At 66.2% G+C, this 55,575-nt stretch carries 56 protein-coding genes (2 of these 56 cut by a window edge); 27 read left to right on the top strand and 29 right to left on the bottom strand.

Annotated elements, in window-relative coordinates:
* Positions 1-488, top strand: the 3' portion of a protein-coding gene (gene phaP, locus U4Y88_RS26770) for a TIGR01841 family phasin (protein WP_224014971.1). The gene continues 73 nt to the left of window position 1, outside the view; 488 of the gene's 561 nt are visible here — the last part of the coding sequence; its start codon lies beyond the left edge, outside the window; the stop codon is at positions 486-488.
* Between the two features lie 134 nt (positions 489-622).
* On the opposite strand, the gene U4Y88_RS26765 is transcribed toward phaP, so the two are convergent.
* From U4Y88_RS26765 to U4Y88_RS26755, 3 genes are all read right to left on the bottom strand, one after another.
* Positions 623-1,312: a FadR/GntR family transcriptional regulator gene (locus tag U4Y88_RS26765; protein WP_224014972.1), complete on the bottom strand. Its 690-nt coding sequence runs from the start codon at positions 1,310-1,312 to the stop codon at positions 623-625.
* A gap of 121 nt (positions 1,313-1,433) precedes the next feature.
* Positions 1,434-2,363, bottom strand: a complete 930-nt coding sequence (locus tag U4Y88_RS26760) for an aldose epimerase (RefSeq protein WP_321787517.1) — start codon at positions 2,361-2,363, stop codon at positions 1,434-1,436.
* Between the two features lie 125 nt (positions 2,364-2,488).
* Complete coding sequence (locus U4Y88_RS26755) at positions 2,489-3,223, bottom strand: ribonuclease activity regulator RraA (protein ID WP_224014976.1); 735 nt, start codon at positions 3,221-3,223, stop codon at positions 2,489-2,491.
* Positions 3,224-3,761: 538 nt separating this feature from the next.
* On the opposite strand from U4Y88_RS26755, the gene U4Y88_RS26750 reads away from it, so the two are divergent.
* Positions 3,762-5,069, top strand: coding sequence for an MFS transporter (locus U4Y88_RS26750; protein ID WP_415774503.1), 1,308 nt, complete (start codon positions 3,762-3,764; stop codon positions 5,067-5,069).
* A gap of 68 nt (positions 5,070-5,137) precedes the next feature.
* A complete protein-coding gene (locus U4Y88_RS26745; RefSeq protein WP_224014978.1) occupies positions 5,138-5,962 on the top strand; it encodes an NAD-dependent epimerase/dehydratase family protein in 825 nt (274 codons plus the stop codon).
* Between the two features lie 122 nt (positions 5,963-6,084).
* Here U4Y88_RS26745 and U4Y88_RS26740 read toward each other — a convergent pair whose 3' ends face one another.
* The 10 genes from U4Y88_RS26740 to U4Y88_RS26695 form a co-directional block, all read right to left on the bottom strand.
* Positions 6,085-6,933: a DUF5672 family protein gene (locus tag U4Y88_RS26740; RefSeq protein ID WP_321787515.1), complete on the bottom strand. Its 849-nt coding sequence runs from the start codon at positions 6,931-6,933 to the stop codon at positions 6,085-6,087.
* A gap of 210 nt (positions 6,934-7,143) precedes the next feature.
* The gene (locus tag U4Y88_RS26735; protein ID WP_224014982.1) at positions 7,144-7,938 is read right to left on the bottom strand and encodes a sulfite exporter TauE/SafE family protein; all 795 of its coding nucleotides are present in this window, start codon (positions 7,936-7,938) and stop codon (positions 7,144-7,146) included.
* Between the two features lie 195 nt (positions 7,939-8,133).
* On the bottom strand, positions 8,134-9,333 hold the full coding sequence (locus tag U4Y88_RS26730) for a porin (protein WP_224014983.1): 1,200 nt from the start codon (positions 9,331-9,333) through the stop codon (positions 8,134-8,136).
* Between the two features lie 157 nt (positions 9,334-9,490).
* Positions 9,491-11,251, bottom strand: a complete 1,761-nt coding sequence (gene araD / locus U4Y88_RS26725; protein WP_321787513.1) for an L-arabinonate dehydratase — start codon at positions 11,249-11,251, stop codon at positions 9,491-9,493.
* A gap of 64 nt (positions 11,252-11,315) precedes the next feature.
* Positions 11,316-12,194 carry an ABC transporter permease gene (locus U4Y88_RS26720; protein ID WP_321787548.1) on the bottom strand — a complete coding sequence of 293 codons (879 nt, stop codon included), beginning with the start codon at positions 12,192-12,194 and terminating at the stop codon, positions 11,316-11,318.
* A gap of 47 nt (positions 12,195-12,241) precedes the next feature.
* A complete protein-coding gene (locus U4Y88_RS26715; protein WP_321787511.1) occupies positions 12,242-13,123 on the bottom strand; it encodes a sugar ABC transporter permease in 882 nt (293 codons plus the stop codon).
* Complete coding sequence (locus tag U4Y88_RS26710; RefSeq protein ID WP_321787509.1) at positions 13,120-14,199, bottom strand: ABC transporter ATP-binding protein; 1,080 nt, start codon at positions 14,197-14,199, stop codon at positions 13,120-13,122. Before U4Y88_RS26710 ends, U4Y88_RS26715 begins: the two co-directional genes overlap by 4 nt.
* 76 nt (positions 14,200-14,275) lie before the next feature.
* The gene (locus U4Y88_RS26705) at positions 14,276-15,376 is read right to left on the bottom strand and encodes an extracellular solute-binding protein (RefSeq protein ID WP_224015222.1); all 1,101 of its coding nucleotides are present in this window, start codon (positions 15,374-15,376) and stop codon (positions 14,276-14,278) included.
* A 366-nt stretch (positions 15,377-15,742) separates the two neighbouring features.
* Positions 15,743-17,323 (bottom strand): aldehyde dehydrogenase (NADP(+)), encoded by a 1,581-nt coding sequence (locus U4Y88_RS26700; RefSeq protein WP_321787507.1) that lies wholly within the window; start codon positions 17,321-17,323, stop codon positions 15,743-15,745.
* A 49-nt stretch (positions 17,324-17,372) separates the two neighbouring features.
* A complete protein-coding gene (locus U4Y88_RS26695) occupies positions 17,373-18,320 on the bottom strand; it encodes a dihydrodipicolinate synthase family protein (protein WP_321787505.1) in 948 nt (315 codons plus the stop codon).
* A gap of 576 nt (positions 18,321-18,896) precedes the next feature.
* On the opposite strand from U4Y88_RS26695, the gene U4Y88_RS26690 reads away from it, so the two are divergent.
* From U4Y88_RS26690 to U4Y88_RS26675, 4 genes are all read left to right on the top strand, one after another.
* Positions 18,897-19,640, top strand: a complete 744-nt coding sequence (locus U4Y88_RS26690) for a gluconate 2-dehydrogenase subunit 3 family protein (protein WP_321787503.1) — start codon at positions 18,897-18,899, stop codon at positions 19,638-19,640.
* Positions 19,640-21,415, top strand: a complete 1,776-nt coding sequence (locus U4Y88_RS26685) for a GMC family oxidoreductase (RefSeq protein ID WP_224014997.1) — start codon at positions 19,640-19,642, stop codon at positions 21,413-21,415. Before U4Y88_RS26690 ends, U4Y88_RS26685 begins: the two co-directional genes overlap by 1 nt.
* A gap of 74 nt (positions 21,416-21,489) precedes the next feature.
* Positions 21,490-22,785, top strand: coding sequence for a cytochrome c (locus U4Y88_RS26680; RefSeq protein WP_321787546.1), 1,296 nt, complete (start codon positions 21,490-21,492; stop codon positions 22,783-22,785).
* 172 nt (positions 22,786-22,957) lie between these two features.
* Positions 22,958-24,151, top strand: coding sequence for a porin (locus U4Y88_RS26675; protein ID WP_310634221.1), 1,194 nt, complete (start codon positions 22,958-22,960; stop codon positions 24,149-24,151).
* A 122-nt stretch (positions 24,152-24,273) separates the two neighbouring features.
* Here the strand turns inward: U4Y88_RS26675 and U4Y88_RS26670 are convergent, their stop codons facing one another.
* Both U4Y88_RS26670 and U4Y88_RS26665 read right to left on the bottom strand, forming a co-directional pair.
* A complete protein-coding gene (locus tag U4Y88_RS26670) occupies positions 24,274-24,492 on the bottom strand; it encodes a hypothetical protein (protein ID WP_224015000.1) in 219 nt (72 codons plus the stop codon).
* Positions 24,493-24,563: 71 nt separating this feature from the next.
* Positions 24,564-25,676 carry a TraB/GumN family protein gene (locus tag U4Y88_RS26665; RefSeq protein ID WP_321787501.1) on the bottom strand — a complete coding sequence of 371 codons (1,113 nt, stop codon included), beginning with the start codon at positions 25,674-25,676 and terminating at the stop codon, positions 24,564-24,566.
* Between the two features lie 128 nt (positions 25,677-25,804).
* Here U4Y88_RS26665 and U4Y88_RS26660 point away from each other — a divergent pair, with 128 nt between their 5' ends.
* The gene (locus U4Y88_RS26660; RefSeq protein WP_321787499.1) at positions 25,805-26,716 is read left to right on the top strand and encodes a LysR family transcriptional regulator; all 912 of its coding nucleotides are present in this window, start codon (positions 25,805-25,807) and stop codon (positions 26,714-26,716) included.
* Positions 26,717-26,891: 175 nt separating this feature from the next.
* Positions 26,892-27,881, top strand: a complete 990-nt coding sequence (locus tag U4Y88_RS26655) for a zinc-dependent alcohol dehydrogenase family protein (RefSeq protein WP_321787497.1) — start codon at positions 26,892-26,894, stop codon at positions 27,879-27,881.
* Between the two features lie 111 nt (positions 27,882-27,992).
* Here U4Y88_RS26655 and U4Y88_RS26650 read toward each other — a convergent pair whose 3' ends face one another.
* Positions 27,993-29,096, bottom strand: coding sequence for a 4-hydroxyphenylpyruvate dioxygenase family protein (locus tag U4Y88_RS26650; RefSeq protein WP_224015007.1), 1,104 nt, complete (start codon positions 29,094-29,096; stop codon positions 27,993-27,995).
* 308 nt (positions 29,097-29,404) lie between these two features.
* Here U4Y88_RS26650 and shiA point away from each other — a divergent pair, with 308 nt between their 5' ends.
* On the top strand, positions 29,405-30,724 hold the full coding sequence (gene shiA, locus U4Y88_RS26645) for a shikimate transporter (RefSeq protein ID WP_224015010.1): 1,320 nt from the start codon (positions 29,405-29,407) through the stop codon (positions 30,722-30,724).
* Positions 30,725-30,800: 76 nt separating this feature from the next.
* On the top strand, positions 30,801-31,571 hold the full coding sequence (locus tag U4Y88_RS26640; RefSeq protein WP_321787496.1) for an IclR family transcriptional regulator domain-containing protein: 771 nt from the start codon (positions 30,801-30,803) through the stop codon (positions 31,569-31,571).
* A 19-nt stretch (positions 31,572-31,590) separates the two neighbouring features.
* On the opposite strand, the gene U4Y88_RS26635 is transcribed toward U4Y88_RS26640, so the two are convergent.
* A complete protein-coding gene (locus U4Y88_RS26635) occupies positions 31,591-32,460 on the bottom strand; it encodes a LysR family transcriptional regulator (protein WP_321787494.1) in 870 nt (289 codons plus the stop codon).
* A gap of 167 nt (positions 32,461-32,627) precedes the next feature.
* On the opposite strand from U4Y88_RS26635, the gene ampC reads away from it, so the two are divergent.
* From ampC to alr, 5 genes are all read left to right on the top strand, one after another.
* Complete coding sequence (gene ampC, locus U4Y88_RS26630) at positions 32,628-33,779, top strand: class C beta-lactamase (RefSeq protein WP_415774507.1); 1,152 nt, start codon at positions 32,628-32,630, stop codon at positions 33,777-33,779.
* A 151-nt stretch (positions 33,780-33,930) separates the two neighbouring features.
* Complete coding sequence (locus tag U4Y88_RS26625; protein WP_321787490.1) at positions 33,931-34,263, top strand: DUF2322 family protein; 333 nt, start codon at positions 33,931-33,933, stop codon at positions 34,261-34,263.
* Positions 34,264-34,444: 181 nt separating this feature from the next.
* A complete protein-coding gene (locus U4Y88_RS26620) occupies positions 34,445-35,038 on the top strand; it encodes an XRE family transcriptional regulator (RefSeq protein WP_321787488.1) in 594 nt (197 codons plus the stop codon).
* Positions 35,035-35,580, top strand: coding sequence for a GNAT family N-acetyltransferase (locus U4Y88_RS26615; RefSeq protein ID WP_321787486.1), 546 nt, complete (start codon positions 35,035-35,037; stop codon positions 35,578-35,580). The genes U4Y88_RS26620 and U4Y88_RS26615 overlap by 4 nt, the downstream gene beginning before the upstream one ends.
* A gap of 106 nt (positions 35,581-35,686) precedes the next feature.
* Positions 35,687-36,811 (top strand): alanine racemase, encoded by a 1,125-nt coding sequence (gene alr, locus U4Y88_RS26610; RefSeq protein ID WP_321787484.1) that lies wholly within the window; start codon positions 35,687-35,689, stop codon positions 36,809-36,811.
* Positions 36,812-36,833: 22 nt separating this feature from the next.
* Here alr and U4Y88_RS26605 read toward each other — a convergent pair whose 3' ends face one another.
* Positions 36,834-37,256, bottom strand: coding sequence for a carboxymuconolactone decarboxylase family protein (locus U4Y88_RS26605; protein WP_224015026.1), 423 nt, complete (start codon positions 37,254-37,256; stop codon positions 36,834-36,836).
* 149 nt (positions 37,257-37,405) lie between these two features.
* On the opposite strand from U4Y88_RS26605, the gene U4Y88_RS26600 reads away from it, so the two are divergent.
* The 3 genes from U4Y88_RS26600 (at position 37,406) to U4Y88_RS26590 (ending at position 40,056) form a co-directional block, all read left to right on the top strand.
* Positions 37,406-38,215: an AraC family transcriptional regulator gene (locus U4Y88_RS26600; protein ID WP_321787482.1), complete on the top strand. Its 810-nt coding sequence runs from the start codon at positions 37,406-37,408 to the stop codon at positions 38,213-38,215.
* A gap of 115 nt (positions 38,216-38,330) precedes the next feature.
* Complete coding sequence (locus tag U4Y88_RS26595) at positions 38,331-39,416, top strand: low specificity L-threonine aldolase (protein ID WP_321787480.1); 1,086 nt, start codon at positions 38,331-38,333, stop codon at positions 39,414-39,416.
* 10 nt (positions 39,417-39,426) lie between these two features.
* Positions 39,427-40,056: an alanyl-tRNA editing protein gene (locus tag U4Y88_RS26590; protein ID WP_321787478.1), complete on the top strand. Its 630-nt coding sequence runs from the start codon at positions 39,427-39,429 to the stop codon at positions 40,054-40,056.
* Positions 40,057-40,073: 17 nt separating this feature from the next.
* On the opposite strand, the gene U4Y88_RS26585 is transcribed toward U4Y88_RS26590, so the two are convergent.
* Together U4Y88_RS26585 and U4Y88_RS26580 are read right to left on the bottom strand one after the other, a co-directional pair.
* A complete protein-coding gene (locus U4Y88_RS26585) occupies positions 40,074-40,955 on the bottom strand; it encodes a 4-hydroxy-tetrahydrodipicolinate synthase (RefSeq protein WP_321787477.1) in 882 nt (293 codons plus the stop codon).
* Position 40,956: 1 nt separating this feature from the next.
* A complete protein-coding gene (locus U4Y88_RS26580) occupies positions 40,957-41,301 on the bottom strand; it encodes a hypothetical protein (protein WP_321787475.1) in 345 nt (114 codons plus the stop codon).
* 440 nt (positions 41,302-41,741) lie between these two features.
* Here U4Y88_RS26580 and U4Y88_RS26575 point away from each other — a divergent pair, with 440 nt between their 5' ends.
* From U4Y88_RS26575 to U4Y88_RS26565, 3 genes are read left to right on the top strand one after another with little or no spacing between them, the layout of a single operon-like run.
* Positions 41,742-42,518, top strand: a complete 777-nt coding sequence (locus U4Y88_RS26575; RefSeq protein ID WP_321787474.1) for a DUF4118 domain-containing protein — start codon at positions 41,742-41,744, stop codon at positions 42,516-42,518.
* Positions 42,519-42,564: 46 nt separating this feature from the next.
* Positions 42,565-43,449 (top strand): alpha/beta hydrolase, encoded by an 885-nt coding sequence (locus U4Y88_RS26570; protein WP_310633807.1) that lies wholly within the window; start codon positions 42,565-42,567, stop codon positions 43,447-43,449.
* A gap of 26 nt (positions 43,450-43,475) precedes the next feature.
* Entirely contained in the window at positions 43,476-44,243 is a 768-nt protein-coding gene (locus U4Y88_RS26565) for a MipA/OmpV family protein (protein ID WP_415774506.1), read from the top strand.
* A 36-nt stretch (positions 44,244-44,279) separates the two neighbouring features.
* On the opposite strand, the gene U4Y88_RS26560 is transcribed toward U4Y88_RS26565, so the two are convergent.
* Positions 44,280-44,654, bottom strand: coding sequence for a BON domain-containing protein (locus tag U4Y88_RS26560; protein WP_224015039.1), 375 nt, complete (start codon positions 44,652-44,654; stop codon positions 44,280-44,282).
* A 122-nt stretch (positions 44,655-44,776) separates the two neighbouring features.
* Positions 44,777-45,892 (bottom strand): PHB depolymerase family esterase, encoded by a 1,116-nt coding sequence (locus U4Y88_RS26555; protein ID WP_321787470.1) that lies wholly within the window; start codon positions 45,890-45,892, stop codon positions 44,777-44,779.
* Between the two features lie 331 nt (positions 45,893-46,223).
* Here U4Y88_RS26555 and U4Y88_RS26550 point away from each other — a divergent pair, with 331 nt between their 5' ends.
* Complete coding sequence (locus U4Y88_RS26550) at positions 46,224-46,505, top strand: DUF4148 domain-containing protein (RefSeq protein WP_224015042.1); 282 nt, start codon at positions 46,224-46,226, stop codon at positions 46,503-46,505.
* Between the two features lie 25 nt (positions 46,506-46,530).
* On the opposite strand, the gene hutC is transcribed toward U4Y88_RS26550, so the two are convergent.
* From hutC to U4Y88_RS26520, 6 genes are all read right to left on the bottom strand, one after another.
* Entirely contained in the window at positions 46,531-47,265 is a 735-nt protein-coding gene (gene hutC / locus U4Y88_RS26545) for a histidine utilization repressor (RefSeq protein WP_321787544.1), read from the bottom strand.
* 46 nt (positions 47,266-47,311) lie between these two features.
* Positions 47,312-48,922, bottom strand: a complete 1,611-nt coding sequence (locus U4Y88_RS26540) for an HAL/PAL/TAL family ammonia-lyase (RefSeq protein WP_224015044.1) — start codon at positions 48,920-48,922, stop codon at positions 47,312-47,314.
* Positions 48,923-48,941: 19 nt separating this feature from the next.
* On the bottom strand, positions 48,942-49,733 hold the full coding sequence (locus U4Y88_RS26535) for an ABC transporter ATP-binding protein (RefSeq protein WP_224015045.1): 792 nt from the start codon (positions 49,731-49,733) through the stop codon (positions 48,942-48,944).
* 25 nt (positions 49,734-49,758) lie between these two features.
* Complete coding sequence (locus tag U4Y88_RS26530; protein ID WP_224015048.1) at positions 49,759-50,505, bottom strand: ABC transporter permease; 747 nt, start codon at positions 50,503-50,505, stop codon at positions 49,759-49,761.
* A gap of 18 nt (positions 50,506-50,523) precedes the next feature.
* Positions 50,524-51,246 carry an ABC transporter permease gene (locus U4Y88_RS26525; RefSeq protein WP_224015050.1) on the bottom strand — a complete coding sequence of 241 codons (723 nt, stop codon included), beginning with the start codon at positions 51,244-51,246 and terminating at the stop codon, positions 50,524-50,526.
* A 95-nt stretch (positions 51,247-51,341) separates the two neighbouring features.
* Positions 51,342-52,190 (bottom strand): transporter substrate-binding domain-containing protein, encoded by an 849-nt coding sequence (locus U4Y88_RS26520; RefSeq protein WP_224015052.1) that lies wholly within the window; start codon positions 52,188-52,190, stop codon positions 51,342-51,344.
* 352 nt (positions 52,191-52,542) lie between these two features.
* Here U4Y88_RS26520 and U4Y88_RS26515 point away from each other — a divergent pair, with 352 nt between their 5' ends.
* From U4Y88_RS26515 to U4Y88_RS26505, 3 genes are all read left to right on the top strand, one after another.
* The gene (locus U4Y88_RS26515; protein ID WP_321787468.1) at positions 52,543-53,115 is read left to right on the top strand and encodes a TetR/AcrR family transcriptional regulator; all 573 of its coding nucleotides are present in this window, start codon (positions 52,543-52,545) and stop codon (positions 53,113-53,115) included.
* 66 nt (positions 53,116-53,181) lie between these two features.
* Entirely contained in the window at positions 53,182-54,045 is an 864-nt protein-coding gene (locus U4Y88_RS26510; RefSeq protein ID WP_321787467.1) for an SDR family NAD(P)-dependent oxidoreductase, read from the top strand.
* A 112-nt stretch (positions 54,046-54,157) separates the two neighbouring features.
* Positions 54,158-54,835, top strand: a complete 678-nt coding sequence (locus tag U4Y88_RS26505; protein ID WP_321787465.1) for an NAD-dependent epimerase/dehydratase family protein — start codon at positions 54,158-54,160, stop codon at positions 54,833-54,835.
* Here the strand turns inward: U4Y88_RS26505 and U4Y88_RS26500 are convergent.
* The gene (locus U4Y88_RS26500) at positions 54,832-55,230 is read right to left on the bottom strand and encodes a gamma-glutamylcyclotransferase family protein (protein ID WP_321787463.1); all 399 of its coding nucleotides are present in this window, start codon (positions 55,228-55,230) and stop codon (positions 54,832-54,834) included. The two genes, U4Y88_RS26505 and U4Y88_RS26500, sit on opposite strands and share 4 nt — an antisense overlap.
* 143 nt (positions 55,231-55,373) lie before the next feature.
* Here U4Y88_RS26500 and U4Y88_RS26495 point away from each other — a divergent pair, with 143 nt between their 5' ends.
* Positions 55,374-55,575, top strand: partial view of a helix-turn-helix transcriptional regulator gene (locus U4Y88_RS26495; RefSeq protein ID WP_321787461.1) — the 5' end (the start) only. Its footprint extends 623 nt past the window's final position; the window shows 202 of its 825 coding nt (coding positions 1-202); its start codon is at positions 55,374-55,376; its stop codon lies beyond the right edge, outside the window.

Raw genomic sequence — 55,575 nt, 5'->3', positions numbered from 1 at the left:
CCAAGGCGTTCGAAGGTGCGGTCAAGCTGGCTGAACTGAACATCGAAACGGCCCGCGCAGCAATCGCCGAAGGCCAGGAACACGCGCAGCGCTCGCTGTCGTCGAAGGACCCGCAAGGCTTCTTCGCGCTGCAAGCGGGCTTCGCGCAGCCGGCCGCCGAAAAGGCGCTGGCCTATGGCCGCAACGTGTACGCCATCGTCTCGGCCGCACAGTCGGAATTCGCTCAGGCCGCGCAAAGCCAGATCGAGCAGCAGCAACACGCCGTGCAAACCTTCGTCGACAACGCGGCGAAGAACGCACCGGCCGGCTCGGAAACCGCGGTCGCCGCCTTCAAGTCGGCCATCACGGCAGCACAAGGCGCGTACGACTCGGTGAACAAGGCCGCGAAGCAAGCCGCCGAAATGGCGGAAACGAACTTCGAAGCCGTCACCAAGGCCGCTTCGAAGGCCGCCGCGCAAGCCACGCGCGCCGCCAAGCAAACGGCTTAAGCTGCTGCGCGCAAAGCGCACGCGCCCTCGCCGGCCACGCGCCGGTGAGCGGGCGACAGATGTGAAAAAAGCGGGTTTCGTGCAAACGAAACCCGCTTTTTCTATGGGCGGTGCGTAGGGATGCTGCGAACGGATCAGGAACCGAACATCCGGCTCACGGCGTGTTCGAGGTGATCGCGCATCGCTTGCGCGGCACGCTCGGCGTTGCGCGCCTGAATGGCTTCGAGCACTTCGAGGTGTTCCTGCTGCACGATGCGCTGGCGCTCGATCGACTTCACGAGCGACAGATTGCGCGACAGGTTCATGCTGAACACCATCTGCTCCTGGATGCCCGACAGCGCGGTGATGAAGAACTGGTTCTTCGAGGCGCGCGCCACGGCCATATGGAAGGCGAAGTCGTCCTTCGCGCCGATGCCCGAAGTCTCGATGATGGTTTGCAGATTGTCCCACTCGTGGCGGATCGCGGCGATGTCGGCGTCGTCGGCCTTCTGCGCGGCGAGCGACGCGGCGCCCGACTCCACCACCACGCGGTATTCGTAGCAGCGACGGATGTCCGACAACGTTTCGAGCGGCGCGAAGCGGCGCACGTCGGGATCGGGACGGCGCATGACCGTGGTGCCCGAACCGTGGCGCGTGGCGATGATGCCGTCCGCGCGCAGTTGCGCGAGCGCTTCGCGCACGGTCGGACGCGAGGTCGCGAAGCGTTCCGCGAGCATGTGCTCGGTCGGCAGGCGCTCCCCTTCCTTGTATTCGCCTTCGATGATGCGGTTCAGGATGTCGCTGTAAATCCGCGCCGGCATATTCGGCGCTTTCTGCTCAGCCATGGTCAGTGCTACGCGTAGGTTGTCAGGTATGTCGGGGATTGTAAGTCATTGGCGGCGCGCTTCGCGCGAATCTTCAGCTTTCGACGCCCCGCACGGCGTGCGCTGCGGCGATTTCACGCGCTTACGCCAAATCGCTGACAACTAGCCGCAACGTCGCGGTTTCGCTTTGCCCCGGCGCGAGCCGGCGCAGCCCGAGGCCGCTGTGGATCGCATCGGGCAGGCCGAGCCAGGGCTCGACGCAGTAGAAGTCCGAATCGGGCGCGAGCGTCCACGAGGTCACGGCGTACCACGGCACCGAACCGGGACGGCGCAGGTCGATGTCGATCGCGCGCCGCAGCGTGGGCATCTCGATGCGCACCGTGCGTTCGGGTTCGCCGTCGAGACAATGAAAACGGTCGACAATCTGCGGATCGTCGAAGCGGTAGCGCGTCGCGCCGGGCGTGGGCGCGGTCGTCGTGCCGTCGGCGAGCTGGTGACGGTAGACGTTGCGCGGCAGCGTCAGGCTGGCCGAGCCGCGCTGCGCGTGCGGCAGCGCGAAGTAGAAATGATGGCCCGCGTAGTAGGGCAAAAGCGAAGGCAAAAGCGCAGCGCCTTCGATCGCCGTATTCGTGGTCGTCAGTTCGACTTCGAGCGTGGCGTCGTCGACGAGCCGGTACGCGGCCTCGAAGCGGAAAGGGAACGGATAGCCCGCGTGCGTCGCCTCGCTGTCCGTGAGCGTCATGCGCACGCCATCGCCCGCTGCATCGACTTGCGCCGCGAACGGCAGATCGCGCGCGAAGCCGTGCAGCGGCACCTCGCGCACGACGCCCTGCGCATCGCGCCAACGCCCGATCACGCCATCCACGCGATGCCGCGCGATAAACGGAAACAGCAGCGGATTGCCGCCGCGCACGAGCGCGGGCTGACGCCAGTCGGCGTCGTCGGGCCAATGGATGATGGGCTCGCCGTGCCGGTGCCACGACAGCAGCCGTCCGCCCGCTTGCGGCGCGACGCGCAGCAGCGAGCCGCCGCGCACGATTTCGATGACGTCCTGATCCTGAAACTTCGGCATGGCGTGCTTCGCGTGAATTCGCGCAGGTAGGGTTGGTTATCGGAGCACGCGCCGCCTTCAGCGCGCGCCCGCGAACTCCGGCGCGGACACGCCCTGCGCGCCCGCACCGATCACCGCCGCGCCGCTCACGCGCGCGCTTTCTTCCATTCGGCGAAGGCGGCCAGCGTCGCCTCGTTCGGCGGATAGGTGCCCGGCAGCGCCGCGCCCGCCTCGATGCGCTCGGTGATGAAGCATTCGAGTTCTTCCTGCTCGAAGGCCGCCTGCGCGACTTCCTCGGCCAGATGACGCGGAATCACGACCACGCCATCGGCGTCGCCGACGATGATGTCGCCCGGATAGACGGCCACGCCGCCGCAGCCGATCGGCACGTTCAGATCGACCGTGTGGTGCTTGCAGAGATTCAGCGGCGCCGACGCGCCCGCGCAGAACACCGGAATGCCGAGCGCGGCGATGGTCGCGCTGTCGCGCACCGGGCCGTCCGAGACCATGCCCGCCACGCCGCGCACCTTCATGCGCGTGGCGAGGATCGAGCCCATCGACGCCGCATCGGTCACGCCGCGGCAATCCTGCACGAGCACCGCGCCCGCGGGCACGGTTTCGACGCCCTTGCGCTGCGGGTGCTCGGGATTCTGGAACGCGCTCAACTGGTCGAGATCCTCGCGCGCCGGGATGTTGCGCATCGTGAAGGCCGGGCCGACGAGGTTCGGCGCGCCCACCGCCGGCGCGGCGAGCGGATGCACGCCCTGCAGGAACACATTGCGCAGGCCGCGCTTGAAAAGCTGGGTGGTGAGCGTCGCGTTGGAAACGTGGCGCAGTTGTTCGAGCGCAAGTTCGCTGACGGGGATGGCGGGTGAATTCATCGTGTCTCGTCCGTTGTTGTGGTGCGCGAGGACCGCGCAGAAGCGGGTCCGATGCCGATCCGGCAATCCGGCGAGCGGCGGTCGGTGCAATGTCCGCATTGTTGTAATACAACACGAAAATTGTCAACCAGCCCGCAGCGGCGCGCTTTCCACGCAGTCATCCGACAACCCGCCGATCGTCCGTCACGCCGATTCACGCGGCATTCCCCGCCTGATCGCACCTTCCCTCGCCGGTCACGCCCATCATCCGGCCCCGCCGCGAGACGCCCGCGCATTAGGGAAATCCCCATCCACACAAGATTTGCTTTACAACTTTGCGGCAAATAGAATGATGTCTTACATGACCGGGCGATTCGATCCGATTAGCACCGCGTCACGGCCCAACAGCGATTCGAACAACACGGCTGAAAAAACGCGGCGTCCAGTGACACTGGCCAGCCGCAAGACACACCTGGCACACGCATACAACTTCCATCCGGGCGCATCGTCCGGCACGGCCTCCACCGTGCCCGCACCCGACAACAGCAGGAGACGAGCAGTGCAACGCAAGACTATCAAGGGGCTTCGGTGGTGGATCATCGGCCTCATCATGATTGGCACGATCTTCAACTATCTCGCGCGCAGTTCGCTTTCCGTGGCGGCGCCCACGCTCACGCAGACGATGCACATGACCACGCAGCAGTACTCGTACGTGGTCACGGCGTTCCAGGCCTGCTATGCGCTCTCGCAGCCGATCGCCGGCTTCGTGCTCGACTCCGTCGGCGTCAAGATCGGCTTCGCCATCTTCGCGTTCGGCTGGGCCATCGCCAACATGCTGCACGGTCTCGCCACCACCTGGCCCTCGCTCGCGTTCTTCCGCGGCCTGCTCGGCATGAGCGAAGCCGCGATCTTCCCGGCGGGCATGAAGGCGATCAGCCAGTGGTTCCCGGCCAAGGAGCGCTCGGTCGCGACCGGCTGGCTCAACACCGGCACGTCGATCGGCGCGATGATCGCCCCGCCGCTCGTGGTGTGGTGCATTCTCAAGTACAACTGGCAATTCGCGTTCGTCCTGACCGGCGGCGTGGCGCTGATCTGGGTCGCGCTCTGGCTCGTGTTCTTCAAGACGCCCGCCGAGCACCCGAAGCTCTCGCAGGAAGAAGCCGACTACATCCGCGCCGGTCAAACCCCTGCGCAGAAAGCGTCGGGCAAGCAGCGCGCCTCGTTCAAGGAAGTACTCAAGACGCGCCGCTTCTGGGGCATCGGCATTCCGCGCATGCTGGCCGAGCCGGCATGGCAGACCTTCGGCGCGTGGATTCCGCTGTACATGGTCACCGTGCGCCACATGAACCTGAAGGAAATCGCGCTGTTCGCGTGGATGCCGTTCCTCGCCGCCGACCTCGGCTGCCTGATCGGCGGCTACCTCGCGCCGCTGTTCATCCGCTGGTTCGGCTGCTCGCTGATCACCTCGCGCAAGCTCGTCATCACGACCGGCGCAGTGCTGATGATCGGACCGGCTTGCGTGGGTCTAGTCGCGAGCCCGTATGCCGCGATCGCCCTCTTCTGCGTCGGCACCTTCGCGCACCAGACGATTTCCGGCGCCCTGTTCACGCTCGCCTCGGACGTGTTCGGCCAGCATGAAGTGGCGACGGCAACGGGTCTCTCGGGCATGTTCGGCTATCTCGGCGCGACGGTGTTCTCGCTCATCGTCGGCGCACTGGCCAGCACGATCGGCTATAACCCCCTGTTCGTCTGCCTGATGTTGTTCGACCTGATCGGCGCCTGCGTGGCCTGGCGTCTGATCTCGAACCAGCAGCGCGACGACACGGCGGCCGCCGCGCTCCAGTCCGCGCACAACGTGAAGGCCTGATCGGCTCATCACCGGCCGGCGTCCGCGAGGGCGCCGGCTTTTGGCGTTTTTATGTGAGGTAATCCACTGTGAAGAAAGTTGCATTGTCCGGCGCCGCCGGCCAGCTCGGCACCGTATTGCGCAAGGGCCTGCTCGAGCGCGGCGTGAACCTGCGATCCGCGGCCGGCACGAAGCCGCTCGAACCGCTCGTCGCGGGCGAAGACGTCATGCACGGCGACCTGCGCGATCCCGCAGTGGTCGACCGCCTGCTCGACGGCGTCGACGTGCTGATCCACATGGCCGGCACGAGCGTCGAGCGTCCGCTGCCCGAGATCATCGAGAACAATCTGCGCGGCCTCGTGGAAGTCTACGAAGGCGCGCGCCGCCACGGCGTGAAGCGCATTCTGTTCGCAAGCTCGAATCACGCGATCGGCATGTATTCCGTCGACGACAAGCTCGACCTCGATTGCGCGTTCCGCCCGGACGGCTTCTATGGTCTCTCGAAGGCCTGGGGCGAATCGCTCGCCCGCCTCTACTGGGACAAGCACGGCATCGAAACCGTGAACGTGCGCATCGGCAGCTGCCTGCCGAAGCCGACCGAGTTCCGCCATCTGAGCACGTGGTTCGGCCACGACGATCTGTTCCATCTCATCGATCGCGTGATCAACGTGGAATCGATCGGCTTTGCCGTGGTCTGGGGCGTGTCGAACAACACGCGCAGCTACTGGGTGCAGGAAGGCGAACACGACGACGCGAAGCGTCTCGGTTACGTGCCGAAGCAGAATTCGGAAGATTTCGCGGCGGAGATTCTCGCGAAGGACAACCCGCTCGACGCGACCGCGCAGCGCTATCAGGGCGGCAGCTTCGCGAGCTTCGATTTCACGCCGGTCGAACAGCGCGGCAAGCGCGGCTGATATCGCCTGTCACGCGCACGCTGAGAATGCGCCACGGCCTGAGTCATCGCGCTCAGGCCGTTTTTTTTGACCCTCCGATTTCAGGCCGATCGCTTCAGGCGGGTCGATTCAAGCGGATCGCTTCAGGCCGCCTCGCACAGCGCGAGCACATTCTCGACCCGCGCCTCGGCCACACCGGCCTTCATCAGCGCGGCGACGATCACCTCCCGGTTCCACTGCGCCTTGTAGCGCGCATAGAGCGGCTTCACGCACGCGAACTTCTGCAGATCGCAATACTTGATCAGCAGTTGCAGACACTCTCTCGACGCAAAGGTGCGCAGATCGAGCGCGCTCGCGATCGCCATCATCTCGTGGTCGTCCACGTGCCGCCACATGTTGAAGACGCCGTGAAATCCCAGCGTGGGATTAGCCGGCATTTCATATTCGTACGCGAAGCGACGCGCCACGTCGGCAGGCGCAAAGCGCACGCCGTACCCGCTTTCCAGCTCGCGACGCCAGGTCCGGCAAATGAGCGTGTCTTCGATCGCATCGGCGGGACAGACGAAGCGATCGCTCGCGAGCGCCTTCAGCAGCCGCGTGGAGCGCAACGAAAACCCGCCGTTGCCGACGTCCATGCCATCGCCGTAAAAGTACCAGGCCGCGCCCAGGTAGTCGTAGTCGAAAAACGCGTCGCGCCATTGCGATCCGTCCACCACATAGCCGTCCCATTGCACGACCAGCACCCAGGGCGTCGCGATATGCTTCACCAGCTCCTTGATCATGAAGACCGAATAGTCCTCGCGCGATTTGATGCGCTCGATGGGCACGATGCGCGCGTGCGTGGGCACGGATTCGTGCGTGAACAGGATCGCGTCGCCGAACTGGCATTGACGCATCGAGAGATCGAGCGCACGGGCCGCGAGCGCAGGGTTGATCGTATCGGCGGCGCAGATCGTGACGTCGCGCAGATCGGGAAGTTGACGGGCGTTCATGGGATGGGAGCGCGGCGACAGAACGATCGCGCGCGGCAGCGAAAGCCGCGAGACTAGGCGAATCCGCTTTTGCCGGGAATCGCCGACAGTCAATTCCTGTCACGATTACAGAAAAGTTGCTGCGGCGATTGACGTGCGTCAGCGCGGCGGCTGGCAATAAAAAAGGGCGCCGATCAAGGCGCCCTCTCGCGAACCGCGCGAATCAGGCCCTCACAACACGCCCGATTTCACGATCATCTGCACTGCGGCCGCCACCACGCACACCAGCACGACGATGCGAAACGCGAGCGGATGCAGCTTGTCGCGCAGCGGCCGGATCAGCAGCATGCCGACGATCGCGGGCAGGCTCGCGAGCGCCGAAATCGCGAGATCCGCGCCGTTCGCATGCGCGCCGCCGCTGAACGTGGTGATCAGCGTGAGCACCGAGACCACGAGGATGATCGCGATCTGCTTGGTGAACGCGCGGCCCGTCGCGCCCGTGGCGATCAGATACATCGCGAGCAGCGGACCTGGCACCGAGGCGATGCTCTCCATCAGCGCCGCGCCGAAGCCGAGCGCGAAGCCCACGGGCCGCACGAGCGCGGGCGAGAGCGTGAGTTTCGGCGACGCGAGCAGCAAGCCGGCCGCCACGGCCAGCGCGAGGCCCGAGGCCGCCTGCGCGTGATGCGGTTCGAGCCGGATCAGCACCGACACGCCCACCACGTTGCCGATCACCGTACCGATCAGCGGCGCAGCGATGTGCTTGATCGTCTTCCACAACTCGCCGCCTTCGAGCGCCTGCGGAATGTTGCCGAGGATGATCGGCATCGACAGCAGCAGCACGGCCTGCTTGACGGGCAGGAACTGCGTGAGGATCGGCATGGCGACGAGCGGCACGCCGATGCCGCTCACGCCCTTCACCATGCCGCCGAGCACCAGCGCCACGGCGAGGCCGACGAGTTGCCAGGTGTCCAGCGCCTGCATGTGGGGCAGCAGGACGCCGCCGGAAAGAAGGGATTCGAGCATCGCGACGTTGAGTGCGTGAATGAGCGGCCGCGATGGCGCGAGAGCGTTTCGCGATGCCGGGGGCTGCATGATAGCGCAGGCGACGGAACGTCACAGGCGCGGCCCCGCTTCACTCCAGGTCACTTCGATTCGCGCGCGCAAAAAAAACGGCGGCGCCAACCGGCGCCGCCGCAAAGACTCCCTCGGAACGTGAAATCAGAACCGGTGAATAATGCCGATCGCGCCTGCGAACTGGCTGCGCGACGAGGACGGCGCGCTGTTCTGACCGTCGCCGATATCGGCCGTCGCGTTGATGATGTTGCCCGCGCCGTCCGTGCCGAGCGTCTGGCCGCCCGCGCGCTGGTACGCCTCGACGAAGTACAGGCCCGTGCGCTTCGACAGGCTGTAGTACTGCGAGAGGTTGAACTGCTGGTACGACGCCGCGCTCGTGATGCCGTTCGCCTTGGTCGCGCGCGTGTAGCTGTAGCCCGCGCCCAGATCCAGCACCGTGAACGGCTTGTAGTGCAGCACCACGCCGCCCGTGTTCCAGATCTGCGTGTCGAAGAACTTCGAGCCCGAGCCCGCGATGTACTGCACGTTCGAATAGGATGCCGAAATATCCCATTGCGAGTTGAAGGCATAGCCGCCCGTCACGGCGAAGCGCTGCTGCGCCTGCGCGGTCTGGTAGCCATTGGTGATGGCCGAGACGCCCGGCTCGCCGCCGCTGTAGGCCGTCGAGCTGGAGCTCCACGTGCCGCCGCCGTTGGTCGCGTTGTTCAGACGCTCGAAGCCCACGGCGATACCGACCGGACCGTGAATATAGTTGGCCGCGACGCTCCACGACGAACCGGCGTTCGTGCTGCCCGCCACGCCGCCGAGCGCGTACATGCCGCTGAACGTGAAGCCCGCGAAGTTCGGCGAGGTGTAGACCAGCGCATTGTTGATGCGGTAGATCGTATCCATCGAGTCGAGGTCGCCCGGGTGCGCGCCGTAGGCGCCCGTGAGCCAGTTGGTCGGGCTGTAGGGCGAGAGCAGCGTGTAGTACGGCGCGTACTGGCGGCCCGCCGTCAACGTACCGTACTGCTGGTTCGCAAGACCGACGAAAGCCGCACGGCTGAACATCAGGCCCGAGGTCGATTGAGCGCCGGTGGCCGAATTATAGCCTTCTTCGAGCTGGAAGATCGCGCGCGTGCCGCCGCCCAGATCTTCGCTGCCCTTGAAGCCGAAACGCGAACCGGCCCAGATGCCCTGCGCCATCTTGACGAGCGCGTGGCCGCCCGAGGTCTTGCCGAGCGACGTGGCGCTGCTTTGATAACCGATGCCGGTATCGACGATACCGTAGAGCGTGACGCTGCTCTGGGCGTGCGCGCCCAGTGCGGCGAGTCCAAGCGTGGAAGCGAGAATGGTCTTCTTCATCTGTACTCCTGATGTAATCGTTGTGATGTATTGCTTTTTTAACTACGTGTGAATCGTATTGCGTGTGCTCCTCCAGCATCGCTGGCGCGCGCGGCGGCCAAGCCCCGCCGCGCGCGCCGCGATCAACCGCGTCGAACCTGTGCTGCTCAGTCGCGGCTTAGTGAATCTCGGGCTCGCCGCCGCCCTTGACACCGCCGCCGCACGAACCGCCGGCGCCGTCACGCTGCATGAAGTCGAATTCGCAGCCGTTGTTGGCCTGCATGACGTGCATCTGGTACATCGCGCCATAGCCGCGCGTGAAGCGCGGTTCCGGTGCGACCCACTCGGCCTTGCGGCGCGCCATTTCCTCGTCGGAAATCAGCACGTTCAGGCGGCGCTCCGGCACGTTCATCTCGATCAGGTCGCCGTCCTTGACCAGCGCGAGCGGACCGCCGATGAACGATTCCGGGGCCACGTGCAGCACGCACGCGCCGTAGCTCGTGCCGCTCATGCGCGCGTCGGAAATACGCAGCATGTCGCGCACGCCCTTCTGCAGAATCTTTTGCGGAATCGGCAGTTGGCCCCACTCGGGCATGCCCGGCGCGCCCACCGGACCGGCGTGCTGCAGCACGATCACGCTGTTCTCGTCGCAGTCGAGATCTTCGCTGTCGATGCGCGCGGCCATGTCGTTGTAGTCCTTGAACACGACGGCCTTGCCCGTGTGCACGTGCAGACGCTTTTCGGCCGCGCCCGGCTTGATCACCGCGCCGTCCGGCGCAAGATTGCCGCGCAGCACCGCGAGGCCCGTGTCCGGCATCAGCGGCTTGGCGCGGCGGTAGATCACTTCGTCGCTATAGATCTCGGCGTCGGCGATGTTTTCGCCAAGCGTCTTGCCGTTCACGGTCATCTGCGTGCCGTCGATCAGATCGCCGAGCTCCTTGAGCATCGCGCGCAGACCGCCCGCGTAATAGAAGTCCTCCATGAGGTACTTGCCGGTCGGGCGCACGTTCGCGAGCACCGGCGTGCGGCGCGCGATGTCGTCGTAGTGGCCGAGCGTCAGGTCGACACCCGCGCGGCGCGCGACGGCGATCATGTGCACGATCGCGTTGGTCGAGCCCGACAGCGCCAGACACGTGGTCACCGCGTTGTCGACCGACTTGCGCGTGATGATGTCCGAAGGCTTCAGGTCTTCCCACACCATATCGACGATGCGCATGCCCGTCTTCGCCGACATCTGCGCGTGACGCGAATCCGGCGCCGGAATCGAGGCGAAGCCCGGCAGCGTGAAGCCGAGCGCTTCCGCCGCGCTCGTCATCGTCGAGGCGGTGCCCATCGTCATGCAGTGGCCCGGCGAGCGCGCGATGCCGCCTTCCACGCCCTGCCAGTCCTGCTCGGTGATCTTGCCCGCGCGCAGGTCGGCCCAGTACTTCCAGGTGTCCGAACCCGAGCCGAGCGTCACGCCGTTCCAGTTGCCGTTGAGCATCGGGCCCGCGGGCAGGAAGATGGTCGGCAGATTCATCGAGATCGCGCCGAGCAGCAGTGCGGGCGTGGTCTTGTCGCAACCGCCCATCAGCACCACGCCGTCGGCGGGATACGAGCGCAGCGTTTCCTCGGTTTCCATCGCGAGGAAGTTGCGATAGAGCATCGTGGTGGGCTTCTGGAACGGCTCGGAGAGCGTCTGCACCGGCAGCTCGATCGGGAAACCGCCGGCCTGCCAGATGCCGCGTTTGACCTCTTCCACGCGCTGCTTGAAGTGCGTATGGCAAGGGTTGATTTCGCTCCACGTGTTGAGGATCGCAATCACCGGCTTGCCCGCGTACTCCTCGCGGCTGTAGCCCATCTGCGCCGAGCGCGAACGATGGCCGAACGACCGCAGGTCGTTCACGCCATACCAGCGGTGGCTGCGCAGTTCTTCGGGGGTCTTTCGCTTGTTGCTCATCTTGCCTTGCTCCAGTGTTTCCGCGGATGTGTCAATAAAGCCGCCGGCGCGGGCCGACCTCGCGCTAACGCGATTCCTTCACGCGCGACACGAGTTGTGTCGGGCTGACGAACTGCAGCGCGACCAGCACCCATGCGAGCGTGATCGCCATGTAGATCATCGCCATGGCGTCGATGGACTGCGGCGCGCGCACGCCCGTCGAGAACACTGCGTAATACAGCGCGACGACGAGCGTTTGCGTGTCGGGTCCGGCGGTAAAAAAAGTCAGTTCGAACATGCCGATCGTGCGCACCAGCACGAGCAGCCCCGCCGCCAGCATCCCCGGCACGAGGAGCGGCAGCAATACATAACGGAAATAACGCAGCGTATTCGCGCCGAAAATGCGCGCCGCCGATTCCAGATTCGGATCGATCTGCTCGATGAACGGCGTCATCACGAGAATCACGAAGGGCAGCGCGGGCACGAGGTTCGCGAGGATCACGCCGGTCAAGGTTCCCGCGAGACCAGTTTGATACATCGCCGTGGCCATCGGAATGCCGTAGGTCACGGGCGGCACCATCAGCGGCAGCAGGAACACGAGCATGGCGATGCGCTTGCCCGGAAACTGCGCGCGCGCGAGCGCGTACGCGGCGGGCACGCCGAGCGCGATCGAGAGCACCACCACCGCGCCCACCACCTCGAAGGTCACCCACAGCACGCTGCCCAGCTGGAAGTCGCGCCACGCCTGCGCATACCAGTGCAGCGTGAAGCCCTGCGGCAGCGGCGTGCCGAACCAGCGCGTGGCGATGGAGTTCACGCCCACGGTCGCGATCAGCAGCAGCACGTTGAGCAGGAAGAACACCACGCCGCCCCAGACCAGCACCTTCCAGACGATCTCGGGCACGTTCGCGCCGGGCTTCGCCTGCGGCGCGTTGGCGGCGGGCGCGGGACGTTCGTCGCGCATCGGCGCGCCCGCGGGCAGACCGGCGGCGTTACGTTGATGTGCGGTCATCAGCCTTTCCCTCCGCTCACCGGGCCCGAGTAGAAGAAGCGTTTCGCGCTGAGCATCGCCGCCACCACCACGAGCTGCACGAAGCCCATCACGATGGCGATGGTCGAGGCGAGCGAGTAGTCGTAGCTCTCGAACGCCGCTTCCGACGCCGCGATCGAAATCACGCGCGTGGGACCGGCGGGCGCGCCGAGCAGCACCGCCGACGGAAACACCGAGTACGCCTGCACGAACGACAGGCACGCGGCCATCGTGAGACCGGGCGCGAGCAGCGGCAGATAGATCTGCCGGAACTGCTGCCACGGCCCCGCGCCGAGCGTGGCCGCCGCGCGCGCGAGCGTCGGGTCGATGCCCGTGACGTACGACAGCGTGAGCAGGAAGGCGAACGGAAAACCCGAGACGATCAGCGAGATCAGCACGCCCCAGTAGTTGTGCGTGAGGCGAATCTCTTCGTTCGTGTACAGATGCAGCGCGTGCAGCGCCTGCGGGAACCAGCCGTTCGGACCGAAGTAGCTGAGCATGCCGTCGGCGATCAGCACGGTGCCGAGCGTGACGGGAATCACGAGCAGCGTCGTCACGAGCTTCTGATACGGCGACTTGCGGCGCAGCGCGAATGCCACCGGCAGCGACAGCCCGACGTTGATGATCGTCGCGGGCACGGCGAGTTTCAGCGTGACGAACACCGTCGGCCACAGCGACAGATCGTGAATGAACTGCAGATAGTTCGCGAATACGCCGCCGCCGTTCATCGGCTTGAACGACAGCACGAGACCGTAGGCGAACGGATAGAGAAACAGCGCGATGATGAAACCGAGCGCCGGCGCGACGAGCCAACCGCGCGCGTCGCGCGGCGCCTTGATGATCGACGAGGCCAGCGTGCTCATGATGCGCGCTCCGCGTAGGCCAGCACGCGCGACGGCGCGACGCGCAGCGTGGCGCGCTCGCCCGCTTCGAATTCGCCTTCCACGCGCGCCCACAACTTGCCGAACGGCGCGTTCGCGAGCAGCAGCGAATCGCGGCCGCCGTATTCGACCATTTCGACTTCGACGTCGAACGCGTTCGCATCGCCCGCGTGGGCGCGCTCGAAATCTTCGGGACGCATCGCCACCGAGATCTCGCCGCCCTTCACGTCGTCCATCGGCACGCCCGTGAGCGTGATGCCCGACGCCGACATCGCGATATGCTCGCCGCGCTCGCCGCTCACGGCGAACGGCAGGACGTTGCGATAGCCCATGAAGCGCGCGACATGCAGATTCGCGGGACGGCTGTAAATCTGCTTGGGCGTGGCGACCTGCTGCACGACGCCCTCTTTCATCACGACGATGCGGTCGGCCATCGAGAGCGCCTCGTCCTGGTCGTGCGTGACGTAAATCGTGGCGCGTTCGAGCTGGCCGTGAATGCGGCGGATTTCGGCGCGCATTTCGATACGCAGACGCGTGTCGAGGTTCGACAGCGGCTCGTCCATCAGCACGAGCGGCGGCTCGATCACGATCGCGCGCGCAATCGCGACGCGCTGCTGCTGGCCGCCCGAAAGCTGGCCCGGCAGCTTGCTTTCATGCCCGACGAGCTGCACGAGTTGCAGCGCCTCGCGCGCGCGGCGTTTGACCTCGTCGCGCGCGATGCCCTGCATCTTGAGGCCGAAACCCACGTTGTCGAGCACCGACATATGCGGGAACAGCGCGTAATTCTGGAACACCATGCCGAAGCCGCGCTTTTCGGGCGGCAGCACGTCGATGCGTTGTTCGTCGAGCCAGATGCTGCCGCTCGTGAGCGGCTGCAGGCCCGCAATGCAGTTGAGCGCCGTCGATTTGCCGCAACCCGACGGCCCAAGCAGCGCGATGAATTCGCCGCGGCGAATCTCCAGATCGAGACCGCGCAGCGCCGCCAGCTGGGCGCCCTCCGCGCTCGTGAAGCTGCGGCACACCGCGTCCAGACGCAGACGATCGAAAGAATGCTTCATGACACCTTCCTGACCACGTGTTCCACTCATCCACTTATCCGGGGCCAGGCCGCGAACGGCCCGGCCACGCGCCCTTTTACTGCGACTTCTGCGAGCCGACCTCGCGGTCCCATTTCTGGAACGCCGCGACCATCGCCTGCGCCGAGAGCGGCTGGACGTGCGGATACTGCGTCAGCCACTTCGCGTATTCGGGACGGCCGTATTTGGCGATCACGTCCTGGCTCTGCTTCGGCGCCATCGACAGCGTCACGCCGTTGACCGCCGGGCCCGGATAGAAGTAGCCGTCGTCATACGTCATGGCCTGTTGCTGCGGCTCCAGCATGAAGTTCATCAGCTTGAGCAGCACGGCGAGCTTCTCCTTCGAGACGCCCTTGGGCACCACCATGAAGTGCGCGTCGTTCACCCACGTCATGTTGTCGAACGCCTGCACCTTGAATTCGGCCGGCACGATGCCGAGCGCGCGCGGGTTGATGTCCCAGCCCGTGACCGTCACGGTCATGTCGCGCGTGCCTTCGCCCAGTTCCTTCATCACCGCCGAGGTGCCGCCCGGGTAGTACGGCACGCACGAATTCAGCTCTTTGAGGAAGGCCCAGGTCTTGTCCCAGCCGTTGATCGGGTCTTGCGGATTCTTGTCGCCGAGCAGATACGGCAGGCCCATCAGGAACGTGCGGCCCGGACCCGAATTGGCCGGACGCGCATAAATGAGCTTGCCCGGATTGGCCTTGCAGTACGCGAGCAGTTCAGCCGGCGTGTGCGGCGGCTTCGCGACCTTGGCCGGGTTGTATTCGACGAGCGGACCGGCGGGCATATACGACACTTCGAGGCCGTAACCCTGCGCAAGGTCCTGCATCTTGCGCGGACCCGGCGCGTACTTGTCGAGCACGCCCGGCAGCGCCGCCGTCTGGTCGGGCAGCAGCTTCATCCACAGATTCTGTTCGATGCCCGCCGCCAGCGCGTCCGTGCCCGTGAGCACGAGATCGATATCGGCGCGGCCTGCTGCCTGCATCGCCTTGATCTTGCCAGGCAACTGCGGCGCGGGGGCATTGGTGTACGTGATGTTGGAGACGAGATTCGGGTACTTCGCCTTGAACGCCTCGAAGGCCTTCTGCGTGAGCTGCAGATTGCCGGCCACGTCGACTATGTTCAGGGAAACGGGATCCGCCTTCGCCGCGCTCATGCCGAGCGCCGCCGCGGCCGCCACACATACGGCCAGCACGCTGGCCTTCAAGCGTCCATCGAACATCGCATCTCCTCACATCTGATTATGGGTTTTTTAATACACGGCTGTTGTCGTTCTGATGCCTGTATTTCCGGCTGGACGTCCGCTTGTTGCCATGCTGCTGCCAGCCTCGCGTCAGCCTGCTGCCAACTTCGCGCCAACTTTCGCCGCGGTCAAAGGATGCCGAACCACACATCAAGTTGTCAAGCAACGTCAGGGCTTTTGTGAGCGTCTTGTGAGTCGATTGTCGGGCGGCCCCGTGACAAGGCGCTTGCAGAGAGCTGGTGAGCCGCCGCAAGCGCCTTCGCCCGTTACTTGCAGTGCTTACTTGCGCACCAGTTCACCGTCGCGCAGACGCCACAGCGCCAGCGGATTCTCGTCCTGGAGCGCGGCCGGCAGCAGTTCCGCCGGCAGGTCCTGATAGCAGACCGGACGCAGGAAGCGCTCGATCGCCATCGCGCCCACCGAAGTCGTGCGCGCGTCCGAGGTGGCCGGGAACGGGCCGCCGTGAACCATCGCGTACGAGACCTCGACGCCCGTCGGGAAACCGTTCGCCAGAATGCGGCCGGCCTTGCGTTCGAGCACCGGCAGCAGGCGCGCGGCCATCGCGTAGTCGTCGCGGTCGATTTGCAGCGTGGCCGTGAGCTGGCCTTCGAGATGCTCGGCCACGCGCAGCAGCTCCGCTTCGTCGCGACAGGCCACGACGATCGAGGTCGGTCCGAAAATCTCGTCCGACAACGCGTGCTGTGCGAGGAACTGCTCGGCGCTCGCCTTGAACAGCAGCGGCAGCGCGGCGCACTGCGCATCGCTTGCCGCGCCTTCGGCCAGTTGCTCGACGCCCTGGGTCTTGCGCTGCGCCACCGCATCGCCATACGCCGACGCGATGCCCGCCGTCAGCATGGTCTGCGCGGGCTTGTGCGTGAGCGCCGCGCTCGCGGCCGTCACGAAGCGGTCGAGTTCCGGCGAATCGATCGCGAGCACGAGGCCCGGATTGGTGCAGAACTGGCCGACGCCCATCGTGAGCGAATCGACGAAACCCTGTGCGAGCGCTTCGCCGCGCGCGGCCAGCGCCGCCGGCAGCACGAGCATCGGGTTGATGCTGCTCATTTCCGCGTAGACGGGGATCGGTTCCGCGCGCTGCGACGCGATCTGCGCGAGCGCGAGACCGCCGCGGCGCGAGCCCGTGAAGCCCACCGCCTTGATGGCCGGATGCGCGACCAGCGCTTCACCCGTTTCGTTGCCGCCGCCGAAGATCAGCGAGAACACGCCTTCCGGCAGACCGACGTCCGCGACCGCCTGCTGGATCGCGCGGCCCACGAGTTCCGAGGTGCCCGGATGCGCGAGGTGCGCCTTCACGACCACCGGGCAGCCGGCGGCCAGCGCCGACGCCGTGTCGCCGCCCGCCACCGAGAACGCCAGCGGGAAATTGCTCGCGCCGAACACGGCGACCGGGCCGAGGCCGATACGCTGCGCGCGCAGGTCCGAACGCGGCAGCGGCTTGCGATCCGGCAGCGCCGAATCGAGCACCGCGCCGCACCAGCGGCCGTCGCGCACCAGCGTTGCGAACAGGCGCAGCTGGCCGACCGTGCGGCCGCGCTCGCCTTCCAGACGCGCCTTCGGCAACGCCGATTCCAGATGCGCGCGTTCGATCAGTTCGTCGCCGATGGCGAGAATGCGCTCGGCGATCGCTTCCAGCAGCTTCGCACGCGTTTCGTGCGGCGCGGCGCGGAAGGCGTCGAACGCCAGCGCCGCGAGATCGCAGGCGCGCGCGACATCGGCCTTGTTGCCGAGGCCGAACGCCGGCTCGATATCCTTACCGAGCGCCGGCGCGAAGGCGCGCATTTCGCCCGCCTGACCGCGCACCGACTGCGCGCCGATCAGCATGGCTCCCGTGATAGACGACATGTTCGCTCCGTTCAGTTCAATCAGTTGCACAAGCGTTTGCACGCGCCGCTCAGGCGTGCGCCGCTTGCGACGAACCGGCCAGCAAGCGCTCGAACGCGAGCAGCGTCTTCGCCGCTTCGCCGATGGCGGGCAGCGCTTCGGCCGGCGACTGCGAGAGCAGCGGCAGGATCGGGCCCATGTCGGCGATGCCGGAGAGCGTGACAGCGTCGTGCAGCACGCGGATCAGCGAGATGTCGTCGCGCAGCGTTTCGAGCGGCATGAAGGCGTCGTAGAGGCGTTGCGCTTCGTCGGCGCGGCCTTCCTTGGCGGCCTTGAGCAGCGCCATCACGGCGTTCGCGGCGATACAGCCCGAGCCCGTGGTCCAGGCGGCGAGACCGAAATCGCGCACGTGAACCAGCGCCGGACGCTCGCCCATGCCCGAGACGACCTTCGAGGCCGGCACGCTTTGCAGCAGGCGGCGCAGATACGGATCGTTCGCCGGGTCCTGGCGCACGATGGCGTATTTCACCGCAATCAGCGTGCCGCGGTCGATCAGGCGCACGAGCGTGTCCACATCGACATAATCCTCGCTCTTGATATAGAGCGTCAGCGGAATGCCCGCGGTGTCGGCGATGCGCGAGAGGCCCGCTTCGACGCCGGCCGGCGTGGTGAAGCCCGACAGCGGCAGCACCATGGCGGTCTTGTATTGCGTCTGCGCGAGGATGCGCGCCTGGTCGAGCATCTTGCCGTAGTCCGGGCCGATGGCCGGGATCACGCGCGTTTCGGGCGCGGTCTGCTCGGCGAGCATGTCAAGCAACTCGCGGAATTCGCTGACGGCGACGTGGTACAGGTTCGCGTTGCCGCCGTACAGCAGCGTGCGGATACCGCCTGCTTCCATATGGCGGATGAGCTTGCCGTTGGCTTCAACGTCAAGGGAGAAATCGGCGCGGCGTGCCAGAGGGGGCACTGCCATCACGGTCGAAGCGAATTCGCTTTCGACGATCGGGGACACGTTCATGAGGCCTCGTGCAGAAATGGTGGGTGGTCGATATCCGCACAGTAGCACTCGCCCCGACCAGTTGTCAAACAACTTGGTGGACTTGTTAGGGTTTGTTCGGAGGCGCGCCGCAAACGCCCGCCAGCCGCGACGGGCCGAGGATTTCCGCAATTAATCAGAGGATTAGACCGGCATCCTGCGCGATACCGAATCTGTCCCTGACTGACAACCCGGCGCGGCGTGCATTCCCCAAAAAGCAACAAGCTCCGCGACGGCTCTCGCTCCGCCCAGCCATGCGAAACCACGCCGATCCGCCCCGCCCGCCGCGCGCTCCGAACCGGACCATCCGCCCCAAGCCCTTGAATCCGCTGGACATTCCCCAACCGCCCGGGACGCCATGCCGCGCCCGATTGCGACACCCCGCCACTTGACCGGGCGCGATCGATACAGCCAGCGCAATGGAATATTGTAAAATCCCCCGACAATCATGGAACCGGTTCCAATTACCATTCGTTACCGCGGCGGCCGGGCAGAAACCGGCTTCCCCAGATGGTCACGGTCAGATCAGATCGCGCCGAATTCATACAGAATCGAACAATGTCCGAATCCCCTCTCACGTCTCGCCGTGGCTTCCTGCGCACGGCGGTAGTGCTCGTTCCCGCAGGGGCGCTCGCCGGCTGCGAAGGCGGCTCGCAGCCGTCCAACGGCAACGCGCAGCAAGGCGGCAGCCAGGCGGGTGCGTCCCAGCCGGGGCAGGCCCAGAGCGCTTACAAGCCCCGCTTTTTCGACGCCCGCGAATGGGCCTTCCTGCAAGCGGCGGTCGACCGGCTGATTCCCGCCGACGCCGAAGGTCCGGGCGCGCTCGACGCGGGCGTGCCCGAATTCATCGACCGTCAGATGGACACGCCCTACGCGCACGGCGCGCTCTGGTACATGCAGGGGCCGTTCCAGCAAGGCGCGCCGGAACTCGGCTATCAGATGAAGCTGGTGCCGCGCGACATCTACCGCCTCGGCATCGCGGCGGTGAACGCGTACGCGACCAAGGCCTGGGGCAAGGATTTCGACGCGCTCGATGCGAACACGCGCGACGCCCTGCTCGCGGATCTCGAAGCGGGCAAGGTCGAACTCGACTCGGTGCCCGCGAAGGTGTTCTTCGGCCAGTTGCTGCAGAACACGCGCGAAGGCTATTTCTGCGATCCGATCCACGGCGGCAACAAGGACATGGCCGCCTGGAAGATGATCGGTTTTCCCGGCGCGCGCGCCGATTTCATGGATTTCGTGAACCAGGACGGCAAGGCTTACCCGTACGGTCCGGTATCGATCAACGGGGAGCGCACGTAATGGCGATCAAGAAACCTCATGTGGACGCGGTCGTGGTCGGCTTCGGCTGGACCGGCGCGATCCTCTCGAAAGAACTCACGGAAGCGGGCCTGACCGTGGTCGCACTCGAACGCGGCGAGTATCGCGACACCTACCCGGACGGCGCGTACCCGAACACCATCGACGAGCTGACCTACAACGTCCGCAAGAAGCTCTTTCTGGACCTCTCGAAGACCACCGTCTCGATCCGCCACAACGCGGCCGAGACGGCGCTGCCCTACCGCCAGCTCGCCGCGTTCCTGCCCGGCGAAGGCGTGGGCGGCGCGGGCCTGCACTGGTCGGGCGTGCACTTCCGCATCACGCCGGAAGAACTGCGCCTGAAGAGTCATTACGAAGAACGCTACGGCAAGAAGTTCATCCCGGAAGGCATGACCATCCAGGATTACGGCGTGAGCTACGACGAGCTGGAGCCGCATTTCGACTTCGCCGAAAAAGTGTTCGGCACCTCGGGCCAGGCCTACAAGGTCGGCGACAAGGTGGTCGGCGACGGCAACGTGTTCGAAGCGCGCCGCAGCGACAATTTTCCGTTGCCCGCGCAACTGAATACGTACTCGGCGCAGCGCTTCTCGGACGCTGCGAAGTCGATCGGCCTGCATCCGTATCGCCTGCCGTCCGCGAACACCTCGGGTCCGTACACGAACCCGTACGGCGCGCAGATGGGCCCGTGCAACTTCTGCGGCTACTGCAGCGGCTACGCGTGCTACATGTACTCGAAGGCCTCGCCGAACCTGAACATCCTGCCCGCGCTCAAGCTCGAAAAGCACTTCGAACTGCGCTCGAAATGCCACGTGCTGCGCGTCGAACTCGACGACACGAAGAAGCGCGCGACCGGCGTGACTTACGTCGATCCGTCGGGCCAGGAAGTGTTCCAGCCCGCCGATCTCGTGATCGTCTCGGCGTTCCAGTATCACAACGTGCATCTGATGCTGCTCTCGGGCATCGGCAAGCCGTATGACCCGGTCTCGGGCACGGGCGTCGTGGGCCGCAATTTCGCGTACCAGAATCTCTCGACCATCACGGCGTTCTTCGACAAGGACACGTGGACGAATCCGTTCATCGGCGCGGGCGGCAACGGCGTGGCCGTGGACGACTTCAACGCCGACAACTTCGATCACGGTCCGCTCGGTTTCGTCGGCGGCTCGCCGCTCTGGGTGAACCAGGCGGGCGTCAAGCCGATCAGCGGCATCGCCACGCCCGCGGGCACGCCGAACTGGGGCTCGCAGTGGAAGAAGGCCGTGAAGGATCACTACGCGCACACCATTTCGATGGACGCGCACGGCTCGAACATGTCGTATCGCGACGTGTTCCTCGACCTCGATCCGACCTATCGCGACTCGTACGGCCAGCCCTTGCTGCGCATGACCTTCGACTGGAAGGACAACGACATCAAGATGGCGCAGTACGTGACCGGCCAGATGAAGAAGATCGCCGAGGCGATGGGCCCGAAGGCCATCAACGTCTACACGCGCGAGTTCGGCGCGCATTTCGATTCGCGCCGCTATCAGACCACTCACCTCGTGGGCGGCGCGATCATGGGCACCGACCCGAACACCAGCGCGCTCAACCGCTATCTGCAGAGCTGGGACGTCCATAACGTTTTCGTGATTGGCGCGTCCGCGTTCCCGCAAGGCATCGGCTACAACCCCACGGGGATGGTCGCCGCCCTGGCGTACTGGTCCGCGAAGGCCATTCGCAGCCAGTACCTCAAGAACCCCGGCCCTCTGGTGAGCGTGTGACGATCCGCATGAAGAAGAACCTTTTCCCCACGGGCTTCGCTCGTGGCGCGCTGGCCGCGTGCGCGGCGCTGTCGATGACGTTCGCGGCTGCGGCCGCGCATGCCGCAACAACCGCGTCGGCTGCGTCCTCCGATGCCGCGCTCGTCGCGCATGGCGAATACCTCGCGCGCGCCGGCGACTGCATCGCCTGCCACACGTCGCAAGGCGGCAAGCCCTTCGCGGGCGGCCTGAAGTTCGACACGCCGATCGGCGCGATCTACTCGACCAACATCACGCCCGACGCTGGCAGCGGCATCGGCAAGTGGACCTACGACGACTTCGCGAAGGCCGTGCGCCAGGGCGTGCGTCCGAACGGCGACACGCTCTATCCGGCGATGCCCTACCCGTCGTACGCGCGCCTCTCCGACGACGACATGAAAGCGCTCTACGCGTACTTCATGCACGGCGTCGCGCCGGTGAACGCCGCCAATCGCGCGGTGGACATTCCGTGGCCGCTGTCGATGCGCTGGCCGCTCGGCATCTGGCGCACGATGTTCGCGCCGAAGGTCGCGCCGTTCGACGCCGGGCATTACAACGATGCGATCGTCGCGCGCGGCGCGTATCTCGTGCAGGGCCTCGGCCACTGCGGCGCGTGCCACACGCCGCGCGCGCGCACGATGCAGGAACTCGCGCTGACCGATCTCGAAGGCGACGACTTCCTCGCGGGCGGCGGCCCGATCGACGGCTGGGTGCCGTCGAGCCTGCGCGGCAATCCGCGTACGGGCATCGGCGCATGGAGCGAGGACGACATCGTCCAGTTCCTCAAGACCGGCCGCAATCTGCATACGGCGGCGTTCGGCGGCATGACCGACGTGGTCCAGCACAGCATGCAGCACATGACCGATGCGGACCTGCTCGCGATGGCGCGTTATCTCAAGACGCTGCCCTCGAACGACGCGAAGGAAACGCCGTACGCCTACGACGCCGCCGCCGCGAGCAAGCTGCAAGGCGGCGACGCGAGCGCGCGCGGCGCGGCGGTCTATCGCGACAACTGCATGGCCTGCCACCGCAGCGACGGACGCGGCTACACGCGCGTGTTCCCGGCGCTCGGCGGCAACCCCGTCGTGCAGGGCAAGGACGCCACCTCGCTGATCCATGTGCTGCTCGCGGGCGCCGCGCTCGAAGGCACGCAGACGGCGCCCTCGACCTTCACGATGCCGCCGTTCGGCTGGCGCCTCTCCGACCAGGAAGTCGCCGACGTCGCCACCTTCGTGCGCACCAGTTGGGGCAACACCGGCGCGCCGGTCAGCGCCGACGACGTCGCGAAGCTGCGCAAGACCGTGACCGTCACCTCGCCCGAGCTGCCGCCGGGCGCCTCGCTCAAGCGCTGATACCGCAACACGGCTTCGAACGCCCTCACGCGCCTGACCTCCTGAAGTTCTGATCCGCGTTTTTCCAGCGCCGCACGCCGGCTGCCTCGTTCATCGAGGCGGCCGGTGCGCGCGCGCATAACAACGAGACCGCTTTGATGCGGCGCTCTCTTTTTCACCGAGACGACTCATGATGAAAAAACACCTGATCTCCGCGCCGATCCTGCTCACGCTCGCGGGCACCGCCGCGGCGCAGGGCTCCGTCACGCTCTACGGCATCGCCGACGCGGGCATCACGTACCGCAGCAACGAGCGCACCGGCAAGACCGGCGCTTATCAGGGCCATTCGAACGTCGCCATGACGACCGGCAATCTCTCGGGCAGCCGCTGGGGCCTCAAGGGCCGCGAGGACCTCGGCAACGGCCTCTCGGCGATCTTCGTGCTCGAAGACGGCTTCGACATCAGCAACGGCACCTCGGGCCAGAGCGGCCGTCTGTTCGGCCGCCAGGCGTTCGTCGGCCTCGCCGACCAGCGCTACGGCTCGCTGACGATGGGCCGCCAGTACACCTCGCTCGACGACTTCGTCGGGCCGGTCGCGCCGGTGAGCCAGATCGGTGGCTTCGGCGCGCATCCGGGCGACATCGACGACCTCGACCAGACCACGCGCGTCGACAACTCGATCAAGTACACGAGCGCGAAATACAACGGCTTTTCGTTCGGCGCGCTCTACGGCTTCGGCGGCCAGGCGGGCAGCCTCAAGCGCAAGAACACGTGGAGCGTGGGCGCGGGCTACGCGAACGGCCCGCTGCGCGTGGGCGTGGGCTACGAGCGCTCGGACAACAGCAAGACCGGCCTCGACGACACGACCTACGGCAAGTGGCAAGGCACCTACGACGGCACCTTCAACTCGTCGATCAACGAAGGCTTCGCGAGCGCGCAGTCGCAGCAGGTGGTGGCCGCGGGCGCGACCTGGGATTTCAGCACGGTGCAGGTGGGCGTGAACTACAGCAACGTGCAGTACAAGGCGGGCGCGAACTCGCTCTACTCGGGCACGGCGCGCTTCAACATCGCGGGCGTGTTCGGCATGTGGAACGTGCAGCCGCGGACGCATCTGTTCGCGGGCTACAGCTACACGCGGGGCAGCGACGTCGACAATCTCGACGATGCCGCGCAGTACCACAACGTCTCGGTGGGCGCGCTCTACGACTTCTCGAAGCGCTCGACGGTGTATCTGCTGGCCGGTTATCAGCACGCCTCGGGCACGACGCTCGACGCGCTCGGCCATCCGGTGGCCGCGACCGCCTCGGTCTCGGACAAGGGCAACGGCCACTCGTCGAACTCTCAATCGCAGGCGATCGTGAGCGTGGGCTTGCGCCAGAAGTTCTAAACGTTCAGACGTTTTGCCGATGATTCGCCGATGAAAAAACGGCGCGCGGGTGATGGCCCGCGCGCCGTTTCGTTATTCGAGCATCAGGAATGCCGATCGCCGTCCAGGGCGCCGTGCAGGACTCAGTGCAGGATCTCGGGACGCGCGAGCAGGCCGATGAATTCGTCGATCGTGAGCGCGGGCGCGAACTCGGACAGCGTCGAATAGATCACCGTGTCGTAGATCGCGGAACCCGCGGCCGACTCAAGCTCGACGCCCGCCGCCGCCGCGCGGTGCTCCGCGCGCTCGTGGGCGATCGACAGCAGAAGCTGGGCTTCCGATTTCGAGAATGGCGTTTTCATACCTGGTCTAACGGCGCATGCGATGGAAAGTTTAGGGAAGCCCTCGAAAGAGTTGGTAAGTTTACATTTCGTCAGCGAGCCGCGACTTTGCGCAGCGCGGGCAGCGGTCCCGTGACGGTGTAACCGGCGTCGTGCAGCCGTTGCAGCAGCGAGTGCGCACCAAAAAAGTGCCCTGCGCCGACCGCGACGAGTATCGGCCCCTTGCCGTAGAAATAGCCGTATTGCGCGAGCGTCTCGGCGAAGATATCGGTGCCGCGCAGATAGAGGTATTGGCTGAAGTCGTAATGCGCGTCGCTTTCGCCGGGAAAGCGCGCCATCGCCAGCCGCTCCAGTTGCGCGGCGTCGCCCGTTACCCACGCCTGCTGAAACTGCGCGTACGAGGCCGCGCCCTGGCGCGCGCCATGCAGTCCCGCGCATTCGCCTTGCAGAAAGGCTTCCTGATCGGCGGCCGGCATCTCGTCGAAGAGGCGCATGCCCTGCTCGATCGTCTCCAGATAGATCAGCGGAATGCGCTGGCGCTGCGCGATCGATTCGAGCCGCGCGTCGATCCCCGCGAACACCAGCGACTCGCCCGTGGGCACGAAGCGCGGCGGCTTCGCGCCATCCTCCCGTTCGAAGCGCTGCTCATGCAGCCGCACCGCATCGACGACGAAGCCCGCGAGCCACGGCTTGTGCTGGAAGAACACCTTGATATCGGCGCCGCTATCGCGCGCGCAATGCGCGAGCGCCTCGGCGCTCATCGACTGCATGTGATTCGTGAGATTGTCGGCGGCGGGATAGAGGCCGTAGCGCAGGATCGTCTGCACATTGTCGTGCGTCGGGCTCACGTTGGTTTCGAGCGCGATCGCCTGCACGCGGTCCGCCAGCGCGGCGAGCGCGGCGTCGATGCGCGGGTCGTCGCTCGCGAGTCCGTGGATCGTGGGCAGCAGCAGCAAGGTCGGATGACCGGGCAGGCTCGCGGTCCACAGCGCAGGACGATAAGCGGATGCGGACGCCGACGCTTTCGCGACGTGTTGCATGTGACCGGTCGCCGGATTGGCCGCCTCGCGCGATGCGCCGTCCTGCGCCCGCGCACTCAAGCCCGGGCTCAAGCTCAGGCCCACGCTCGCGCACCACACAGCGAGGCCCAGCGCGAAGCGTTTCGCGCGCGCGCGTGTCCCGGAGTGGCAGTCAGTGTTTATCATTGTCGGCACCGCTTCTGGGGAGGCCCCGGTTGCAGCATACGCGAGGCGCGCGCCGCGCGTCCGTACGCGAGCGCACATGCGCCGGTCCGCACATCGGCGCGCGCTGAATCGATCGTCAAGGAATGCCCATGGATCGTCTGCAAACCATGCAGATCTACGTGAATATCGTCGAGCGCGGCAGCTTCACGCAAGCCGCCGAAGCGCTGCAACTGCACCGCCCCGCCGTCACGAAAGCCGTGCAGCAACTCGAGGACGAACTCGGCATCCGCCTCCTGAACCGCAGCACGCGCCGCGTGAGCACGACCGCCGAAGGCGACGAGTTCTATCAGCGCTGTGTTCAATTGCTCGCGGGCGTGAACGACACGTTCGCCTCGTTCGCGCAGTTCTCGCAGCAGCGCCCGCAGCCGAAGGGACGTCTGCGCCTGAACGTGGCCGTGGCGCTCGCCAAGGCCGTGATCATTCCGGCGCTGCCCGAATTCCAGCAGCGCTATCCGCAGATCGATATCGTGCTGGGCGCGAGCGATCAGCCCGTCGATCTGATCGGCGAAGGTATCGACTGCGTGGTGCGGATCGGCGAATTGAAAGACTCCAGCATGGTCGCGCGCAAGATCGGCGAGGTGCCGATGGTGACCTGCGCGTCGCCCGCGTATTGCACGCGCCACGGCCTGCCGCGCACGCTCGACGATCTGCGCGCGCATCGCGCCGTGAACTTCTTCACGGGACGCAACCGCCGCGTGATGGACTGGGTGTATCGCAGCGGCGGCAAGACCGTCGCGCTCAAGCTCGACAGCGCCCTGCTCACCGACAGTTCCGAAGCGCTGCTTGCGTGCGGTCTTGCGGGCTTCGGCCTGATCCACGCGCTGCGCCCGGCGTTGCAGCCGCACATCGACGCGGGCCAGCTCGTGGAAGTGCTGCCCGGCATCGCGAAGGTGCCCAAGCCGATCTCCGTCATGTATCCGAATCGCGAGCATCTGCCGGGCAAGGTGCGCGTGTTCGTCGACTGGCTCACGGAGCTGATCGGCAAACGCTGTCCGGCTTGAAGCGCTGCGTGGATTCCGCTCAAGCGCGCGCATTGTTATTCATCCAATAACAATGAGTAATCGCGCCACGCGTTTATTCGCGCTGCGGCGCGGCATACAGTAATCGGACCGGGCGCGCCTTGCGATGCATCTTTTCATGCTTATGCGCCCCGTTCGAATTCAAGAGGAATCCAGAATGTCCAGAATCGTCCGCTTTCACCGCATCGGCGGCCCCGACGTGCTCCAGATCGACGACGTCGACGTGCCCGCTCCGCAGGCCGGCGAGGTGCAGATCCGCGTCAAGGCCATTGGCCTGAACCGCGCCGAAGTCATGTACCGCAGCGGCCAGTACACGCACGCGCCGCGCTTTCCCGCCGCGCTGGGCTATGAAGCGTCGGGCATCGTCGAAGCCGTGGGCAGCGGCGTGCAGGACTTCGCGCCCGGCGACGCCGTGAGCGTCGTGCCCGCGTTCTCGTTTCTCGACTACGGCATGTACGGCGAACGCGTGAACGCGCCCGCACACGCCGTCGTGAAGAACCCGGCGGGCCTCTCGTTCGAGGAAGCCGCCGCCACGTGGATGCAGTACGCCACGGCCTGGGGCGCGCTGATCGAGATCGGCGGCCTCGCGCGCGGCCAGGCGGTGCTGGTGGGCGCGGCGTCCAGCAGCGTGGGACTCGCGGCGATCCAGATCGCCAACAGCGTCGGCGCGGTGCCGATCGCGCTCACGCGCAGCGACAGCAAGCGCGCGGCGCTGCTCGAAGCGGGCGCAAAGCACGTGATCGCGGGCGGCGGCGCGGCGCTTACGCAGCAGGTGCGGGAAATCACCGGCGGCACGGGCGCGCATCTGGCGTTCGATCCGGTCGGCGGCCCGGAGGCGGCGCATCAGCTGCGCGCGCTCGCGAAACAGGGCATCTTCGTGCAATACGGTGCGCTCGACACGCGCGATCTGAGCGTGCCCGTGATGGACCTGCTCTCGCGCCATCTCACGGTGCGCGGCTACGAACTGTTCGAAATCACCACCGACGCCGCGAAGCTCGAACGCGCGAAACGCTTCATTAGCGACGGCCTCGCCGCGGGCGCGCTCAAGCCCGCGATCGACCGCACGTTCACGCTCGACGAGATCGCCGAAGCGCACCGCTACATGGAAGCGGGCGCGCAGGTCGGCAAGATCGTCGTGACGGTGTAAGGCCGCGCGCGGATTCCGACGCAGCATGAAAAACGCCCCGCTTTCGAGCAGGGCGTGTTTTACGTTTTTGCGTTTGTGCGTTCTTGCGTGTCGAGCGTCAGGCGTCGCGCATCAAGCCTTGCGCGCCTTCGCGAGCACGTCGAGATTGCCCTCGCCGAAACCATGATGGCCGAGGCGCTGCACCACTTCGAAAAAGATCTCGCCGGGGCGGCGCTTCACGAAGGTCTGGAGGAACAGGCGCGGCACGCCGTCCGCGCCAATCTCGCCGTCGATCAGAATGTGGCGCTTGCGCAGCGCCTCGATATCGAGGCCGTGACCGGGCAGGCGCGCATCGACCGAATCGTAATACGCGGGCGGCGGCTCCACGAATTCGACGCCGCTCGCCATCAGCGCATCGACGCACGGCACGATGTCGTCGCTCGCGAGCGCGATATGCTGCACGCCCTCGCCCGGATGATCGGGCAGATAGTCGTGCATCAGCTCGGTGCGGCGCGTGCCCTCCTCGTAGACGGGAATGCGGATCTCGCCGCCCGGCGACACCATCACGCGCGACTCCTGCGAAACGTGCCAGTTCGCGTTGATCTCGTGGATCTCGCGGAAATGCAGCAGCTCGCGATAGAAGTCGAGCCATTCGTCGATGCGGCCCGCGCCCACCGTCTGCGTGAGGTGATCGACGCGTTGCAGGCCGGTGCCGCCGTGCTCCAGATCGGCCTGGGCGGTGGCGATGTCGATCGGGCGGAAGTCGATGTCGAAGATCGAAATGTCGCCGACGCCGCCGCGCAGGCCGCCACGGCCGCGCCAGCGGTCGACGAAATAGATATGCGAGTCGCCGATGCCCTGGATCGCCGGGATCTTCAGCTCGCCCGCGCCGACGCGCTCGCCCTCGAACGCCCACGCGCCCAGACGCAGCGCGTGTTCGAAGGCGCGCCGCGCGCTCTCCACGCGCACGCCGATCGCGCAGATGCCCATGCCGTATTCCTCGGCGTAGCGCGCGGCGAACGAGTCCGGCTCGGCGTTGAGCAGGAAATTCATCTGGCCCTGGCGATAGAGCGTCACGTCCTTGCTGATGTGGCGCGCGATGGCCTTGAACCCCAGCTGCTCGAAGCGCCGCCCGAGCGCGGCGGGATCGGGCGCCGCGAATTCGACGAACTCGATGCCGGCCATGCCGAGCGGATTGGCCTGCTCCGGCGCGCCGGAAATGGGGTTGGACGACATGCGGAAGGCTCCTGAAACCAGCAAAAAACCATGAACGACGGCGGCGACAGACCGCGCCGCCAGTACCCGCCAATTTTAACCAAATCGTTCATCGCGCCAAAGAAGGGCATCGACCAGGTCGTGCCTGCCCTCGGTGCTAACCCGCAAAGCGTTCGATAAACGCACGCGATTGGGCGATAATCGCGCATTTTGCGCGTTCCGTACATTGCCGAGCCGCCTGCGCGGCTCTATGCTCCGTTTCACCGCTGCGGCAAGTCCCGCGCGTATGTTTGGCGACATAGATCAAAAGCCAGTTTCTGGAGACACTCATGACCCCGACCCTCGACACCACCGGCGCCTCCGAGCCCGCTCCCGCCGCCCGCCCGAGCGGCCAGGCCCGCAAGGCCGCGCTGGGCAGCTTCGTCGGCGCCGTCGTCGACTGGTACGACTTTCTGCTCTACGGGATTGTCGCCGCACTGGTCTTCAATACCGCGTTTTTCCCCAACATCGGCAAGATGGGCACGCTCGCGGCCTTCGCGACCTTCGGCGTGGGCTTCCTGTTCCGCCCGCTCGGCGGCGTGGTGTTCGGCCACTACGGCGACCGCCTCGGACGCAAGCGCATGCTCGTGCTGACCGTCATGCTGATGGGCCTCTCGACGGTCGCCATCGGCCTGCTGCCCACCTTCGCGACGATCGGCTGGTGGGCGCCCGTGCTGCTCGTGCTGCTGCGCGCCATTCAGGGCTTCGCGGTGGGCGGCGAATGGGGCGGCGCGGCGCTGATGGCCGTCGAAAGCGCGCCCAAGCACAAGAAGGCGTTCTATAGCAGCGGCGTGCAGGTCGGCTACGGCGTGGGCCTCGTGCTCGCGACCGGCATCGTCGCGCTGCTCAGCCACCTGCTCGGCGAGACCGCGTTCCGCGCCTGGGGCTGGCGTCTGCCGTTCGTGTTCAGCGTAGTGCTCGTGCTCGTGGGCCTGTGGGTGCGTTCGAGCATGGACGAGTCGCGCGAGTTCGTCGAGAAGGTCGAGCACGGCCATCGCAAGCTCAAGATGCCGGTGCTCGAAGCGCTCACGCGTCATCCGAAGGCCTTCGTCTATATCATCGCGCTGCGTCTGGCCGAACTCTTCACGATGTACATCGTGACCGCGTTCGCGCTTAGCTATTCGACCACGAACCTCGGCCTGTCGCGCGACCTGTTCCTCGGCATCGGCCTGTTCGTCGGCGCGCTGTCGTGCGTGACGATTCCGTGCTTCGCGTGGCTCGCCGACCGCGTCGGCCTGCGCCGCGTCTACCTGATCGGCGCGACGATCGGCCTTGCCAGCGCGGTGCCGTTCTTCCTCGCACTCGAAGCGCGCTCGATCGTCTGGATCGTGATCTTCTCGGTGGCGCTCGCGAACATCGCGCACGACATGGTTGTCAGCGTGCAGCAGCCGCTTTTCACCGAACTGTTCGGCGCCGAATACCGCTATAGCGGCGCGGGCGTGGGCTATCAGTTCGCAAGCGTGGTCGGCGGCGGCTTCACGCCGTTCATCGCCGTGGCGCTGGTCGGCGTGGGCGGCGGCTCGTGGCATCTGGTGGCTGCGTATCTGGCCGTCGGCTGCCTGATTTCGCTGTTCGTGGCGGCGCGCATGAAGCCCGCGCAGGCGCACTGAACGCAAGCGCACATCGACTCACGAGGCCGGGCGCATGCCCGGCCTTTTTCGCTTTCCGGCTTGACGGCGTTCCGCCATGAAAACCACCACTCTCGCCCGCCGCGACTGGATCGCCGGACTCGAAAAAGGCCTCGCGATTCTCGAAGCCTTCGACAACCAGCACGCGCGGATGACCGCGACCCAGGCCGGCGAACGCACGGGCCTGTCGCGCACCGCCGCGCGGCGCTATCTGCTGACGCTCGAATCGCTCGGCTACGTCTACACCGATGGACGCCTGTTCGGCCTCACGCCGCGCGTACTACGCGTGGGCTGGTCGTATTTCGATTCGGCGCGCTTGCCGCGCATGGTGCAGCCGTATCTGCAGCAATTGAGCGCGACGCTCAACGAGTCGGCCTATGTGAGCGTGCTCGACGGCTGGGATCTCGTGGTGATCGCGCGCAACGGCGTCTCGCGCGTGATGACGACGGGCTTCGTGCTCGGCGCGCGCGTGCCCGCGCCGCTGATCTCGCCGGGCGTAGTGCTGCTCGCGTACAAGGAGGATCAGCAGGCGGTATCGAACTGGCTCGACGGCGTGGAGCTCGCGCCCTTCACGGCGCATACGATCACGAGCGCGACGCGTCTGCGCGAGAAAATCGTGCGTGCGCGCGTGGACGGATATGCGCTGATCGAGCAGCAATTGCAGGTGGGCGTGCGCGGCGTGGCGGTGCCGCTGCGCAATCGCAGCGGCGATGTGGTCGCGGCGTTGAGCACGAATATGTCGATCGGCGATGAAAGCCCCGACGACGCCGTGCGACGTGTGCTGCCGCATTTGCAGGAGACGGCGCTGGCGATGTTGAATGTGTTGTGATGGCGATCGGTAAGCGGCGTTAGCGCGCGGCCGCCTCCGCCACGATCCACTCATAAAACGCCTTCATCGCGGGCGTCATCGCCCGCGACTTCAGCCACGCCAGCCAGTAACTCCCGAGCATCACCTCGGCCTCGAACGGCCGCGCCAGCAACCCCGCCTGCAACTCCCGCGCGAACATGCACGCGGGCGCGAGCGCGACGCCCGCGCCCTGCATCGCCGCTTCCGCCATCAACCGCGACGAATCGAAAATCGGCCCGCTCACGGCCCACGCCTCGACTCCGGCGGCGGCGAACCATTCCAGCCATTCGTCGGTGCGATAGGACCGCAGCAGCGTCTCCTTCGCCAGATCGGCCGGCGACGCCAGCCGCCGCGCGATCTCCGGCGCGCACAGCACCGCGTGCGGCGCGTCGAACAGGCGCACGTTATCCGTCGCGGGCCACTTGCCATCGCCGAAGCGAATCGCGAAGTCCAGCCCCTCGCCCGCCAGATCGACGAGATTGTTATTCGTCAGCAGCCGCAGTCCGACGAACGGATGCGCCTCGCGAAACGACTTCAAACGCGGCATCAGCCAGCCGATCGCGAAGGTGCCGACCACACCCACCGTGAGCACTTCGTGCAGACGCCCGCCCTCGAACTGCTTGAGCACCGTTTCGATGCGGCCGAACGCGTCGCTGAGCACGGGCAGCAGCGCGCGCGCCTCGTCGGTCATGCCGAGCCCGCGCGGCAGACGCCGGAACAGCGGCACGCCGAGCCACGCTTCGAGCATGCGCACCTGCTGGCTCACCGCCGCCTGCGTGACCTTGAGTTCGAGCCCGGCGCGCGTGAAGCTCAGATGGCGCGCCGACGCCTCGAAGGCGCGCAGCGCGTGCAATGGCAGATTGGGACGCATCGTGTCGACCTATAAGTTTGGCTTGTGGCTGAGCCAAATTATCGTCGCTTGTCGGGTGGCGGGCAACGCACCACAATCGTCGGCGAAATCGCTGCAATGTGCATGATCCGCCGCCCGGCGGTGTCTGCCGGGCGCTCCACAGACCGACTCCGTCCTCGACCGTGAAAATCACGATAAAACATTTACTGATGTCGATGAGCCTGGCCGCCACTGCTATCGCGACCACCGGCCACGCGCAAGACCGCCTGAAAAACGCCGTCGATGCCGCCATCGCGCCCGTGCAGGCGAAATACGGCGTGCCGGGCCTGATCGTCGGCGTGACCGTGAACGGCAAGCACACGTTCTATCGCTACGGCGTGGCCTCGAAGGCGACCGGCGCACCCGTGCGCGACGACACGCTGTTCGAAATCGGCTCGCTGACCAAGACGTTCACGGCCACGCTCGCGTGCTACGCGCAAGGCGCGGGCAAGCTCGACTTCGCAGCACCGGCCAGCCAGTATGTCGGCGCGCTGCGCGGCAGCGTGTTCGACCACGTGAGCGTGCTCAATCTCGCCACGCATACGTCCGGCCTGCAACTCTTCGTGCCCGACGAGGTGACGAACGAAGCGCAGTTGATCGCTTATTACCGCCACTGGCAGCCCGCGCAGCCCGTCGGCACGCAGCGCGTCTATTCGAATCTCGGCATCGGCCTGCTCGGCATGGTCGCGGCGCAGAGTCTGGGCGAGCCGTATCGCGAGACCGTCCAGCAGCGTCTGCTGCCCGCCTTCGGCCTGACGCACACGTGGCTCGACGTGCCCGCCACGCAGATGCCGAACTACGCGCAAGGCTACGACGCGCACGACACGCCGCTGCGCATGCATCCCGGCGTGCTCGCCGATGAAGCCTACGGGCTGCGCACGACCGCGCCCGATCTCGTGCGCTATCTGGACGCGAACATGGGTCTCGCGCCGCTCGATGCGCCGTGGCAGCGCGCGCTCGCCTGCACGCACACGGGCTATTACACGTCGGGCGCGCTCACGCAGGATCTCGCGTGGGAGCAGTATCCGTGGCCCGTCGCGCTGGCCACGCTGCAAAACGGCAACGGCCCCGTCATGCTGCGCCAGGGCGCGCCCGCCACGGCCATCACGCCGCCGCTGCCGCCGCAAGCCGACGCGCTCATCAACAAGACCGGCTCGACCAACGGCTTCTCGGCTTACACGGCGTTCGTGCCCTCGCAGAAACTCGGCGTGGTGATACTCGCCAACAAGGCCTATCCGATCGACGCGCGCGTAAGCGCCGGATACGCGATCCTCACGGCGCTCGCGAAAGAAAAGCCCTGAAAACACGTGGTATTCCGGCGCGCGGCGCAGCGAGGCGGCGCGCGCGACTGCGGCCCGACGGGCTATCGGCGCGGGGGATCGTCTAAAGGATCGGCTAAAATGCGGCCCACTACGCAATCCTCACGCTTCATCTGACTTAACGGAGTTTTTCATGATTCAACCGGGCAACGTCTTCAAGGACAACCTCGCGCAACTGCCCGCCATCGACGGCATCGAGCGCATCGACCTCGTGAACGGCCAGGGCGCCGTGGTCTCGACGATCGAGAACAAGCCGGGCAAACAAGGCTCGCTCGCGGTCTACCACTACCTGAAGCAAGCCTTCGGCACGCTCGACGCCAAGGCGGCCGAGCACGGCCTCGCAGTGTTCGCCGAGCACACCGCCGACGCGCGCAACCGTCCGGGCGCGCACCCGAACGTCGACCGCCTGCTGGAAGTCGCGGCGGGCGGCGAAGCGCTGCGCATCGACGTGATCGCGGCCGTTTAAGCGACGGCTCCAGGCGTGCGGTCATCGCGGCCGCACGCTTTTTTATCGCATCCATTCATTCGGACTCCAGATTAATTGGCGCTTGAATCCGCCGTTTTCTATGCCGATTTTCCGGCAGTTGACACAGGAATATTGCCCGTCTAGTTTATTGGAACACCGCATCCATAAAACTGGACACAGCATGGACATCCACACCGCCCTCGCCCAGCGTCTGCGCGAACTGCGCGACGCGCGCGGCTGGTCGCTCGACGCGCTCGCCGAACGCAGCACGGTCAGCCGCTCGAATATTTCGCTGATCGAACGCGGACAGAGCAGCCCCACCGCCGTCGTGCTCGACAAACTCGCGACGGCGCTCGGCGTGTCGCTCGCCTCGCTGTTCGAAGCGCCCGACGGCGCGGCGGCCGCCGAACCCTCGCCGCTCGCCACCGCGCAGGAACAGCCGGTCTGGATCGATCCGGCCTCGGGTTACGTGCGCCGCAATCTCTCGCCCGCACTCTGGTCGCCGCTGCAACTCGTGGAAGTGCAGTTTCCCGCGGGCAAGCGCGTGGCCTACGACACCAGCCTGCGCGACGCGGAAATCCATCAGCAGGTCTGGATCATCGAAGGCGAAATGGAGATGACCGTCGGCGAGCAGCGCTGGCGTCTGCGCACTGGCGACTGTCTCGCGATGCGGCTCGACTGCCCGATCGTCTATCGCAATCCCACGCGCAAACCGGCGCGTTATCTCGTGGCGCTGAGCCGCGTCCCCCAAGGCAGCGCAAGGAGCGCAGCATGAACGACACGAACGACATCATCGCGGTGCGCCGCCTCGGCGCGAACGAAGCCGCCGCGAGCCTCGACGCGCTCGCCGACGTGCTGATGGACTGCGTGGAAGGCGGCGCGTCAGTGAGCTTCATGGCGCCGCTCGCGCGCGAGACGGCGCAGGCGTTCTGGCAACGCGTCGCCGATGGCGTGGCCGCAGACGAACGCATTCTGCTGATCGCCGAAGACGCGAGCGGCGCGATCGTCGGCACCGTGCAGATCGTCACGGCGCAGCCCGAAAATCAGCCGCATCGCGCCGATGTCGCCAAGATGCTCGTGCATCGCCGCGCGCGTCGGCGCGGCGTCGGCCAGTTGCTGATGCAGGCCGTCGATACGCACGCGCTGGCCGCCGGAAAAACCGTGCTCGTGCTCGACACCGTGACCGGCGGCGACGCCGAACGGCTCTACGCGCGCAGCGGCTGGCAACGCGCGGGCACCGTGCCGGACTACGCGCTGATGCCCGACGGCGCACTCTGCGCGACGACGTTCTACTACAAGCACCTCGCCACGGGCTGACATTCCGAACCAGTGGTTTCGTCCAAATTTCCGAGAAAATACATTAAAAATAACTGGCCGAAAATCAATACGATTGCACAAACCACTGACCAGGAACCCATCCGCCATGCCGCGTCCGATTGCCGTCCGCATTCATCCCGATGCCATCCGCCACAATCTCCAGATCGCGAAGCAAAGCGCCGAGGGCGCGCGCGTGTGGGCGGTCGTCAAGGCCAACGCGTATGGTCACGGCATCGAGCGCATCTACCCCGCGCTCGCGGCGGCGGACGGCATCGCGCTGCTCGATCTCGATGAAGCCGTGCGCGTGCGCGAGTTGGGCTGGACCGGCCCGATCCTGCTGCTCGAAGGCGTGTTCGATGCCGCCGACGTCGCGACCGCCGTCGCGCACCGCCTGACCGTGACCGTGCACGGCGACGATCAACTGGCGCTGCTCGCGTCCGCCAACACCACGCGGCCGATCGACATCCAGTTGAAGATGAATTCGGGCATGAACCGCCTCGGCTACCGGCCCGACGCCTACCGCGCCGCGTGGGAACGCGCCCGCGCCCTGCCGACGATCGGCGAGATCGGCCTGATGACGCATTTCGCGAACGCCGACGACGGCGCCATCGACTGGCAACTCGACCGCTTCGACGCGGCCACCCAGGACATTCCCGGCGAGCGCTCGCTCGCGAATTCGGCCGCGGTGCTCTGGCATCCGCGCGCGCATCGCGACTGGGTGCGTCCCGGCACGATCCTCTACGGCGCGTCGCCCACGGGCGCGGCGCGGCATATCGAAAGCGTCGGCCTGCGCGCGGCGATGACGCTGACGAGCAAGATCATCGGCGTGCAGACGCTCGCGCCTCAGGAAACCGTGGGCTACGGCCGCACCTACGAAGTCGAGCGGGCGATGCGCATCGGCGTGGTGGCCTGCGGTTACGCCGACGGCTATCCGCGTCACGCGACGACCGGCACGCCCATCATGGTCGACGGCGTGCGCACGCGCGTGGTCGGCCGCGTCTCGATGGACATGCTCACGGTCGATCTCACGCCGTGCCCGGCGGCGAACATCGGCTCGACGGTCGAACTGTGGGGCGAGAACGTCAAGGTCGACGAAGTGGCCGAAGCCTCGGGCACGATCGGCTATGAACTCATGTGCGCGGTCGCGCGCCGCGTGCCGGTGACGATCGATCCGCACACGCACACGCTCGCGGCGCAGGCACGCGAGGAACGCGAAAGCATGGCGGCCTGAGCTTTTTTCAGGCCACGCTGCATCACTCGGGCATTGCCACGCCCATCTCCTCCAGCACCGCCCGCGCGCTGCGAAACGCTTCGCTCGCTGCGGGCGCGCCCGCATACAGCGCGCTGTGCAGCAGCACTTCGCGAATCTCGACGACGCTCGCGCCGTTGTTGATCGCGCCGCGCACATGCCCCTTCAGTTCGGTGCTGCGCCCGAGCGCGGCGAGCATCGCGCAGGTGCACAGGCTGCGTGTCTTGAGATCGAGCCCGTCGCGCAGCCACGTGCTGCCCCATGCGTGTTCGTTGAGCCAGTCCTGCAGCGGACGCGAGAAGCCATCGAGCCCACTCATCGCGCGCTCGACGAACGGCTCGCCCATCACCTGCGTGCGCCGCGCCTTGCCGGCTTCGTAACCTTCGCCGCGCTCGGGCGACTCGCTCGATTCGTTCGGATTGCTCATGATTTCCTCATCGACGATGGTGGATGAATCTTGAAGCGGATTTGCGTCTCTATCGCGTCGGACCGCCGTATTGTGCCTTGAAGTGCCCAAGCGCCGCGCGCCGCCCGGCGGTATACTCCCTCGACACCGCCGCCTCCCGCCCTTTTCCCATGGCCGATTCCGTCCAGTACCACCAGGTCTCCGAGGTTCCCGGCCTCGTGCTGGGCGCCGCGCGTTTCGTCGACTTCAGTTTCGAGCGCCATTTCCATCTCGACCTCCATATCGGGCTGGTGACTGATGGCGTCCAGCGGCAGCGCTTCAACGGCAAGACCGTGCGCGTCGGGGCCGGATGCATCGCGCTGATGCCGCCCGGCGAAATCCACGACGGCGTGGGCGAGGACGGCGACGCCTATACGCTCAAGACCTTCCGCGTCGCGCCCGAACTGCTCGCGAGCGTGGCGCAGGAGATCGGCGGCGCACCGCGCGAACCCGCGCTCGCCGCGACGATGCTCGAAGACCCGGCGCTCGCGCATCGCCTGCTGCGCCTGCACGACGCCATGAGCGCCAACGCCGACGCACTCGCAGTGCAATCGGAATGGCTCGCGCTCGCCGACCTGCTGCTCACGCAAGCGCGCGCGGTCGTGCCCGAGAACGTGCAAGGCGCGCTCTCGCCGCAGCAATGGCAGCGCGTGCGCGACTACTGTTTCGCGCATCTCGCCGAAAAAATCACGCTGGATTCGCTGGCCGAACTATGCAGCCTCGGGCGCTTCGCGTTCCTCAAGCAATTCAAGCAGACGATCGGCATGACGCCGCACGCGTGGCTCGTGCGCCTGCGGCTCGAACACGCGTGCAGCCTGCTGTCGCGGCGTCCGCAGGCGATCGCCAGCATCGCGCAGGCGGTCGGCTTCTACGATCAGAGCCACTTCAACCGCGCATTCCGCCAGGCGTTTGGCGTCGCGCCCTCGACTTACCAGGCCTGAGTCCGCCGTCTCCCGATCCGTCGCGCAATTTTTTACAAGCCGCCGCCGGGGCGCGTGCGCCAGAATGCGTCGATCCGGGCGAGCCATCGTCGCCCGCCAGTCGAGGAACGCAGGCATGAACAGTGAGCGAGCACCCGGCGCGAGTGCGCCGGCATGGGGTTTTACGAGCGACAACATCGCGGGCGCGTCGCCGGAAATCGTCGCGGCCATCGTGGCGAGCAGCACGGGCCAGTCGAGCCCCTATGGCGCCGACGAGATCACCGCGCGCGTCGAGCGCAGGCTCGCCGCAATCTTCGAACGCGACGTGGCCGTGTTCCTCGTGCCGACCGGCACGGCCGCCAACGCGCTGTGCCTGAGCACGATGACGCCGCCGTGGGGCAACGTCTACTGCCATCCCGCGAGTCACATCAACACCGACGAATGCGGCGCGCCCGAGTTCTACACCAACGGCGCGAAGCTCGTGACGCTCGACGGCCCGGCGGCCAAACTCGATGCCGATAAACTGCGCGCCGCCGCGCGCGTCAAGGTCGGCGACGTACATTCGACGCAGCCCGCCTGCGCGAGCATCACGCAGGCCACCGAAGTCGGCAGCGTCTACACGCTCGATGAAATCGCGGCCATCGGCGAAGCGTGCAAGGCCGCCTCGATCAAGCTGCACATGGACGGCTCGCGCTTCGCGAACGCGCTCGTCTCGCTCGGCTGCACGCCCGCCGAGATGACGTGGAAAGCGGGCGTCGACGCCCTCTCGCTCGGCGCGACGAAGAACGGCGTGCTCGCCGCCGAAGCCATCGTCCTGTTCGACACAAACCTGGCCGCCGAAATGGGTTATCGCCGCAAACGCGCGGGCCATCTGTTCTCGAAGATGCGCTTTCTTTCCGCGCAAATGGACGCGTATCTGAGCGACGATCTGTGGCTGCGCAACGCGCGCCACGCGAACGACATGGCGCGTCGTCTCACGCAAGGGCTCGCGACGGTGCCGGGCGTCGAAGTGATGGGCGAAACGCAGGCCAACATCATCTTTTGCCGTCTGCCGCAGCCGGTCAGCGAGGCGCTCGTGCAAGCCGGATTCCAGTTCTATCGCGACCGTTGGGGGCCGAATGTCGTGCGTTTCGTGACCTCGTTCTGCACCGCGCCGGACGCCGTCGAGAGCCTGATCGCGCACGCGCGCGACGCGGCCTCGCAGGCTCGCGCTCGCTCGTGAGGACGCGGCCATGACGCAACGCCTCTATCTGCACAGCGACGATCTGCACATGGACAGCATCGCGCTGCGCTGCACGCGCACGGACGAGGGCCACTATCAGGTCGTGTTGTCGGCGACGCTGTTTCATCCACAAGGCGGCGGCCAGCCCTCGGACATCGGCACGATCGGCGCGGCGAACGTGCTGCGCGCGCTGCTCGAAGGCGACGAGGTAATCCACATTTGCGACGCTGAAGTGCCGCTCGGCAGTGTGCCTCTGCGCGTCGATGCCGACGCGCGCGACCTGCACACGCGCCTGCATTCGGCGGGGCATTTGCTCGGCTATTGCGGCGAGCAGCTTGGCTGGAAGCCCGTGAAGGCGCATCACTGGCCGGGCGAGGCGCGCGTCGTGTTCGAAAGCCATAGCGCCGCGCCGCCCTTCTCCGCCGAGTTCATCGAGCAGCACGCGAACGCCCAGGTCGCCGACGATCTGCCACGTCATAGCCAGTTCGAAGGCGCGGTGCGCAAGATCGGCTTCGGCGCGCAACCGGCCTATCCTTGCGGCGGCACGCACGTGGACTCGTCCGCGCGCGTGGGCAAGATCGTCGTATCGAAGGTGAAGGAGAAGAAGGGCCAGCTATCGGTGCATTACGCGATCGAGTGAGCGGCCCCGCGCAATCGTCACGCGTTCTGCGCCAGTTCCGCGCGCAGATCGTCGAGCGCGGCGCGCGCGATTTCCAGCCGCGTGATCAAGGCCGGCGACGCGCTCGCGATCGGCATGCGCGTCTCGTGCGAGAGACGCCCTTCCAGCGCGAGCATCGCCTTGATCGCACTCGGATTCGGCGCCGCGAACAACAGGCGCAACACGGGCACGAAGCGCTTGAACAGATCGGCGGCCGCTTCGTGCCGCGCCGCTTTCGCGAGCGCGAGCACGTCGCGCAGCAGGTCGCCGCACACGTGCGCGCCCGCGAGAATGCCGCCCGTGCCGCCCGCGTTCAGGCAGTCGAGAAACGCCTCGTCGCTGCCGCAGAGCATCGCGATGGGCAAGCCGCCGAGCGCGTCGAAACGCTCGCGCACGCAGGCCTTGATCGCGACGATATTGCCGATGTCGGCCAGCTCGCACACGGTCTGCGCCTCGATCGCCACGCCGGTGCGATGCGGCACGTCGTAGAGCACGATGGGCCGCGCCGTCGCACGCGCGATCTGCTCGAAATGCCAGGCCACGCCGCGCTGATCGGGGCACACGTAAGCAGGCGCGGAAACGAGAAAACCCGCCACGTCCCAGTGTTCCAGCCGGTTCATCTCGCGCACGAAGGCGCGCGTATCGCTGCCGCCGATGCCCGCAAGCACCGGCACGCGTTGCGCGGCCACATCGGTCACCGCCTGCAGCACGGCGGCGCGTTCCACCTCGTCGAGCAGCGCGGCCTCACCCGTCGTGCTCAACGCCACGAGACCGTCGACGCCTTCATTCACGTAATGCTCGGTGAGCGCCTGCAAGGCGTCGATATCCACTTCGCCGTGGCGCATCGGCGTGACGATCGGCAACCAGATTCCCTCGAACATATCAGCAATCCTTAGCATCTTGACGCGGACGCAACGCGCAGATCGTCGCTTCGGGCACGCAATTCATCAGTGTATGCAGCGTGAACGCGAAGTCCTCGGGCGCGATATCGAAGCGCACACAAAGCGTCTCGCGCGTGAGCGCGGTTTGCACCACATAGATGCCGAGCGGCGACTGATAGAGCGCGGCCAGGTGCGCGCGGGCGGCGTCGTGCGTGCGCGCATCGAGCCTGATATCGAGCCACGCACGCGGCGCGCGCAGCGGCACGACTTTGGCGCGCGGGCGCGCCGATTGGGAAAGCGTAGCGGGAACATCGACAGCAATAGTGCGGGAATGGGCGTGAGCCATACGATCGGGCGAGCATCTCGCCGGTGATGAAGACACACCTAGCGTAGTGCGGATCGCGTAAAACTGGTGTTAAAACTTCAGATGCGCATGGCAATTAAAAGCGCCTCATTCGCATTTATCGACGACGCATTGACGAGAAATACTTGCATTTCCATATCGCTTTTATTCGCTTGGATTGACGTTGCTCGACAACCTGAAACTTATCGTCAAAATGGAAAGTAATTCGAAAGAATTTTACGGAAAAAACCTTTGTAATCAGTGGTAACATGCGCAGCCGGTGAGGAAATTAGCCGATATAAATATCCTCTGTACTGGTTGGAAACGCATTGCCTGCGGCATAACGAGTCCGACCCGCTTCCTTATTCATTAGAAAGAACGCGCCAGCGTCCGCCGCCGCACGATCGCGACGAAACGCCTTGAGGTTGGCGCCATTGCATGCCATGAAAGTCCGTAATGCCCGCCTTTGGGCACCCCGAGGTCCACGCCGCTGGTGTCTCGCAGCCGGCGCGCTCGCCATCGCGGCAGCCCTCCGTATCGCCCTGCATCCGGTGCTCGGCCCCATCATGCCCGCTACCGGGTTCTGCATCACCGCCGCGCTGGTCGAATACTATCTCGGTCTTGCTCCCGCGCTCACGGTGATGGTGTTCGGTCTCGGTATCGCCGATTATCTGTTCGTGCCTCCTTACGGCAATATTACGTATTTCGATCGACACGACCTGATCCTTGTCGTGTCGTATCCGCTCGTCACGCTGATCGTAATTACCTTGATCGAGCGCCTGCGGCGCGAGCAATGCCGCGCGCAATTGATCGCCTCGGTCGCGCAATCGCGCTACGAAATGCTGCTGCGTCACGACAACGAGCGCGCGCTCGCCCGCCGCGCCGTCGACGAAACGCATCGTCTGCTGCGCCATCTCGCGCAGCATCACGACGGCTTCATTCTCATCAAGGCGCTCGAAACCAATGCCGCGCAGCGCGCGAGCGTGGGACAGAGCGCCGGTTCCGCGCTGCCGCAGGCGAGTGAGATCGCGCCCGGCCCGCTGTTCGATGCAGTCCATCCCGACGACGTGCAGCGCCTCGGCAATACGCTGTGGCCCGGCCATCATCGCGTGCGCCTGCGGCGCGCGCCGCACGAGCGCGAGCATCGGCTCACGAATTGCACCTGCGAGCGCTTCACGACGCACGCGGGCGAATTCCTCGTGCTGCGTACGGAGGCCTGACATGGCGACGATCGAACACCCTCCCGTCGCCGTGAAAGCGCCGGCCATGCAGGCCGCGCGTTTTTTCCACGAAGGCGATTCGCACGCCGTGCTGCTGCTGCACGGCCTTTCCAGTTCGCCGCTCGAATTGCGTTATCTCGCGCGCTATCTGCAGAACGAAGGCTTCACGGTCTGCGCGCCCGTTATCGAAGGCTATAGCGCGGGATCGCCGGTGCAGACGATGGAGCGCTGGCTCGAAGGCGCCGTGCGCGAATTCGACGCGCTGGCTGCGCGCTACGCGCGTGTGTCGGTCTGCGGATTGTCGATCGGCGGCGCGCTGGCGCTGCGACTCGTGCACGCACGCCCGGCCGCGCAGTCGCTCGTGCTGCTTTCGCTCACGCTCGCCTACGACGGCTGGGCGATTCCGTGGTATCGCTTCCTGCTCGATTGCGCGTATTACACGCCAATGCGCCACATCTACCAGTATCGCGAAGCCGAACCCTTCGGATTGCGAAACGAAGCGCTGCGCGCGAAGATCGCGCGTGCGATGCAGCGCAACGCGTTCAGCGAAGTCGGCCCCTCGACGATTGCGCTGCCCGCGCTGCATCAGGCGCTGCGGCTCTCGCGCGCCGCGCGCAAGGACGTGGCCGAGATCGAGAACGACACGCTCGTGATCCATTCGATCGACGACGAAACCTCGAGCCCGCGCAATCCGCGCTACGTGATCGAGCATATCGGCGCAAGCTTGCTGCGCACGGTCTGGCTCGACGATTCGTATCACATGATTACGTCGGACAACGAACGCGAGATCGTCGCGCGCGAGACCGCGCTGTTTCTGCGCGAAAGCGAAATCGCGCGCGGCGCACGCGACGCGCAAAGCCAGCCCGTGGTGTCGAAGGCACTGGCGCGGCGCTTGCGCCAACTGGCGGCCGTGGGAAGGAAAAACACGTGAGGCCGCTGCCAAAACTCGCTGGCGTGATGGGCTTGGCGTGCGTGGCCGCGCTCGCCTGCGTTCGCCCCGCATGGGCCGACGATGCGCCGCAAGCTGCACAAGCGGACTCACCGTGGAAGATCTCGATCGGACCGGGCATGTATATCGCGCCCGAGTACCCGGGCGCGCGCCATTTGAAGGTGTATCCGTTCCCGTCGCTCGATATCTCGTACCGCGACCGCATCTTCTCGCAAGGCCCTGACGTGCTCGGCGTGAACGTGTTCCGCGGCGAGAACTATCACGTGGGCGCGTCGCTGAGCTTCGACTTCCAGTCGCGCAACGTCGCCGACGATCCGCATCTGCGCGGACTCGGCAACGTCGACGACGGCCCCAAGCTGCGCCTGTTCGCCGACTACACGCTATGGGCCTTCACGGGCGCGGCCGCCGTGTATCAGGACATCAGCGGGCACGGTCAGGGCACGACGGCTTCACTCGATCTGTACGCGTCGCTGCCGCTCACGGGCTGGCTGTTCTCGGTCGGTCCTGGCCTCACGTGGGCCAATGCGCTCTACACGCGCACGCTGTTCGGCGTGTCGGATGCGCAGAGCGAGGCGTCCGGCTTGCCGCAATACGCCACCGGCTCCGGCGTGCGCGACGTGCACATGACGTTCTACGCGACGCACGATTTCTCGAAGCACTGGGTCGGCTCCGTCAACGCGACGCTCGGCCGCCTCGAACACTACGCCGCGGGCAGTCCGATCACCGAGCGCCGCCGCGAACTCACCACTTTCGCCGCGCTGAATTACCGCTTCTGATCGCCCGCTTCCGGTCACCTGCTACTCGTCACGCTGCTAGCCGTTGCCGCCGTGAAAGAGCGTCAGCTTGTTCGATACGGACGTCACGCCCTGCACCGAGCGCGTCACCTCTTCCGCCTGGCGGATCTGGTCGCCGCTGCGCACGGTGCCGCTCAAGGTCACGGCGCCGCTGCGCGCCCGCACGAACACGCCTGAAACGTCGAAGCCCTGCGCCTTCGCCAGCGCGCGGCGCACCGCGTGAGACAGGGCACGATCGGCCTTGGTCGCCTTCTGGCTCGCGGACGCGGTCTGCGCGGCCTGCGCGGGCATCGACGACGCCTCGGCGGGAGGGCTATCCGTCTGGGCATACGCGGCGACGCCGCCGCTCAGCGCCACGCAGGCGCACACGCTTCGCAACAGAGTGAGTGTCATGACGATCTCCGTGGGGATGCGGATCGGCCGCGCAAGCCATGCGCGGCTGTTACGGTTATACGCCAGACGCGCGCGACGGGTCGCCTGGCTGCAACGGCAGCACCAGCATCGCCCGCAGAATACTAAGCAGTCCTTTTCTGCCGACGAAAGAATTGCCAGAGCATCGCGGTCGATTCTGGACCGCGCCCCGAATGAAACGCCTCGCGCGGATCGCCGCCGCTCCACGCGTGACCGAGCCCGCGAATCACGCAGACGCGCACGATCAAACGCCCGCCTTTCAGATAATCGACATAGTCCGCGCCGTCGCGCTCGAACGCACGCTCCTCGCCCACGCGCAACACGCCCTGCGCATCGACAAGCCGATTGACGCGCGCGAACTCCACGCCCAGTTGCAGCGCATTGCGCCGCGCCACCACGGCGTCGATCTCGCCATGCACGATCATCGCGGGCATGCCCGGATACGTCTGCACGTCGACGGTGCCGTCGATCAGTTGCGCGGGCTCCTCGCGGCTGCCGCGCCGCATGACGCTCATCGCGCTCATCGTCGACGTGGCCGCGCCGAACACCGGCCCCGAATGCAGCCCCACGGCCGCGAACAGTCGCGGATGCCGTATCGCGAGTTGCGCCGCGAGTCCCGCGCCCGCCGACATGCCCGCGAGATAGACGCGCGCGTCGTCGAAACCGTACTCGCGCACGAGCGCCGCGACGAGCGACGCCACGGCGGGCGCTTCCGTCTGCGCCGCGTCGCCGTGCCAGTGCCAGCAGCGCTGCGCGTTCGCGGTCTTGGCCTGCTCCGGCAGCAGCACGGCGAAACCGGCGCGCTCCGCGAGCTTGCAGATGCGCGTGCCCGCCGCGAACGACGCCGCCGTCTGCTTGCAGCCGTGCAGCATGACGACGAGCGGCAAGCCCGCGCGCGGCGAATAACTCGCGGGCAAATACAACTCGTAGGCGAGATGGTTGACGAGGTGGCCCGGCAAAGGCGGCGCGGAATGAAACGAGCGGACCCATTTTCCCGGCACGCCGGACGGCGTGGCGCGCGCCGCCATGCGTTTGACCGCGGGCTGGCGCTTCGCGGCGGGTTTGATGACGGGCTTGAGGACAGACGTGGCAGCGGCCTTCGTGCCCCGCTTCTTCAGCCCGGATTTCGCGGCTTTCGGCGGCTTGACGGGCCGCACGCCGAGCGCGCTTGAAAGCAGATCGAAACCTCTGAGCCAGACGCTCGACTTTTTGCGGGGCATGGGCAGCGGCGCCGAAGTGTGCGGAGAGACGTGTGCGGAAATTCGCGGTGCTTCGTGGTGTTTCGCGGATCTTGCGTGTTCGCGCCCTTCAATGCGGACGCGGTTCGAAACCGCGCGCGGGCAGCCTGCCACACGCGCTCGCCTCACTGTATCGCGACCGCCAAACCCGCGCTTTGGACGCGCTCGCCTTAGCCGAACTCGACGCCCGCGCGAGTTAACTTTTCTTCATCAAGCCGTCTCTTTTCTGATAAGTCCAGGCCACTACGCTATGCAACATGGAGCGAGCAATGACACCCGCATCGCTCCTCACTCAACCGTAATGGAGAAACAGATGAAAGCCCTCATGATCGCCGCCGCCCTTGCAGGTATCGCCACCACCACGACCGCCTTCGCGCAGACGAACGTCGGCTCGGCGCCGAATTACGGCACGCATCAAGCCGCGCCCACGCAGGTGAAATACGTCGGCGCGGCCGCATCGGCGGAACAATGGGTGCCGCCGTACGGTCAGGCCGTCAAGCCGCTCACGCGTGCCCAGGTGTATCAGGATCTCGTGCACGCCGAGCAGGACGGTCAGCTCGCGTATCTGGATTCGGTGGTGTACGCGCACTCGTAATGCGCGCCGCGAAGGCAGGCGCGGCTCAAACCGCGCCCGCCAGATGAAAGCGTGACGCCGGATGCCAGAGTTGCACGGCCGTCGCCACGTCGTCGCCGACCCAGGTGCGCCGCCATAGCATCAGGCAAGGCTCGCCGATTTCCATCGCGAGATGGCGGCGAATCTGCGCATCGGGCTTGCGCGCGTAAATGCGGAATTCCGCGCGCTGGATCGGCGCGAGCCGCACCATATACTCGTTCGGCGTTTCGAGCGTGAAGTCCTGCTCCAGATAACGCGGAAACAACCGCGGATTCACATAGCGGTCCTCGAACTGGATTGGTTCGTTATCCTCCATATGTACGATGGAGGAATGGAACACCGGACCGCTTTTCAATTCGAGTTCGTCGATCGCGGTGGACCATCCGCTCGCTTCGAGCGCGATCACGCGCGCCGCGTGACGATGGCCGCGCGAGGCGATTTCGTCCGCGATATTGCGGATATCCAGCACCGTCGATTCGTAATCGCGCGGCGCGACGAAGGTGCCCGATCCCTGTACACGCGTCAGCACGTGTTCCGCGGTCAGTTCGCGCAACGCGCGCGAGACCGTCATGCGCGCCACGCCGAACTCCTTCACGAACTCGGTTTCCGAGGGAATCGCATCGCCCGGCTTCCAGGTGCCGTCTGCGATATGCCCCATCACGTAACGCTTGATCTGCTCATAGGGCGGCGCGACCTTGCGCGGCGCGGACGGCGTGCGCCGCGCCGTGCTTTCGGCCTGCATCGGAGCGCTCATGTCGGTCATGTTCTCGTTGCGCCTCGAACCGCGTTCAGCTGCCGACCACGCCCGGCATCGCATCGTTGGCGGACGCCGCGCCCGCGCCTGCGACGGGCTCGACCGGCGCGGGCGTCCAGCGCTCGGGCGTCGACGGCAAATCGAACGGATCGGGCAGCGGCGGCGGTCCGCCATCGGCGATCAGGTGGAAGGCCAGCGTCATGTCTTCCGCAAGCGGGCGGTCGTCGCAATAGGTCGGCAGCACGCCGCGCACCTGCGTATAGAGCGCTTCCGTGTACGGCGCGCGCGCCGCCGCGAGCGGCTGCAGATCGTAGGCCTGCGCCGCCGCCAGCAGTTCGATGCCGACAATGCGGCTGCTGTTTTCGATGACCGCGAGCGCCTTGAGCGCAGCGGGCGTCGCGTGACACAGATGATCTTCCTGCAAGCCGGACGTCACCCCGCCGTCGAGGCTCGCGGGCGCGGCTTCGCGGCGGTTCTGCGCGACCAGCGCGGCCGCCGTGTACTGCGCGATCATGAAGCCCGAACGCGTGCCGCTCGCTTGCGCGAGGAACGCGGGCAGTCCGCTCACGAGCGGATTCACGAGGCGGTCCAGACGCCGCTCCGCCATCGCCGCGACCTGCGCGACAGCGGCGGCGAGGCTGTCCATCGCCAGCGCGATCGACGCGCCCACCGCGTGCGCCTGCGAATACACGCGAGGTTCATCAGGTGTCCCAACGACAATCGGATTGTCGGTCGTCGACGCGAGTTCGCGATTCACCACTTCCGCCGTCGCGGCCAGCACGTCGCGCGCCGCGCCGTGCACGTGCGGAATCGTCCGCATGCTGAGCGGATCCTGAGTGCGCCGCCCGAGCGCCGCCGCCAGCAGGCCGCTGCCCGCGAGCGCCGCGCGCATGCGAGCGCCGACTCGCGCGAGGCCCGGCGAAACGCGAAACGCCAGCGAGCCCGCGTCGAACGCCGCCATCTGCCCGCCGAGATTTTCGAAGCTCATCGCGGCGACCGCGTCGGCCCAATCGAGCAGCCAGTGCGCGCGTTGCAGCGCGAGCGCCGCGAGCCCCGTCACGCACGGCGTGCCGTTCACGAGGCTCAAACCCTCCTTCGCCTGCAGCGACAGCGGTTCGAGTCCGAGCCGCCGCAACGCTTCGGCGCCGCTCAGCCGCTCGCCGCGCCAGCGCGCGTGACCTGCGCCCACGCACACGAGCGCGATATGCGCCATGTGACTCAGATAACCGACCGAACCGAGCGCCGGCACTTCGGGCAGGCAATCGGCTTCGAGCAGCGCCACGAGCCGCTCGACGAGTTCGACGCGCACGCCCGAATGCCCATGCGCGTAGTTGTTGATGGCGGCGGCCATGATCGCGCGCGTTTCCTGCGCGCCCAGCGGCTCGCCCACGCCCACCGCGTGGCTCATCAGAATGTTGTGCGACAGCGCGTGCTGTTCGGCGGGCGACACGACCACGTCGCACAGCGCGCCGACCCCCGTGTTCACGCCATACGCGCGGATATTGCGGGTGATGATCTGCTCGACCAGAGCACGCGCGGCGCCGATGCGCTCGCGCGCGTCGGGTGCCAATTCGAGCGGCGCGCCCGCGGCGACGGCGCAGATTTCGCGCCAGTCCAACGGGCGCGTGGAACGGATGACTGACATGATGAACTCGGTCCGGGAATCAGTGAGCGTTGCGGTCCTGGTGGCTCGACACGAACTGGCGGAAGCGTTCCGACTTGTGTTCGCCGAATACCTCGTCGGGCGTGCCGTCCGAATCGACCTGGCCTTGATGCAGGAACATCACGCGATTCGACACATGTTTCGCGAAACCCATTTCGTGGGTGACGACGAGCATCGTGCGGCCCTCGTCGGCGAGCGCGCGCATCACACGCAGCACTTCGCCCACGAGTTCGGGATCGAGCGCCGACGTCGGCTCGTCGAACAACATCACCTTCGGATGCATCGCGAGTGCGCGCGCGATGGCCACGCGCTGCTGCTGGCCACCGGACAGATGGGCCGGATAGTGCGCACGCTTGTCGGCGAGACCGACCTTGGCGAGCAGCGCCTCGGCTTCCTCGATCGATTCCGCGCGCGTGCGCTTGAGCACGCGCATCGGCCCTTCGATGAGGTTTTCGAGCACGGTCATGTGCGACCAGAGATTGAAGTTCTGAAACACCATGCCCAGCTGCGAGCGCACGCGGTCCACCTGGCGGCGGTCCTCGGGTTGCAGTTTGCCGTCGCGGCGGCGCTTCATTTTCAGCGCTTCGCCGCCGAGCGCCACGGAACCGTCATCGGGCATTTCGAGCAGATTCAGGCAGCGCAGGAAGGTGCTCTTGCCCGATCCGCTCGCGCCGAGAATCGAAATCACATCGCCTTCGTGGGCGTCGAGCGAAATGCCCTTGAGGACGTGATGGTCGCCGAACGACTTGTGAATGTTCTTCACGGACAGGGCGACCGGTGCGGATGCGTTCATACGTTTCTCCGGGGGGATGCGCCGCTCACGAAGCGGCGCGACGGGTTTCGAGTTGCGTGGCGGTACGGCGGGCAGACACGGGCGCGGCGCGCAGATGGCGCGACAGGCGGCGCTCCAGCAGCCCGATCAGGCGAACCACGAGGAAATTCAGGCACAGATAGATCAGCGCGGCGCAAGCGAACACTTCAGTGGTCCGATAGGTCTGCTGAATGATTTGCTGCGCGACGCCGGTGACTTCCCACACGGTGACGAGGCTCGCGAGCGCCGTCGACTTCACGAGCAGCACCGCTTCAGTCGAATACGCGGGCAGACACTGGCGCAGCGCGATCGGGGCAATCACGCGGCGCAGCAGCGAGAAGCCCGAAAGACCGACCGCATAGCCCGCCTCGATCTGCCCGACCGGCACCGCCATCAGGCCGCCGCGAATGATCTCGGCCGTGTAGCCCGCCGTGCACAGCGCGAGCGAAAGCACGGCGCACACATAGGGCTCGCGCAGCACGGGCCACAGAAAACTTTCACGGATCACGCCGAACTGGCCGAGCCCGTAATAGACGAGAAACATCTGGATCAGCAGCGGCGAGCCGCGAAACACGAGGATGTACGCACGCGCGAAGCGATTGGGCAGCCAGTGCGGCGAGACGCGCATCGTGACGATCACGAGCGACAGCAGCCCGCCGATCACGAGCGAGGCGAAGAACAGGCCCAGCGTGACCGGCACCGCCGCGATCAACTGGCGCGTGGTGTCGAGAAGAAAGTCGAAGTCGATTTGCATGATGGGGCCGCTCTGGCGTCAGTTGCGCGCGAAGTTGCGCTTGAAGGAGCGGCCGACAATCGCCTCCGCCCGGCCGAACACGCGGTTCGATACACCCGTCATCGCGAGATACAGTGCGCCGCCCACGACGAAGAACAGGAAATACTGATGCGTCGATCCCGCCGCCACCTGGCTCGCGCGCAGCAACTCGACGAGACCGGTCACCGAGATCAGCGCGGAATCCTTGAGGCTCAATTGCCAGACATTGCCGATACCTGGCAATGCGAAACGAAGCACCTGAGGAATCAGGATGCGGCGCGCCATCGTGAGCGTGGGCATGCCGATCGCGCGCGCAGCTTCGAGTTCGCCGCGCGACACCGCCTGCACGGCGGCGCGGTAAACCTCGGCCTGATACGCGCCGGAAATCATGCCCACCGCGAATGCGCCGATCACGAACGGCGGCACGCCGATGAAGCCGTCCGCGCCGAACCACTGCCCGATCGAGGACACCAGCGACGAGCCGCCGAAATAAAACAGATAGATGACGAGCAGTTCCGGCACGCCGCGAAACACCGTCGTGTAGAAGTCGCCGATCACGCGCGCCGTGCGAAAGCGCGAGAGCTTGGCGGCCGCCACCAGCGCGCCGAACACCGCGCCGATCGCGAGCGCCGCGATCGTCAGCACCACCGTCATGAGCGCGCCGAGCAGGAGCACACCGCCCCAGCCTTCGGTCCCGAAACCGAGCATTTGGAAAAGAGCCATCACGCCACCTCAAGCAAGCCTGCGAAACCCACCGCGCGACAACCGCCGTTCACACCGGACCGGACGGTCGCGCGCGCTCACGCGATGCGCGCCGCTCAGGGCGTCACGTCGGTCTTGAACCACTTCTCCGAGAGCTTCTTCACGGTGCCGTCGGCAATCGCCGCCGTGATCGCCGCGTCGAACTTCGCCTTCAGGTCGGCGTCCTGCTTGCGGAACGCGAGGCCCTCGCCCGGACCCCAGATCGGGCCACCGATCTTCGGGCCGGCCGTGACGGTGGGCACGGCTTCTTTCTTGTCGGCGTTCGCGGCGTAGTAGGTCACGTCGTCGAAGGACGCGTCGATGCGGCCGTTGGACAGGTCGAGATCGCGTTCCGGCGAGGTCTTGTAGACGCGGATCGAGGCAACGTCCTTGAAGTTCTCGTTGATGAAGCGCGTGTACACCGTGCCCGACTGGATGCCGATGGTCTTGCCCTTGAGCGCCGTGCGCAGCGCCTGCACGGCGGGCGCGTTCGACTTCGCGTCGGTGTCGAGCTTGAGCGCCGCCGAGGTCGGGGCCGCCTTCGGCAGGATCTTCGTGTCGGTCACCGCGAAGGTCGCCGGCGTGGACGCATACGGCTTCGAGAACGCGATGATCTTCTCGCGCTCGGGCGTGATCGAAATCGCATCCATCAGGACATCGAACTTTCCAGCCTGGAGGCCCGGAATCATTCCGTCCCAGTCCTGCGCCACGAGATTGCACTTGAGCTGCGCGCGGGCGCACAGATTCGCGACAAGCTCGGGCTCGAAGCCACCGAGCTTGCCGCCCGGCAGCGTCATGTTCCAGGGCGCGTAACCGCCTTCGAGCGCGATCGTCACGTCCTTCGCCTGCGCCGCGCCGCCAAACAGGGCCGTGCCGATGGCAGCACCGATCAATCCCTTGGCCAACTTGCTGTACTTCGACTGCATCTCGACACTCCTTTGATTTGCGAAACACCGAAACGGCTCGCAAGGCTTTGTCGCCTCGCGTGTTGTCTAGACAAGATGCGGGAACAAAATAATTGATGCAAGCGGATTTCCCAAAAATCCCCCTTCCCTGGGGTATGCCCCAAGCACGCGAGGCGCTCCAAGGGGCGCAAAGACGTGCATTCGTCGGATGCTTGCCCCAGTACGGGGCAAAACGACAGCCAATAGAAAGCCTTCGGCCGAGGCATGCACAAAGTTGACTAGACGAGATTCGCGATGCAAACCGCTTGCTCAGATCGCCGCCCCGCTTTATGATTGAGTAATCACTCAGCTATTCACGTCAAACGCCTTCACCATGGCCCGCCCGAAAAGCGAAGACAAACGCAACGCCATTCTTGCCGCCGCCGTCGAGGTCATCGCGGAGCAAGGGCTCGGCGCGCCCACGGCCAGGATCGCGAAGACGGCGGGCGTCGCCGAAGGCACGCTTTTCACCTACTTCGAGAACAAGGACGAGCTGCTCAACGCGCTCTATCTCGCGCTCAAGAGCGAGTTGCGCGAGGCGCTCGTGCCCGACTTCCCGCGCAACGCGAGCCTGCGCGAGCGCGCGCAGCATCTGTGGCGGCGCTACGTCGACTGGGGCGTCGCCAATCCGCACAAGCGCAAGGTCATGCTCGTGCTCAGCGCGTCCGAACGCATCACCGATCAGGTCCGCGCGGCCGGCATGCAGGCCTTCGCCGAAACCGGCACGCTGATCGAACACTGCATCGCCAGCGGGCATCTGCAAGGCCACTCCGCCGCGTTCGCGTCCGCGATCATGGGCGCGCTCGCGGAGACCACCATGGATTTCATCGTCCGCGAACCCACGCAGCGCAACCGCTATCTGGACGCGGGTTTCAACGCCTTCTGGAACGCCGTCGCGCACGCCTGAGCGTGCGTTTTTTTGTCTTTTTAATGAGTGAGTACTCGCTCATATTCAACGAGGAAGAAACTGATCATGTCCAAAGTCTGGCTTGTCACCGGCAGCGCGCGCGGCCTCGGCCGTCATATCGTCGAAACCGCGCTGGATGCGGGCGAACGCGTGCTCGCCACCGCGCGCGATCCGCAGCGGCTCGGCGATCTCGTGGCGCGTTACGGCGACCGCGTAAAAACCGCGCCGCTCGATGTCGTCGATCCGGCGGCGGCCCGCGAGGCCGTGCAGCGCGCGCTCGATGCGTTCGGGCGTATCGACGTGCTCGTCAATAACGCGGGCTTCGGCCATATCGCGCCCTTCGAGCAAAGTCCCGAGGACGATTTCCGCGCGCAGATCGACACCAACTTCTTCGGCGTGGCGAACGTCACGCGCGCCGTGCTGCCGGCGATGCGCGCGCAGCGGTCCGGGCATATCCTGCACGTCTCGTCGGTGGGCGGACGGCTGGGCGTGGCGGGGCTCGCCGCCTACCAGTCGGCGAAATGGGCGGTGGGCGGATTCACCGAAGTGCTGCGCCAGGAACTCGCGCCCATCGGCATTCACATGACGGCGCTCGAACCGGGCGGCATGGCGACCGATTGGGGCAGCGAGGCCGCCAGCCGGATTCCGGCGCTGCTGCCCGACTACGCGCCCTCGATCGGCGTGCTGGCGAAGCGGCTGGAGGAGCACCTGGGCCACGAATGCGGCGATCCCGCGCGCGTGGCGCAGGTCGTGCTGCAACTGACGCGCCACGCGAATCCGCCCGCGCATCTGCTGCTGGGCAGCGACGCACTGCAATACGCGAACGCCTTCGACGCCGCGCGCGCCGCCGAAGGCGAGCGCTGGCGCGCCATCTCGCTGGCGACCGATTTCGGTCACATCGACCCGATTCCTGCCATGCCGCGCGACTGAGCCCGGCGCGCATCGTCCGTCTGAGCGCGCGGGACAGTTCTGGGACGCGTCCCGCCGCTCATCGATACGCTCATCGATACGCTGATCCAACCTTCCGTCCCGAGGACGCAACATGAAAGTGCTGATTTACGGCGCGACCGGCATGGTCGGCCAGGGCGTTTTGCGCGAATGCCTGCGCGCCGCCGATGTCGAAGAGGTGCGCGTGGTCGGCCGCCGCGAAACCGGCGTGCGCGATCCCAAGCTACGCGAAACCGTGCTCGCCGATCTTGCGAATCCAGACGCCAACCACGCCGTCGAAGCCGAACTCACGGGCTACGACGCCTGCTTCTTCTGCCTCGGCGTGTCGTCGGTCGGCATGTCGGAGGTGGAATACGCGCGCGTGAGCTATGACCTCACGATGTCGGTCGCGGGCACGCTCGCCCGGCTGAATCCCGCGATGACCTTCGTCTACGTCTCGGGCGCGGGCACCGACAGCAGCGAGCATGGCCGCAGCATGTGGGCGCGCGTGAAGGGCCGCACCGAAAACGCGCTGCAACGCGCGGGCTTTCGCGCGGTGTATCTGTTCCGGCCCGGCGCGATCGAGCCGCTCGACGGCATCCGCTCGAAAACGCGCCTCTATCACGCGCTCTATGTGCTGATGAAGCCGCTCTGGCCGCTGCTGCGCGTCGCGCTCGGCGACAAGCTGGTGACGACCGCCGACATGGGCCAGGCGATGCTCGCGGTCGCGCGGCACGGCGCGCCGCACGCGGTGCTGGAAGCGCGCGATATCGGCGCGGCCGCGCGCGGCTAGGGCTGGCGCGGCGAGTTGGCGTCGACGTAGACCCACGCCGCGACGCCGGACGCGAGCGTGACGCGATCGCGCCGGTACGCGGCGACTTCGTAATCGTCCGCGTGGGCGAGTTCCTGCGCGGTGATCGCGAACACGGCGCCCGTCACGCGGTCGGCGGGATTGCCGGTATAGGCGACCACCGGGTGATGCGTCTTGCCGCTCGTCGCGACCACTTCGGGGTCGTCGATCTTGACCATCGTGAGCGAGAAGCCCGGCATCTCGTCGGGCTGCGCGTCGAGCTTGCGGCCGAAAGTGGCGAGCTGAACCGGTTCGAGCTGGAGCGTGCCGTAGGAAAACAAACGCTCGGTATGGAGGGGATCCTTCTGGGGCTGATCGGTATTCGTCATGATGAGCATGTTGAAGCGCGGTTGAACTGCGCGCGCGCTTTCTGTTCAGGCGGCGTCCACGGCAGCGATATCGCGCCAAGTTTAAAATGTGCGCTCCGCACCGGCCACATCGGATTGGCCAACTTCAGCAGCGAATCGGACACACACGCAGCATGGCAAAGAGTTCCAACCGGGATGACTATCAAACGATTTCGCGTCCGGTCGGCGCCATGGCGAAGGAGTTCGCGCGCGGCAGCGTGAGCGCGTGGCATCGGCATCCGCGTGCGCAGTTGCTCTACGCGCCGGTCGGCGTCATGGAAGTGAAGACCGGCGGCGTGTCGTGGATCGCGTCGCCGCATCGCGCCGTGTGGATTC

Source organism: Paraburkholderia sp. J94, from assembly GCF_905220285.1.
Classification (GTDB): Bacteria; Pseudomonadota; Gammaproteobacteria; order Burkholderiales; family Burkholderiaceae; genus Paraburkholderia; species Paraburkholderia tropica_A.
This window is presented reverse-complemented; position numbering and strand designations above follow the sequence as displayed.

Coding starts and splice junctions, on each gene's coding strand:
- U4Y88_RS26735 (WP_224014982.1), bottom strand. CDS start 7,938: ATGCTCGAATCCCTTCTTTCCGGCGGCGTCCTGCTGCCCCACATGCAG.
- U4Y88_RS26575 (WP_321787474.1), top strand. CDS start 41,742: ATGAAAGTCCGTAATGCCCGCCTTTGGGCACCCCGAGGTCCACGCCGC.
- U4Y88_RS26710 (WP_321787509.1), bottom strand. CDS start 14,199: ATGAAGCATTCTTTCGATCGTCTGCGTCTGGACGCGGTGTGCCGCAGC.
- U4Y88_RS26500 (WP_321787463.1), bottom strand. CDS start 55,230: ATGCTCATCATGACGAATACCGATCAGCCCCAGAAGGATCCCCTCCAT.
- U4Y88_RS26555 (WP_321787470.1), bottom strand. CDS start 45,892: ATGCCCCGCAAAAAGTCGAGCGTCTGGCTCAGAGGTTTCGATCTGCTT.
- U4Y88_RS26520 (WP_224015052.1), bottom strand. CDS start 52,190: ATGCAGTCGAAGTACAGCAAGTTGGCCAAGGGATTGATCGGTGCTGCC.
- U4Y88_RS26570 (WP_310633807.1), top strand. CDS start 42,565: ATGCAGGCCGCGCGTTTTTTCCACGAAGGCGATTCGCACGCCGTGCTG.
- U4Y88_RS26670 (WP_224015000.1), bottom strand. CDS start 24,492: ATGAAAACGCCATTCTCGAAATCGGAAGCCCAGCTTCTGCTGTCGATC.
- U4Y88_RS26615 (WP_321787486.1), top strand. CDS start 35,035: ATGAACGACACGAACGACATCATCGCGGTGCGCCGCCTCGGCGCGAAC.
- U4Y88_RS26740 (WP_321787515.1), bottom strand. CDS start 6,933: ATGAACGCCCGTCAACTTCCCGATCTGCGCGACGTCACGATCTGCGCC.
- U4Y88_RS26765 (WP_224014972.1), bottom strand. CDS start 1,312: ATGGCTGAGCAGAAAGCGCCGAATATGCCGGCGCGGATTTACAGCGAC.
- U4Y88_RS26660 (WP_321787499.1), top strand. CDS start 25,805: ATGGATCGTCTGCAAACCATGCAGATCTACGTGAATATCGTCGAGCGC.
- U4Y88_RS26585 (WP_321787477.1), bottom strand. CDS start 40,955: ATGTTCGAGGGAATCTGGTTGCCGATCGTCACGCCGATGCGCCACGGC.
- hutC (WP_321787544.1), bottom strand. CDS start 47,265: ATGCAGGCCGAAAGCACGGCGCGGCGCACGCCGTCCGCGCCGCGCAAG.
- U4Y88_RS26595 (WP_321787480.1), top strand. CDS start 38,331: ATGAACAGTGAGCGAGCACCCGGCGCGAGTGCGCCGGCATGGGGTTTT.
- U4Y88_RS26700 (WP_321787507.1), bottom strand. CDS start 17,323: ATGTCGTCTATCACGGGAGCCATGCTGATCGGCGCGCAGTCGGTGCGC.
- U4Y88_RS26715 (WP_321787511.1), bottom strand. CDS start 13,123: ATGAGCACGCTGGCCTCGTCGATCATCAAGGCGCCGCGCGACGCGCGC.
- U4Y88_RS26540 (WP_224015044.1), bottom strand. CDS start 48,922: ATGTCAGTCATCCGTTCCACGCGCCCGTTGGACTGGCGCGAAATCTGC.
- U4Y88_RS26505 (WP_321787465.1), top strand. CDS start 54,158: ATGAAAGTGCTGATTTACGGCGCGACCGGCATGGTCGGCCAGGGCGTT.
- U4Y88_RS26680 (WP_321787546.1), top strand. CDS start 21,490: ATGACGTTCGCGGCTGCGGCCGCGCATGCCGCAACAACCGCGTCGGCT.
- U4Y88_RS26695 (WP_321787505.1), bottom strand. CDS start 18,320: ATGAACGTGTCCCCGATCGTCGAAAGCGAATTCGCTTCGACCGTGATG.
- U4Y88_RS26605 (WP_224015026.1), bottom strand. CDS start 37,256: ATGAGCAATCCGAACGAATCGAGCGAGTCGCCCGAGCGCGGCGAAGGT.
- U4Y88_RS26550 (WP_224015042.1), top strand. CDS start 46,224: ATGAAAGCCCTCATGATCGCCGCCGCCCTTGCAGGTATCGCCACCACC.
- U4Y88_RS26580 (WP_321787475.1), bottom strand. CDS start 41,301: ATGGCTCACGCCCATTCCCGCACTATTGCTGTCGATGTTCCCGCTACG.
- U4Y88_RS26705 (WP_224015222.1), bottom strand. CDS start 15,376: ATGAGCGCGGCGAAGGCGGATCCCGTTTCCCTGAACATAGTCGACGTG.
- U4Y88_RS26600 (WP_321787482.1), top strand. CDS start 37,406: ATGGCCGATTCCGTCCAGTACCACCAGGTCTCCGAGGTTCCCGGCCTC.
- U4Y88_RS26690 (WP_321787503.1), top strand. CDS start 18,897: ATGTCCGAATCCCCTCTCACGTCTCGCCGTGGCTTCCTGCGCACGGCG.
- U4Y88_RS26755 (WP_224014976.1), bottom strand. CDS start 3,223: ATGAATTCACCCGCCATCCCCGTCAGCGAACTTGCGCTCGAACAACTG.
- U4Y88_RS26730 (WP_224014983.1), bottom strand. CDS start 9,333: ATGAAGAAGACCATTCTCGCTTCCACGCTTGGACTCGCCGCACTGGGC.
- U4Y88_RS26590 (WP_321787478.1), top strand. CDS start 39,427: ATGACGCAACGCCTCTATCTGCACAGCGACGATCTGCACATGGACAGC.
- U4Y88_RS26625 (WP_321787490.1), top strand. CDS start 33,931: ATGATTCAACCGGGCAACGTCTTCAAGGACAACCTCGCGCAACTGCCC.
- shiA (WP_224015010.1), top strand. CDS start 29,405: ATGACCCCGACCCTCGACACCACCGGCGCCTCCGAGCCCGCTCCCGCC.
- U4Y88_RS26620 (WP_321787488.1), top strand. CDS start 34,445: ATGGACATCCACACCGCCCTCGCCCAGCGTCTGCGCGAACTGCGCGAC.
- U4Y88_RS26675 (WP_310634221.1), top strand. CDS start 22,958: ATGAAAAAACACCTGATCTCCGCGCCGATCCTGCTCACGCTCGCGGGC.
- U4Y88_RS26535 (WP_224015045.1), bottom strand. CDS start 49,733: ATGAACGCATCCGCACCGGTCGCCCTGTCCGTGAAGAACATTCACAAG.
- U4Y88_RS26510 (WP_321787467.1), top strand. CDS start 53,182: ATGTCCAAAGTCTGGCTTGTCACCGGCAGCGCGCGCGGCCTCGGCCGT.
- U4Y88_RS26515 (WP_321787468.1), top strand. CDS start 52,543: ATGGCCCGCCCGAAAAGCGAAGACAAACGCAACGCCATTCTTGCCGCC.
- U4Y88_RS26635 (WP_321787494.1), bottom strand. CDS start 32,460: ATGCGTCCCAATCTGCCATTGCACGCGCTGCGCGCCTTCGAGGCGTCG.
- U4Y88_RS26665 (WP_321787501.1), bottom strand. CDS start 25,676: ATGATAAACACTGACTGCCACTCCGGGACACGCGCGCGCGCGAAACGC.
- U4Y88_RS26640 (WP_321787496.1), top strand. CDS start 30,801: ATGAAAACCACCACTCTCGCCCGCCGCGACTGGATCGCCGGACTCGAA.
- U4Y88_RS26720 (WP_321787548.1), bottom strand. CDS start 12,194: ATGCGCGACGAACGTCCCGCGCCCGCCGCCAACGCGCCGCAGGCGAAG.
- U4Y88_RS26560 (WP_224015039.1), bottom strand. CDS start 44,654: ATGACACTCACTCTGTTGCGAAGCGTGTGCGCCTGCGTGGCGCTGAGC.
- alr (WP_321787484.1), top strand. CDS start 35,687: ATGCCGCGTCCGATTGCCGTCCGCATTCATCCCGATGCCATCCGCCAC.
- araD (WP_321787513.1), bottom strand. CDS start 11,251: ATGAGCAACAAGCGAAAGACCCCCGAAGAACTGCGCAGCCACCGCTGG.
- U4Y88_RS26530 (WP_224015048.1), bottom strand. CDS start 50,505: ATGCAAATCGACTTCGACTTTCTTCTCGACACCACGCGCCAGTTGATC.
- U4Y88_RS26565 (WP_415774506.1), top strand. CDS start 43,476: ATGGGCTTGGCGTGCGTGGCCGCGCTCGCCTGCGTTCGCCCCGCATGG.
- U4Y88_RS26685 (WP_224014997.1), top strand. CDS start 19,640: ATGGCGATCAAGAAACCTCATGTGGACGCGGTCGTGGTCGGCTTCGGC.
- U4Y88_RS26760 (WP_321787517.1), bottom strand. CDS start 2,363: ATGCCGAAGTTTCAGGATCAGGACGTCATCGAAATCGTGCGCGGCGGC.
- U4Y88_RS26525 (WP_224015050.1), bottom strand. CDS start 51,246: ATGGCTCTTTTCCAAATGCTCGGTTTCGGGACCGAAGGCTGGGGCGGT.
- U4Y88_RS26655 (WP_321787497.1), top strand. CDS start 26,892: ATGTCCAGAATCGTCCGCTTTCACCGCATCGGCGGCCCCGACGTGCTC.
- U4Y88_RS26650 (WP_224015007.1), bottom strand. CDS start 29,096: ATGTCGTCCAACCCCATTTCCGGCGCGCCGGAGCAGGCCAATCCGCTC.